Source organism: Nostoc sp. NMS2, from assembly GCF_017115105.1.
Lineage (GTDB): Bacteria > Cyanobacteriota > Cyanobacteriia > Cyanobacteriales > Nostocaceae > Nostoc.
The window spans coordinates 1-57187 of record NZ_JABXKH010000069.1; the positions used below are offsets into that span (position 1 = coordinate 1).

Below are 57187 nucleotides of genomic sequence, written 5' to 3' on the forward strand. Positions count from 1 at the left end.
TTAAAAATAAGGGTGGATGATTTTTATCCCACGAGAGTCATAAAAGAGCGCTAATGCCCAATTCCCAATTCCCAATTCCCAATTCCCAATTCCCAGCATTTAGTTATGAGATGAGCGAAATAGATGACTATGTTCGGGATGATATAAACGCGATCGCCCTTTTGCTGTCGAGAGGGCTGGACTGATTATATAAAGTGTAGTGCGAATTAGTTTTTCTTTATGAGTAGATTCTGCCATTTCATTCAGGGGGACAACCTTAATTTTCTCATCAGGCCATCCGATGCGAAAGCAAATTGCAATGGGGGTTTCGGCTGGATAGTGTTCGAGTAATTTGGCTTGGGCATTTTCGACATGACGCGCACTGAGATATAAGCAGAGGCTAGCCTGATGTGCTGCAAGAGTGGCTAATTTTTCAGTGGCGGGGACTTCTGTACGTCCACTGATGCGGGTTAAAATGATGGTTTGGACTAAACCGGGCACAGTTAGTTCTACTTTGAGTTTGGCAGCAGCAGCTTGAAAAGCGCTGATACCTGGTATGACTTCAAAAGGGATATTTGCCTTTCTTAGGAGGTGCATTTGCTCGTGAATGGCGCTGTAGAGACTAGGATCGCCAGAATGGAGACGGACTAGAGATTTGTGTTGCGATCGCACCCTATCGATCATAATCGGCAAAATCTCTTCTAAAGTCTGATTTGCAGTTCTAATTATCTCCGCATCTTCTCGGCAAAGTTCTAAAATCTGTTCGGGTATTAAAGAATCAGCAAATAAAATCACATCAGCAACAGCCAGTAGTTTCTGCGCCTTCACCGTCAACAAATCGGGATCTCCAGGGCCTGCTCCCACAATATACACAGATGGTTCTATGGCATATAGTGTTTTTTTATAACTCAGCTTTTCTGTATATTCACTCTTAAAAGAACCCACAGCAATCCCTCAAAAAACTTTTTTGATATTTTCTCAGTATCTTTCCGGATTCACCCTCTTTCCCTAGTAGAGAGTAATGGTAGATGCACCCTGGTTAAGCCCTAGAAAATATTCTGGGGCATTTTTTCTTTTTGGGCATTGGGAATTGGGCACTTGTACTGAGCGAAGCCGAAGTATTAGGCATTGGTTATTCTCCTTGTCTCTTTTATCCTCCTCATCTTCCCCTGCTCCCCTGCTCCCTGCTCCCCTGCCTCCCCTGCCTCCCCTGCTCCCCTGCCTCTCCTGCTCCCTCATCCCCTCATCTCCCCATTTCCCTTGGGAGTAGGCACTACATCGGGTAAAGGGCGTTTAAGTAAGTAAAGCCAAGCTAATCCAACTAATCCTAATAAAATTCCTAGACTACTGACTACTTGTGCCATCCGTAATGGCCCCAGCATCAAGCTATCAGTGCGGAAACCTTCAATCCACAAGCGTCCTAAGCTGTAGGCTGGCCAGTAAACCAGAAATAGCGTGCCTACCTTCAAACGGGGCTTACCAGCTAAAGACCGGAAAAACAAAGTGATTAGCAGCGCAAACACCATTAAATCCCACAGAGATTCATACAGGAAGGTGGGATGGAAGTAATCGAAACTAACATATTCTAGAGGACGATGGTCTGGTGGAATATACAGCTTCCAGGGTAAATTGGTAGGATCGCCAAAAGCTTCAGAATTAAAGAAATTGCCCCAACGTCCGATCGCCTGCCCTAAAATCAGTGAAGGCGCTACTAAATCCGCCAGTTGCCAGAAAGAAACCTGCTTGATTTTGGCAAAGATTAACGCAGCCAAAACGCCACCAAGAATTGCTCCGTGAATGGCAATACCTCCTTCCCAGATAGCAAAGATTTTTCCTGGAGTTGGGGCATATTTTGACCATTCAAAGAAAACGTAATATAGCCGTGCGCCGGGAATTGCCCCAATCAACAACCAAAAAAACAAATCGCCTAGCAATTCAGGATTGACGTTACGGCGCTTTGCTAAATCCTGAGAAAGGATTACGCCAATTAATACTGCTGTGGCAATCAATAAGCCATACCATCGGATACTTAGTGGCCCTAATTTCACCAGAATAGGTCCTGGAGAAGTAAATTGAAACGCCAAGGGCAAGGTGGAAAAATCCAGTGCCATGAGAAATTACCTAGAAAAGTTTGTTAACTACCCGCGCACTTTACTAAGTACGGAGTTTCTTACATTTCAAATACTGGAACTACACTTAAAATCCAGCATTCATATTTAGGAGTCTAATTCCTAAAGCCTAGTTGAGCATAACTTGTGCCACTAAAACAATTGAGTTTACCATTCTTGCTCAGAGCGCAAGATGGTAAATTTGAGTAAGTTACACAAAAGAGTTTCGATATAATCACCTAAACAACTTTGATATATCTAAAATTGTGATTGCTATTTATCCTGGTAGCTTCGACCCCATCACCTTGGGACACCTTGACCTCATTCAGCGCGGTAGTCGCCTGTTTGAGCGGGTAATTGTCGCTGTACTGCGGAACCCAAACAAAACGCCACTTTTTAGCGTGCAGCAACGGTTAGAGCAGATCCGTCTTTCTACACAACATCTACCAAATGTAGAAGTAGACAGTTTTGATGGTCTTACCGTAAACTATGCCCAAATGCGACATGCACAAGTTTTGCTTCGGGGTTTACGGGCTGTGTCAGATTTTGAAGTGGAACTGCAAATGGCTCACACCAATAAAACTCTTTCTACCCAAATAGAAACAGTTTTTCTAGCAACCTCAAATGAGTATAGTTTTTTAAGTAGTAGTGTGGTCAGAGAGATTGCAAGGTTTGGTGGCTCTATCGATCATCTCGTTCCCCCACACATTGCCCTAGATATATACCAATGCTACAATCTGAAATCTCAAATGTTGAACCCAATCTCAACGGAAGCAATCCCCCCGCTCAAGAATATCTCGGTGGAGAGGGAAGCGTAGATATTCAGCAGGAACTCAACCGCCTAGAGGAAATAGTTCTCTCTAGTCTCAGGATTCCTCTGACGGGACGCACGCTCATAGATGAAGAAAAGCTGCTGGAACAGCTTGATTACATCCGGCTTGCTTTACCATCACTTTTTCAAGAAGCAGCAGCCATCCTTGAGCAAAAGGATGAAATTCTGTTAGAAGCTGAAGAGTATGGACAGCAGGTTGTTGAGTCTGCACAAGCAAAAAGAGCGCAAATTTTAGCTGAAAGCGATATTATTCAACAGGCTGAACAAGAAGCTGAACAACTGCGGCGACAAGTGCAACAAGAGTGTGAGGGAATAATGCAAGAAACCCTCGCCGAGATTGAGCGCAAGCGGTATGCTTGTCAGCAAGAGTTAGAGCTTATGAGGCAAACTGCGATCGCTCAGGCTCAAGAAATTGAAGATGGTGCTGATGCTTATGCTGATGGCATTTTGGGCAATATCGAACAGGATCTCAAAGATATGTTGCGAATTGTCACCAATGGACGACAACAATTGCAAATTGATAACCTAACGCAGCGCAATTCACCTCCTAGCAACAAAAGATAGAGGTTCTAACAAGAGATGAGGAAAAATTCTAAGTTGGGTTTCGCTATTGCTTAACCCAACAATTTTTTTAAAGAAAGATTTTTTGGGAACCTACCGAGTAATAGATTTAAAATTTTGACTTGTAATTAAGCAGGATTTTTAATAAATGCTTACTTTAGCTCAAGTTAATTTTGGATTAAATATAGCTGGTTTAATTGGAATTATTTATTTGCTTTTAGCAATTGGTTACTTTATTTTAACAGTAGCTTGGCTAGCTCAACGTGGTACTAGGCTTGCAGGTTGGGCTTTAGCACTTTACATTATTCAAGTTATATTTACACCGATTATAATGTTAATGTGCGGGATAATCTTGTTTTTTCAAGGTTGGCGTTTAGATCCAATTCTTCAAATTGAGCAATTTTTATTATTGTTATTAATTCTTTATTTCACTATTAAAGATATTGTAATGAATGCAGTTTACAGAAATAGGTGATTTTAACATTTTACGAACAACCAGATCCCCGACTTCTTTCAGAAGTCGGGGATCTACGTTTTGCAAATTCATCAAAAACGCAATTAATATCTGATTACAAGGTGTAAGTAAAATCTTCTACCAGCATACCGGGAACTAAACTACCTCCTAGTTGGCGACTTTCATAAGTGCCTACTTCGGGAATGAATTCTTGAAAATCAGTTAAGTCTAATAGGTTTTCTCCCCAGAAGCGATAGAGACTTTCATCAAAACGTAAGTTTTCAATGGGAGCAATAATCTCTCCGTTTTCTACCCAAAAACAAGCATAACGGGTCATACCTGTGATTCTACCAGTTTGGCGATCGCTCCAATTTAGGTAATGCAAATTTGATAGATACAATCCTGTATCCAATCTCGGAAGAATCTGCTCAAATACTAAATTTCCTGGACTGATTTCTGGCGCACGGAGAGTCTCTGAACCATTAGCACCATTAGCAGTTTTTTGATATTCCTTAGCAGTACGAGAATTAACCAGAGTGTTTACCAAAAGTCCTTTTTCTATTATAGGTAACTCCGGTGCTGCCATTTCTCCCAATTCATTAAATCGGGGTACTAATCCGCGCTGAAAGTTTTCTTTCAAACTAAATGCTGTCGAAAGTTGTTTTTCTTGACGCGATAAAGCAGCTAAAGCACTATTTCCTTGTTGGATATCAGCTTCGCTGATAGCTCCCCAAGAAAGCATGACTAATAAATCTGCAACAGCAGCAGGTGCAAAATAAGTTTTGTATTGTCCTCGTGGCAGTTCTTTAGATGGACGAGCAAGCAATTTGAGTTGTATTTTAGCTTCGCTGATTTTGGCTATATAAGCAGATTTATTCCAATCACTTCCTGCAAATGTGCCCTTAACTGCTTGTCCAGAAGCGGAAAATAGAGAATAATCTAAGGTAAAAGAATCAGTTGCAAACCAGTGTTTTTGACCACTGGAATCACCATAACCTTTAATTACTATTCCTCCAGCATATATACCAGTAAAATCTAATTCAGTAACTTGTTCTAATACACTTGATACTACTGCTTCATCTGCCAATAAATTTCCAGAATGTACTTCACGACTGGTATTAGTTCCTGATGGTAAAACTAGATATGGATCGATGGGTAATAGAATAAGTTCATCGCGTAGTTCCTGCAAAGCAGAATATGCTAATTGCCAGTCTAGCTCCCAATTCCCAGTAAAGGGAAACTGCCTAACACTACTGCGTTGATCTGCCATTAGAGTCAGTTCGATCCAACCATCAGCAACACAACCAGTTTGTCGCACTTTCGCATGATTGAAACGAGTGAATTGACTTCTTTCACTACTGAGTTTTACAGTGAATTGTTCATTTTCTGCTTTTTTGATAAGCAGAGTTTCAATCAGTCGATTAAAGCTGACTTCTAATGCAGATAATTCCTCAATTTTCATGGATATTAAATATTAATAGGGAATAAGTAGATGGAATGAAAGTTAGAAGTTAGAAATCAAGATTTATTAAAAAAATAAAAGTTAAAGATTTTTTAATTTCTAACTATTGACGTTACACTCTTTCAAAATAATTAGTAATTCCTAATTCCTAATTATTCGACAGGTTAGAATCTCCTGCTCCTATAAGCAACCGCATTTTTTAGGTCTAAATCCCCATGCAAAACGCAATTACGAATTACGAATTACGAATTACGAATTATTTAAGTTCCTCCACCAAAAACTTCGACATTAGCAAATACACAAACAGGGGAACCATGTCCTACCCAAATGGCCTGATTTGGTTCTCCTTTACCACAATAAGGAGTACCATACATTTGCCAGTTTTCAGCATTTCCTACTTGGATTAAGCTATGCCAAAATTCTGGTGTTGTGGCGCGATAGTTGGGATTGCGGAGGGTTTTAGTGAGTTTACCATTTTCAATTAATTTAGCGTACTCGCAACCAAATTGGAATTTATAGCGGCGATCGTCAATTGACCAAGATCGGTTAGATTCCATGTAAACGCCGTGTTCTATCCCAGCAATAATGTCTTCAAAGCTTGCATTTAGAGGCTCTAAATTCAAGTTACCCATGCGATCGATCGCTGGTCGATTCCATGAAGAAGCACGGGCACAGGCTACTCCTGGTACACCTGCTCTGACTTGACTCTCTAGACTGCCCAAACCCCGTTGAAGTACTCCTTCTTTGACCAAATACTCTCGCGTTGCTACAGCACCAGTATCATCAAAGCCATAGCTAGCAAATTCACCAGCCACGGTGGGATCAAAGGTAATGTTCATCAGTGGCGAACCATATACTAGGTTGCCAAAATCACTTTTATTAACGAAGCTGCCACCAGCATAGTTCCGCTCATCTCCCAAAATTCGGTCAATTTCTAGGGGATGCCCGACACTTTCATGGATTTGCAACATCATTTGATCTGGGGCTAAAACTAAATTGGTGCGGGTGGTTGGGCATTCTTCTGCTGTCAAGAGTTCTACTGCTTGTTCGCCAATTTGCCGTACCCGATGCCATAAGTTTTCTTGTTTTAATAGTTCGAGTCCGCCTTGGTAACAGTTTGCTTGGGAGCCGTTGTTGGTGCGCTGCTGTACAATTGCCCCATCTTGGGCGGTGGCTCCGTAATGAGTAGCTATAGATAGAATTTTTTGATAAACTTCTGAGCCATTGCTGCTAACAAACCAAGACTCCCTTTCAATGGTGCTAGCACCGGCTATGGTTTGCACAATCTTGTCGTCAACTTTCAGCGTTTGGCAAATACGAACCAGTAAATCGTTGATTTCTCCCGGACTCAAAGCATCCAATGGTTCAAGGAATGGAGATTTATATTCACCAACGACTTTAGGGCGCTCACTTTCACGAAAGGGATGTATCGACCATTCACTGGCTGCTAGTGCCTGTTTATAGGCTGTTTGGGCAGCAGCTTGGAGGGAAGACAGTTCCAGAGAGTTAGTAGCTGCATAACCCAGACAGCCATTGACCAAAACTTCCAGCATGGCTCCGACAGTGAAAGATTTGCCATTTACCTGGGGTAAGCCATCACGGACTGAACGGTTAGCAGAAGTCTCCTTTACGGCTCTGATACCGATCCAATCAGCAGGAATGTTGAAACTAGCGATCGCTTTTTTAAGTTCAGACCACATAATTTAAGGAATGGGGAATGGGGAATGGGGAATGGGGAATGGGGAATGGGGAATGGGGAATGAATATTAGTTATTCTTTCTCCCTCATCTCCCTCATCTCCCTCATCCCTAATTCCGATGCCAGCGTGTACCATCGCGGCTATCAATTAGCGTAATACCTTCTGCTTGAAGTTCGTCACGAATACGATCGCTTTCAGCAAAATTTTTGCCTTGACGCGCTTCTTGCCTTTGCTGAATTTTCGCTTCAATTTCCGCATCGCTTAAAACATTATTCTTGTCAGTTTCCGCTTCTATCTCGGCTTCTAAACCCAAAACTCCAGCTAATGTGACAAGAGTTTGCCATTGACGCTTTAACTCATCAGGGGAAGTTTCGGTTTTCCCTTCATGCACAAGAATATGCCCCTCACGACGCAGTTCTTTGGCTAATTCAAAAAGTACTGTTAACCCACCAGGAAAATTAAAATCGTTATTCACAATTTCTTGGAAACGCTCGACAATTTCAGGGAGTAGGGAATGGGGATTAGGGAGTAGTAAGGCAGTTCCCACTCCCCATCCTAGTTTTTTACCGTATTGGTAGCCAAAAAGTAAACCTTCTTTAATGGTGTGCCAACCGTTGGTTGCTGCGGCGATCGCTTCGTCGGTAAAATCTATGGGTGTTCGATATTGAGCAGTTAGCACGAATAACCGCACTGCCATCGGGTCAACTCCTCGATCCAGCAATTCTCGAATAGTGACAAAGTTACCCAAAGATTTGGACATCTTTTCACCATCTACCTTCACCATGCCGTTATGCAACCAGTAAAGCGCTAGGGGTTTTCCTGTCACAGCCTCAGATTGGGCAATTTCGTTTTCGTGATGGGGAAAAATTAAGTCAGCACCACCAGCATGAATATCTATGGTATCACCCAAGCGATCGCGCACCATTGCCGAGCATTCTATATGCCACCCCGGACGACCTGCGCCCCAAGGTGACTCCCAAGCAGGCTCTCCTGGTTTTGCTGCTTTCCACAAGGCGAAATCGAAGGGGTCTTTCTTTTTCTGATATTCTGGATCTTCGACGTTGACGCGTAGGCGTAGCCCGCCGTAGGCATCGCTTTTCCCCGCTTGCATATCTTCTAATCTGCGTCCAGAAAGCTTGCCATACTCAGCAAACTGCCGCACGGCATAATACACATCGCCGTCAGCAGGGTAGGCAAAACCCTTATTTTCCAACTCATGAATTAACCGTTGAATGCCATTCATTGTGTGGGTGGCGCGGGGATATTCATCAGCTTCTTTAATTCCTAACCGCGCCATATCCTCAAAATATGCTTTGATAAAGCGATCGGCCACAGCTTCCATTGAAGAATGCTCAACACGGGCGCGATTCAGAATCTTGTCATCAATATCGGTAAAATTTTGGATATATCGGACTTCATAGCCGATAAACTGGAGGTATCGGCGCACTACATCCCAAACGATGCAAGCTCTTGCATGACCCAAATGGCAGTAGTCGTACACCGTCACGCCGCAGTAATACATCTTAACCTTGCCTGGTTCGACTGTTTCAAACGGTTCTTGACGACGGGTGAGGGTATTGTAGAGTGTTAGGGTCATAACAGAGTAATGCGGAAATAAGGAGATACGTAATAATAGGGTAAAGCCGCTGGGATGACAGTCCAGCATCCCTATGCTAGTGTTTTCTGGACTATCTGCGCTACATTACTATTTTTTGACTATTTGATAACAGCGCTATGCAATCAGCAGTTACACCCGAATCTTCGGCAATGGATACGCCCAAACAAGGAATGCCAGTAACAATTATTACGGGATTCCTCGGTAGTGGCAAGACGACTTTACTCAATCATATCCTCAACAACCAGCAGGGTTTGAAAACCGCCGTTCTCGTAAATGAATTTGGCGAAATTGGCATCGACAACGAGCTAATTGTTTCCACTGGTGAGAACATGGTGGAACTAAATAATGGTTGTATCTGCTGCACTATTAATAATGATTTAGTAGATGCAGTTTACAAGGTTTTAGAACGCCAAGAAAATCTAGATTATCTAGTAGTAGAAACAACTGGATTAGCAGATCCTCTACCAGTTGCTTTAACATTTCTTGGTACAGAGTTGCGAGATTTAACTCGCTTGGATTCGATTATTACTGTGGTAGATGCGGCGAATTACAGCCTAGATTTATTTAACTCTGAAGCAGCATATAGCCAGATTGCTTATGGCGATGTAATTGTGCTAAACAAGGCTGATTTGGTTGATGAAGCCACTTTGAATGAGTTAGAAAGAAAAATTAACGAAGTTAAGGAAGGAGCAAGAATTATTCGCGCCACGCGATCGCAAGTGCCACTTCCTTTAATTCTCAGTGTTGGTCTGTTTGAGTCTGATAAATATTTTGACACAGTGGTGGATGAACACGATCATCACGATCATGAGCATCACGATCATCATGACGATCATGACCACTCAACATGTGGTCATGACCATCACGATCATGACCACGATCATCATGAACATCATCATTCTGACCATTTAGAAAATGATGGTTTTACTTCCATCTCTTTCCAAACTGACAAGCCTTTTTCTATTAGGAAGTTTCAGTATTTCTTAGATAACCAGCTACCCACAAATATCTTCCGAGCGAAGGGGATTATGTGGTTTGATGAAAGTCCAAAGCGTCATATTTTCCACCTTTGTGGCAAACGCTTCACCTTGGATGATGATGAATGGCAAGGTCAACTGAAAAATCAACTTGTGCTGATTGGTCAAAATTTGGATCGTGAAGCTTTAATTACTCAACTCGAAAACTGTATTTGTCTACCTTCAACCTCTCGCGGTAAAGGGTTTGGGAAATAAGAGTTTGGAGAGACGCGATTAATCGCGTCTGTACAGGAGTTTAATATTCGTACTCGTTCCCAGGTGGAACCTGGGAACGCATTTTTAATGGCTCCGCCATCGATTTTGAGGAATGAAAATGAGAGAATAGCGATCGCTTAAAAATCCTAAATGAGTTGTAAAAAAAATCTACCCCCCAGCTAATGCCGTCCCCCCAAGACATCGCTACCGTGTACACACAAGTTTTTGAGAGTTGCCTTACAGCGTTTAGATCCCCCCTAACCCCCCTTAAAAAAGGGGGAACCGGAGTCAAAGTCCCCCAATTTATCGGGGAGCCACTGCGGGAACAGGGGTCTCCCCCGCCGCAGGATGCGCGAAGCGCTGTAGTGGAGCATCTGGCGTGGTTTCCCCCATGAGCAGGTGGCATGAATTTAGGGGGATCTCAATGATTTTGGTTTTATACAAAGATGTGTGTACACCGTAGCCAAGACATCGGGGGGACTAAGAAGGGTAGCAACAATTTCAAATTCTCACGAATGATTTAGGATTGCTATATACAGATGAAATTGTGCCTTCATCAACTTTTAGTTTCTACCTTTGAAAGAGTTTAGCCATTCTTGAACTTGCTCGCGGGCAATATCGCGCCCTCCAAGACCAAAGGCTAGGGCAATAGCAACTGCGATCGCACCGAGTAAAAGTCCAAAGGCTAAATTCACAATATCACTGGCAACTCCAATCTGTTGCAGTGCCATTGCAGAGACTAAAGCAATAATGGCAATCCGCGCTACTTGTCCCAAAATCTCTGCCTGACGTTCGCCGGAACTGGTAATGATATTAAAAGCCAGATTTGCCAAGAATAAGCCAATGGCAAAGATCGCTAATCCCGCCAAAATCCGCCCGAATATAATCACAATACCAGACACTAATGCTGTCAAGGCTGGAATATTTAAGATATTCACCGCCGCCACCGTTGCAAATAGCATGATACCCACTAAGGCAACAATACCTGCAATTTCCGATGGGGTGCGGCTGGGAATATGGGCAGTTGTTGGTTCAGTTGAAATTTCGATGCGTCTGCTGGGTGTAGTCAGACCCAAAATAGTGAAAATGTTATTGAAGCCTAAATTGGTGAGGATACTTGTAACCAAATCAGCGACAAACCGCCCCACAAAATAGGCAACAATTAAAATTGCCACGGCTGTAAAGATGGCAGGGAGAGCATTGAGAACCTGTTGCAACATAGCGATCGCCGGCACAGATATCGCATCAATTCGCAAGGCATTCAGCGCTGCGATCGCTACAGGAATCAAAATCAAAACATAGACAATTGTACCGAGAATACTCGATAAAGGTTGCACCCCCGCAGCCGCAGATAATCCTAAGCGACTACCCAAATGGTCGATCCCAGTTGTCGCCAACAAGTTCGTTACAATTCGCCGGACTACATTAGCGATGAACCAGCCAACTACAGCAATTAAGATCGCCGCTAAAATGTTCGGCAGAATTAGCAGAACTTCTGTAATTAGAGCTTGTACTGGTAGTAGAGCCTGCCTTAGTCCAAGAGTATCTAAAACTGGGGCAAGAAACAGTAAAAATATAAACCAATACAGAGCATTGCCAATGGTGTCACTTAGAGACAACTGATTTAGGCTGGGTGCCCTGTCTTCTGGTTCTGGATTCAAACGCTCATCCAGATTAAATGCCTGTAATGAGCGTACAGTGATAATCTTGACAATGGTCGCCAAAAACCAGGCAGTTGCCAAAAGGATTCCCGCACCAACCAAATTTGGCAAAAAGCCAATAAGCTGATTGAGAAAATTATTCAGGGGTCGAGATGCTACTTCCAGATCCAACGTCTGTAAAACAGCTACCGCCGTCAATAGGATAATGCTCCAAAAGACTAAGCTGGAGATTAATTTCTCCACTTGGGGAACATCTTGACGACCCGTTATCCCTGCGGCAATGCGGTTATCTATGTTTGTGCGATTGAGGATTCCTCGCGTTACTGCTGCTGCGATCGCTGCAATTAGCCAGCCTACTAACAAAATTGCTACTGCCCCCAGGAGACGGGGCATAAACAGAATTATCTGTTGAACAATACCTTGTACATCAGCGATTCCTTGATTCACTGCTGGTTGCACTGGTTGCAAGCTGGGGGATTGTGCCAAAAATTGCTGCACCCTCATGGGCAAACCAACTTCTATCACCTGGGTTATTCCTTGCCAAGTTGTATTCATGGTTTTCGGGGATTAAGCTTAAGTATTCGCCGTAAACACTGAGTAAGTGTTTTGCCTATCAATTTACCAGTAAACACATACATATATATCAACTCATTGGGGATTGGGGATTGGGCACTTGTACTGAGCGACTTGTGCCGAGCGAAGCCGAGGTAAGTCGAAGTATTGGGCATGGAAAAGAGGCAGAGGGGCGGGGGGCAGGGGGAAAACTCTTCTCCCCCATCGGGAGCATCCACAAATGGCAAGAAACACCGGGCGATTGGAAATCGCGGCTACACAAACGAAGTCCGCCTTTCCTTCGGAACGCTACGCGAACGCGGACTCTCTGAAACCCGCGAAGGCGGGTTTGGTTTGTATAGCCCCAGACTTCTAGTCTGAGGGCAATCCGCCAAAAGTGGATGCTCCCCCCCATCTCCCCCATCTCCCCCTGCTCCCCCTGCCCCCCTGCCCCCTCATCCCCCACTCTCCAAAATTTTGCGTTACTCTAATTTCAGCAAAAGCACCAGAGATGTGGAATGCCTCAAGTTTTGGAACAATCGATTCAAATTAATGCTACAGCTACGGTGGTGGAGCGCTGTATTAGCGATTTAGCTCTCATGCACCGTTGGCTCAACCCCGCCCTCCGTTGCGAACCTGTGGGTGGAACTTGGAGTACTGATTTAGGTAGTGAAAGTCGTTTTATCATTCAAATTCCCCTACTAAAACCTACGTTGAACAGCGTAGTTGTGGAACGACAACCGGGTTTGGTAGTCTGGGAATTTCAAGGATTTTTTCAAGGGCGCGATCGCTGGGAATGTCAACCCACAGAAAAGGGAACGCTCCTACTAAACCGTTTTGAGTTCGATATTCCTAACCCCTTAGTCAGTTGGGGTTTCAACACCTTTGCCGCATCTTGGACAAAAGAAGATATGCAAGCCCAACTCCGCCGCCTCAAACGAGTCGCAGAGAATTCGTAATTCGTAATTCGTAATTCGTAATTGGGCATTGGGCATTGGTTCTTCTTTCTCCCCCTGCTTCTCTTTTCTCTCTGCCTCCTTGCCCCCTGCCCCCTGCCCCTACTCCCTCCCCAATTCCGTAAGTAGCCGCCGAATCACAGATGCATCCTCGGCATCAGGAACTTTTGCTAAATAATTTTGTAAATCGTCTACGGCTTGGGGATAGTAACCGAGTTGATAGGAGATTAAGCCGCGATCGCGCAACTCTAAAGTTAAATTAGGAAACAGCAATAAAATTCGTTCAATTGCTGCTAGGGTTTTTTCTAACTGTTGTTGTTTGAGGTAAATAAATTTTATATTTGTCAGCATCCGAGCCAAAAATTGCCGATTACTGACTACGGTTAAAAATTCTGGTTGTAGCGTCACAGGTCGCTGATAAATTTGAGACAGCCTTTCCTCACAATCTTGAGCAAATATTATTTCACCGCCATTAAAGGCATCCACAAAAATCTCTATATCTGGAACATCCGGGCGGATCAAGAAATGCCCTGGCATCCCCACACCCACCATCGGGAAATCAATCCTTCTAGCAACCTCTAGGTAAACCAACGCTAAGGTAATAGGAATCCCCAATCGGCGGTCAATTACATCATTGAAAAAACTGTTGCGCGGGTCGTAATAGTCAATTTTATTACCAGAAAAGCCTAAATCATCGTAGAGATACTGATTAATACCTTGAATGATCCGCAGAGGATATCGTGATTCTGGTAGACGTTCTTGAAGCTCCCATGCCATTGTATCAAGGGCGTTGAGATATTCCTCTATATCTAGCTTGGGATATTCTTCTTGGGCAATATACAAAGCTGCCTTTGCTAAGTCGATTTGCTCGTCAGACTGCTGAATCTCTTGGTAAAAATATTGTCGCGCTGACGAGAAATTCATAATTTGCTCGGTGGAAGTGTGAGGATGAAGCGAGAATGGATTAGCTGAACTAAAAACACTTTCTTGTACCTATTTTTATATTAAGGCTGCGATCGCTAGGGAGGGCAACAGGAAATTGCATCTGTTCCCCAACCCACGACTATGTTAGGTGTCTTAGCATTCAGTACTTTTGGTATAAGCTCACTCCGCAAGCTTAAACAACCCAAAGCTACAGCAAAAGCATAAATTCCTGACAAACATAATTTTAATACTGCGGTGTCAGGCGATCGCCTGACACTCCAGTTTTAATTTTGAGTTTTCTCCAGTCCCCACGCTAAAACTTACCTTAATTTTGATCCCCAAGCCCCAGTCTTAAGGATCAATTTATGGCGTAAAGTAGGGTCGTTCAGTGCTAATCTGAAAGGTGACATTGCTTAATTTTATGTCTTCTCCGACCTTATCTGAAATATAGCTTCACTCATTAGGCGCAGCATGGTAACAACCGCAGAAAAAACAAACATTGGTTACATTACCCAAATCATTGGCCCAGTTGTAGACGTTAAATTTCCCGGCGGGAAATTGCCACAAATCTACAACGCTTTGAAAATCAAAGGCACCAACGAAGCTGGACAAGAAATCAACCTCACTGTTGAAGTACAGCAACTGCTGGGCGACAACCAGGTGCGGACTGTTGCAATGAGTTCCACCGAAGGCTTAGTGCGCGGTTTGGAAGTCACCGATACAGGCACTTCTATAAGCGTACCAGTTGGTAAAGCCACTTTGGGTCGGATTTTCAACGTCCTTGGCGAACCTGTGGACAACAGGGGCCCTGTAAATGCCGAGGCAACTTTACCCATCCACCGATCTGCTCCCAAATTCACTGACCTAGAAACCAAACCTTCAGTGTTTGAGACTGGGATTAAAGTTGTTGACCTTCTGACTCCCTATCGACGCGGCGGTAAGATTGGTCTGTTCGGTGGTGCTGGTGTTGGTAAAACCGTGATCATGATGGAGTTGATCAACAACATCGCTACTCAGCACGGTGGAGTATCCGTTTTTGCTGGCGTGGGTGAACGCACCCGTGAAGGCAATGACCTCTACAACGAAATGATTGAGTCTGGGGTTATCAATAACGAAAGCCTCAATGATTCCAAAATTGCTCTTGTGTATGGTCAGATGAACGAGCCACCTGGAGCAAGAATGCGGGTTGGTCTGTCAGGATTGACAATGGCAGAATACTTCCGGGATGTGAACAAGCAGGATGTGCTGCTGTTTGTTGATAACATTTTCCGGTTTATCCAAGCAGGTTCAGAAGTATCAGCGCTACTGGGTCGGATGCCCTCAGCAGTAGGATATCAGCCCACATTGGGAACCGATGTAGGTGAACTGCAAGAGCGGATTACCTCGACCACAGAAGGATCGATTACCTCCATTCAAGCAGTATACGTACCTGCGGACGACTTTACCGACCCCGCACCTGCTACCACCTTTGCCCACTTAGACGGAACAACATTGCTGTCTCGCGGTTTGGCATCTAAGGGAATTTATCCAGCTGTGGACCCCCTTGGTTCAACTTCCACCATGCTACAGCCCAGCATTGTCGGTGACGAACACTACAATACTGCCCGGGCCGTACAGTCCATTCTGCAACGTTATAAAGAACTCCAGGACATTATCGCCATTCTTGGTTTGGATGAATTGTCTGAAGAAGACCGTCTCATCGTGGCGCGGGCGCGGAAAATTGAGCGCTTCTTGTCTCAGCCGTTCTTTGTAGCAGAAGTATTTACCGGTTCTCCTGGTAAGTATGTGAAGTTGGAAGATACCATCAAAGGCTTCCAAAAGATTCTGTCTGGTGAGTTGGATGCTCTGCCAGAACAGGCTTTCTACTTGGTTGGCGATATCAACGAAGCGATCGCCAAAGCTGAAAAAATGAAAGGTTAGTCATTAGTCATTGGTCATTGGTCATTGGTCACTGGTCATTAGTCATTAGTCATTAGTTCAAGGCTAATGACTAATGGCAATTACAAATGACAAAGGACAAAAGACAAATGACAAAGGACAAATGACAAAGACAAAGGACAAAAGACAAATGACATTAACCGTTCGTGTAATTTCTCCAGATAAAACAGTCTGGGATGCCCCAGCTGAAGAAGTAGTTTTGCCTAGCACAACTGGTCAACTAGGTATCCTCACCGGACACGCACCACTTTTAACCGCGCTGGATACTGGTGTAATGCGAGTCCGGGCCGCGAAAAATCAGAATTGGGAAGCGATCGCTCTTTTGGGTGGCTTTGCCGAAGTCGAAGAAAATGAAGTGACAATTCTGGTTAACGGCGCTGAACGTGGTGACAAAATTAACCTCGAAGAAGCTCGTGCTGCTTACAACCAAGCAGAAGCGGGATTGAATCAAGTTTCAGGAGACGATCGCCAAGCCCAAATCAAGGCAAATCAAGCTTTCAAACGCGCCCGCGCTCGGTTTCAAGCGGCTGGCGGTTTGGTCTAATTTAACTTTCTATTTCAACTTTGTAGGTTGGGTTGAGGCACGAAACCCAACAAATACGTTGGGTTTTGCTTCGCTCAACCCAACCTACAAAAAATGGCGAAGGTATTGCTTATTTATTAATTTTTCAAAAAAATTACGTCAAGTTTAAGAAATCGAGGCAAGCCCTGCTGAAGTGTTAACTTAGCTAATTAGTTGCCCAAATGGGCACAAATTATGAAAAGCTTTTCATCTTTGCTTGGTACTCGTAAACAAAATAAGGTAGCTAGTTTTGCAGCATCTATCGTAGCAACATTAGCGATCGCTGGCGGTATTCATTCTGCCAATGCTACTGCTGTAAAAACAACTACTGCAAAAGAAATTACTTCGGCATCAGTCCAGCGAAATCAGACTACACCAAATATTGCTCAGTTACCAATTAGCAGGACTCAATATCAAACTGCTGGAATTGATCCTGTTGTACTAGTTCCCATCCTACTTGTAGGCGGTTTCGTCATATTCGTTCCCCTATTCTTTGGTGGACTTGTAGTAATTGGCGAACGAGAAGTCGGCATTGTCGTGAGGAAATTTACCCTTTCCGGGCGTGGACTCCCCGCCGGCAGTTTGATTGCCCTCAACGGGGAAGCTGGCTTACAGGCAGATACTTTAGCTCCTGGTTGGCACTGGGGCTATTGGCCTTGGCAATATTCTGTAAAGAAAGAGTCGGTAATTGTTGTTCCCCAAGGGGAAATCGCCTTGATTGTGGCGGCAGACGGCGCATCCAACCCACCAGAGCGGATTTTGGGTAAAATCGTGAGTTGTGATAACTTCCAAGATGCTCGAAAATTCCTCACCGAAGGTGGAGAAAAAGGGCGGCAGATGGGTTTTCTCACAGCTGGTACGTACCGGCTCAATACGGCCCTGTTTAAAGTCATCATGGCATCAAATGCCAGCACTCATGGCATGACTCCAGAACAGTTGCGGGTTTACAGTCTGGCATCTGACAAAGTTGGCATCGTCACTACTTTAGATGGTGTACCAATTTCTGCTGGTGAACTCGCAGGCCCCATCATTGATGGACACGACAACTTTCAAAATGGTCAGAAATTTATTAATGGAGGTGGGCGGCGAGGCTTACAAGAACAGACTTTGCTTTCTGGTTCTTGGAACTTGAATCCTTGGTTTGTTCAAGTTGAGCAAGTGCCGATGACCGAAATTCCCATTGGCTATGTGGGTGTGGTGATTTCTTTCGTGGGTAAGGCCCATCAAGATGTCAGTGGTGCAGCTTTCACCCACGGTAACTTGGTGAATCAGGGACATAAGGGTGTGTGGGTCGAACCGCTATATCCTGGTAAGCACCCGATTAATTCCCGGATTATGAAGATTGAACTCGTGCCAACGACCAACATCGTTTTAAACTGGTCAGGTCGGACTGAACGCCACAGCTATGATGCTAAACTGGCTTCTTTAACAGTACGATCGCGTGATGGGTTTGCTTTTGATTTGGAAGTAGCACAAATTATCCATGTCGGTGCTTTAGATGCTCCGAAGGTGATTTCTCGTGTTGGTGCAATGCAAAATCTAGTAGACCATGTATTAGAACCAACCATCGGGAATTATTTCCGCAACTCAGCCCAAAACTGTACGGTACTAGACTTTCTGACTGCTCGGAGTGAGCGACAAACTGAGGCTGCTGAGTATATTAAAACAGCATTGCGGGCTTATGATGTGCAAGCGATCGACACCCTCATTGGTGATATTCAGCCACCAGCGTCGTTAATGCAGACACAGACAGACCGGAAAATTGCTGAAGAAGAACGCAAGACTTATGAAGTCCAGCAGATGGCGCAAACCCAACGGCAGCAGCTTGTCCGGGAAACAGCACTAGCTAATATCCAGCAAGAAATGGTGAAATCAGAGCAGAGTGTCCATATTGCCGATTTGAAAGCCCAAGCCCAAATCAAGCAGGCGACAGGCGAAGCTGAGGGGACAAAACTCCGGGCAATTGCTGAGGCTGAAGGTATTCGGGCTACAGGTAACGCCAAAGCTGAAACCTATCGCGCTGGTGTGGAAGCCTTGGGTTCCCAAGGTTATACAGCAATGCAATTAATGCAGATTATAGGCGATCGCCATGTCCGCTTAATACCGGATGTCTTAGTTGGTAGTAACGGCAGTAATAACGGTTTAGTGGATGGGTTACTATCCATGATTTTATGGAATCAAACTGGTAAGGGTGAATTGAAACCAACACCTTTGCATCCGCAACCAGTAGTTACCCAAACACAACCAACCGCAGAAAACGGTTATCCACCTATAGTTGTGAATTTTCCGACGGATAAGTCAACTTAACGTTAAAAGAGCGGTTAAAAGTTGCTTCTCCCTTGGCGCTAGCCTCTCACGAGTAGGGGAGACGCTGCGGACTAACGCCAAAATAGGGTTTCAAATTTAATCTTACGAGAGTAATAAAAGAGCGCTAATCCACTATTTGATTTCCAAACACCGAGAGGTTCAGATCCCCGACTTCTTCAAGAAGTCGGGGATCTTTTTGTTCGTAACTCCTGCACGGATTGCTATATTTTATTGTGGATATCCTATAAACTAAGAAATTTTGCTTTTACAAGAACGTTATCGTTTACTGAAACCAATTGGTAAAGGGGGATTCTGCAAAACCTTCCTCGCTGTAGATGAGGGTCAGTTTCCTCCAATTCCTTGCGTTGTTCAAGAATTATCGCTGGAATCCGAAACGTCTAAAACTTTTCAGCAAAAGGCACAACAGTTAGATGAATTAGGGAATCATCCTCAAATTCCCGTTTTATTAGCTTATTTTGAGCAGAATGGGCATTTTTATTTAGTGCAGGAGTTTATTGCAGGCACTAATTTAGCTCAGGTGGTTGAAGAAGAAGGCGCTTTTAATGAAACTCAAATTTGGCAACTTTTAGAAAATGTGTTGCCAGTTTTTCAGTTTATTAGCGATCGCAACATCATCCACCGCGATATCAAACCCCATAATATCATCCGTAGATCCCCAATTACCAAGAACGCAGATTTCGTTATAGTCGATTTTAGCACTGCGAAAATCGTCACAGAAATTGATCCGCTAACATCTGAAAGCAGTATCGGCAGTCCAGAATATTCTGCACCAGAACAAGCCAGAGGAAAAGCGGTTTTTGCTAGTGATTTATATAGCTTGGGTGTAACTTGTATTTACCTACTTACTCAGGTTTCTCCCTTTGATTTATTTGATATTGCTAACGATTATTGGGTTTGGCAACAATATCTTACTACTAAGGTTAGCGATCGCCTGGCCCAAATCCTCGACAAACTGCTGCAAAATGCTGTTAACCGTCGCTTTCAATCGGCTGGTGAAGTTATGCAAGCAATGGGTATAAAATCCAAAATCCAAAATCCAAAACTTGTACTGAGCGAAGTCGAAGTATCCAAAATCCAAAATCTTCCTTGGCAATGCTTGCATACACTAACTGGGCATTCTGGGAGATTAAGTAGTGTAAATTCCCTTGCCATCAGTCCTGACGACTATACCTTAGCTAGTGGTAGTGATGACAAAAACATCAAATTGTGGGATTTAAATACCAAAAAAGTCTTAGCTAACTTATCAGGACATTCCCAAGCTGTAAAATCAGTAACCTTCAGTCCAGATGGTCAAATTCTGGCAACTGCTAGCGACGATAAAACTATCAAATTGTGGCAGGTTGAGACATTACAAGAAATCTCCACCTTATTGGGACACTCACACGCGGTAAAATCAGTTGCTTTCAGTCCAGATGGACAGATTCTCGCTAGTGGTAGCTGGGATAAGACAATCAAACTCTGGGATGTCAATACTGGCACAGAAATTTGTACCATAACTGGACACCAATTACAGGTAAATTCAGTAGCATTTAGTCCCCAAGGACAACTTTTAGCCAGCGCTAGTTATGACAGAACAATTCGCCTGTGGCACATACCAAGAAGAGGCGAGGGGGCAGGGAGCAGGGAGCAGGGGGATATGAATAATGCTGAGTTAAAAGACCACCCACAAGAGACGAAGGACATTCCCCCTTTCCCTCTGCCCCCTGCCCCCTTACCTCTTGTTCAAAACCGCCCATGCTATAGCTTGTTAGCCACCCTTTCGGGTCATGCATGGGCGGTTTTGACAGTCGCTTTTAGTCCTGATGGTCAAATTTTGGCGACGGGTAGTGATGATAACACTATTAAATTGTGGGAGGTAAACACAGGTCAGCTAATTTGTACACTTGTAGGCCATTCTTGGTCTGTGGTGGCTGTGGCTTTTACTGCCGATGGCGAAACACTCCTAAGTGCAAGTTGCGACAAAACAGTTAAACTTTGGAGGGTAAGCACAGCAGAAGAGATTGTTACTCTCTCTGGTCATGTAGACTCAGTATCTGCTGTTGCTGTGAGCAAAGTTAGACAATTAATTGCAAGCGGCAGCAGAGACAAGACTATCAAACTGTGGCAGCTTGTAGAACAGCGCGATCGCTAATATTGTCATATCAGGCGCTACCTGTGAAGGCAACTTCTGGAAATTTCAACTGAGCTTCTGCCATTGGACGGTTTCTACCTTCCTCTTGCCAATAGTTAATCACTTCTGTTGCTTTATTAAGCAACTCAACACGATCCAGGTCAGTAATCCAATGTTTGGATTCTAATTCCTTTTTTAACTCTTCCCAGGCATCATTTCTGGGCCAAAAAAAGTACTTAGTCAAAGGACTGGTGCCTTTACCTACAATTTGATCGACTGCTAGAGCGACATTTTCGTCTAACCACAGAATTTTTAAAATAAACTTGGTCAATCACACCTCCGGGAATTTCCGGGCATTACTTAACTAGGATAGCGATCGCTTATTTTAACGCAATACCCTATCAAATGACCAAACAGTGATTAGATTGGGCTAGCATAAGGGGTAGTCGGCGCTAACTAAAGATGCTTATGACCGAAACAGACTCATGATACAGAGCAAGTAAATTTGTTTATGGGAATCATTAATTTTGAATTTTGAATTTTGAATTCGGAGCGAAGCGACGTGACTGCCCCACTGCCCCAATCTCAAACAACATCTAGTTCAGATTTGTATGAGCAAGACTTTTACCTGTGGATTCAAACTACGGCTGAACTGCTCAAACAAGGTCGGCTCACAGAACTGGATTTAGAGAATTTGATTGAAGAAATTGAAACGATGGGCAGAAGTGAAAAGAAAGCACTCAGAAGCAATTTGGAAGTGGTGCTAATGCATCTATTGAAGTATAAATATCAAGCCGAGAAGCGCTCTGGTAGTTGGCGAGGAACGATTCGGGAGCATCGCAAGCGCATCAGGCAAGCTCTAGAAGAAAGTCCTAGCCTTAAACCCTATTTTGATGAGGTTTTCGGGCTGTGTTATGACGATGCTAGACTGTTAGCTGCCGATGAAACTGAATTGGCTGTGGCTACCTTCCCCGAACAATCTCCATTTACGCCTGAGCAAGCTCTAGACCCCGATTTTTTACCTGAGTCATAATTACACCCTGAACTAGAAGATTTTGCTGTTAATTTTGAATTTGGAGCGAAGCGACGTGACTGCTCAACTACCCCAATCTCAAACAACATCTAGTTCAGATTTGTATGAACAAGACTTTTACCTGTGGATTCAAACCACAGCAGAACTCCTCAAGCAAAAGAATTTCACCCAACTGGATTTAGACAACCTGATTGAAGAAATTGAAACGATAGGGAGAAGTGAAAAGCGGGCATTGGAGAGCAATCTGGAAGTGTTGCTGATGCATCTGCTGAAATACCAGATTCAAACTGAAAGGCGCTCAAAAAGTTGGCAGTACACAATTTTGGAACATCGCAGGCGAATCCAAAAGGCACTCAAGGAAAGTCCGAGTTTAAAGCCTCACTTTGATCAGGTTTTTGACGAAAGCTACCAAACTGCTAGACGACTGGCTGTAATTGAAACTGGATTAGCCATTGCTATCTTCCCGGAACAATCTTCCTTCACACCAGAGCAAGCCCTCGACCCCGATTTTTTACCTGAGTCATGATCTCACGTTTTATGATGATTTAAAACTCTTTTGCTTCCTACCCCATGACTCAACCAACTTCTGCAAAAGCGATTGTTATTTTCGATATTGATGGCGTTGTGCGTGATGTTGGCGGTTCCTATCGTCGAGCGATCGCAGATACCGTAGAATATTTTACTACCCAAGCATATCGCCCCACCCCACTAGATATTGACCAACTGAAGTCTGAAGGCGTGTGGAATAACGATTGGGAAGCATCGCAGGAATTAATTTACCGCTACTTTGAAACTCAAAAACAGAGCCGTGAGCAACTGCAACTAGATTACAATGCGATCGTTGCTTTTTTTCAATCACGTTACCGTGGCCCAGACCCAAATAATTTTACTGGGTATATCTGTAATGAACCTTTATTATTACAACCTAGCTATTTAGAGCAACTTACCCAAGCCAATATTGCTTGGGGATTTTTTAGCGGTGCAACTCGTGCTTCTGCTAACTATGTATTGGAAAAACGCCTGGGTTTGGAATCTCCGGTGTTGATTGCGATGGAAGATGCACCAGGTAAACCAGACCCCACGGGACTTTTTGCTACAGTTCGTAAATTAGAGAAAGGAATTGAGCAAAAATTAGCGATCGTATATGTAGGAGATACGGTAGCAGATATGTATACCGTCGAGAAAGCGCGGAGTCTAGATTCTGCTCACACTTGGATTGGTGTAGGCGTTTTACCGCCCCACGTCCAGGAAACAGCAGCCCGTAGTGATGCTTATAGTCAGACACTAATAGCAGCCGGAGCAGCAGTAGTTTTACCTAATGTGCAAGAATTGACCCCAAGACAAATCCAAGAATTGATAAGTTCATGTGCCTGATCTGTGTTCTAAGTGCAGTTTTGCATAAATTGTGGCGTTTTGAATGCAATACGCTTGGGTTAGCGCCAAAAACCTTAAGTTGTGTAGTTGTGTAGGTTGGGTTGAGGAACGAAACCCAACATTTCCAGGGCTTTGTTGGGTTGCGCTTTGCTTAACCCAACCTACAATTTTTCTTAACTTAACCGTATTGGTTTTTAATGTAGGGGAACGCATTGGCATTGCAAAGTATTGCTAAATTTAATTCGCTACGAATTAATGAAATGTTGTACTAAAATCAATCAAGCTAGGGGTGCATGAATGACTGGTTGATAACAATCTTGCTTTAATCATTGGGAGATTAATAAAAATGTCTGCACTTAAACTACCTAACGGCCCTCAAACTCACCCTTGGATACAGATGTATCAGTGGCTTACTAATCCCTTAGAATACATAGAAGCCTGTAATAAACATTATGGTGATATCTTCACCGTCCAACTTGGATCAAATTTTGCTCCTCAAGTCTTCATTAGCAATCCCCAGGCAATTCAGCAGATTTTTACTACAGATCCAAAACAGTTAGATTCTGGTTTATCAGCAGGTTTTAAATCGCCTTTATTAGGAGAGCAATCATTACTGGCGCTAGATGGAAAGCCTCATCAGCGACAACGAAAGCTGTTGACACCCCCCTTCCACGGGGAACGGATGCTGGCTTATGGTGAATTAATCCGTGAAATCACAGAGCAAGTGAGTAGTCAATGGCAGGTTGGAGAAACCTTTGCAGTTTTGTCGTCTATGCAAGCAATCTCTTTCCAAGTGATTTTGAAGGCTGTATTTGGTCTAGAAGATGGGCCACGTTACAAGAAACTCAACGAACTCCTAATTGCAATCCTAAATCCTAAAATCCCTCTACTAAGAACAGTTTTGCTGATTTTTCCATCAATGCGACAGGATTTAGGAGCATGGAGTCCCTGGGGGAAATTCTTGCGTTTACGGCAGCAAATCGATCAACTCATCTACGCCCAGATTCAAGAACGCAAAGCACAACCCAATCTATCTGGAACTGATATTCTATCTTTGATGATGGCTGCTCGTGATGAAGCGGGAGAGCCGATGACAGACTTGGAATTACGTGATGAACTGATGACCCTATTAGTAGCGGGTCATGAAACTACTGCAACTTCCTTATCATGGGCGCTGTACTGGATTCATCATCGGCCAGAGGTGCGGGAAAAACTACTGCAAGAACTAAATAATTTGGGTGAAAAACCAGATGCAAACGCTATTTTCCGATTGCCTTATTTGAATGCTGTCTGTTCTGAAACACTACGTCTTTACCCAGTGGCAATGTCGGCACTAAGTCGATTAGTCAAATCACCGCTACAAATTGGGGAGTACAACTTTGAGCCTGGGACTATACTAATTCCCTCTATTTATTTGACCCATCATCGAGAAGATTTATATCCTGAATCAAAGCAATTTAAGCCAGAGCGTTTTCTGGAACGACAATTTTCTCCCTACGAGTATTTACCCTTTGGTGGCGGGAACCGTCGCTGTATTGGTATGGCATTTGCCTTGTTTGAAATGAAACTAGTGTTGGCAACAGTGCTGTCTCGCTGGCAAATGGAACTGGCTGATAGTAAACCAGTGCAACCAGTACGTAAGGGTTTGTTATTTAGCCCAGCAGGTGGTGTACAGATGGTGGTAAAGGGGAAGCGTCCTCAAAATCAGCCCATCCTTCAGACTAGCTCTAGTTCAGCGTGAAGAGTTTTATGGTTGACATAAATATTTGCGGAACAATTACCTTACCCTTGTGTTTGAGCTAATATCATGTCCGGTAAATTACTTGTAATTCCTGCGTAACCTCTCAAGAGCAACCCCTCCCCTACTAGGGACATTCCGGTGTGCAATTCATGCACGAGATTTCAGCCTTGAAACAGCGATTGAGGTAAACACATGAGTATGATAAAAGAGGAAAATTAAAGAAAGTTTATCGTATGAGAGAACATTTTATCTCTCTGCCAGAAGATGTTTACTGTCATCTTCTGGCTGTTGCAGAAACCGAAGGGGTAACGCCTGCTGACTGGATTGCCGCACACTTGTTGTTAAATGTTGACCAGCAAAGACCACTTGCCGTTTTGCTATCAGATTTGGTTGGGTCTATTAACAGTCAGACTCAAACTCCTTCTTCTTATGAGAAAACGGTTTTCGGTGAGGCGATCGCCAGTAAACTCGCCAAGCAAGGTATTCGCAGACCGTGATTTTGGTTGATACTGCGCCGTTGATTGCGTTGATTGATGCAGGACAAGGGGAAGCCCATCATCGTTGCGTCGAAGCCTATCAAAAGATAACTACTCCCTTGATCACAACATGGTGCTGTTTTACAGAAGCTATGTATTTCCTGCATCAGTTAAGGGGTTGGTTTGCCCAGGATATTCTATGGCAGTTTATTGAACGGAAAGCCCTCTACTTGCATCTATCAGACATTGATGAGCAACAAAGAATACGGGAACTGATGAGACAGTATCAGGACGTGCCGATGGATTTGGCAGATGCGTCCCTTGTCTCTGCTGCCGAGACGTTAAATATCAGTCGAATTTTCTCGCTGGACAGGGATTTTTATATTTATCGTTTCCAGGGAACAAAGGCATTTGAGGTTATTCCCTAAATTACCAACTTATGACCCTAAGTTGGGAAAGTATGCAAACAGGATAAAGTGTAGTAAATTGCTTGCTGCGCTATGTTTTGGGGAAGAAAGGCTGCTGAAACTATAAAATTTGTGGATGATTACTGTGAATGGTACAGAAAACTATTTTCAGAACTATAAGACAGGCTTACCAGTAGAAACAGCTTGCTCAATAATCTCAGCAGCTCGACTTACCCCTCCAGCACGCAAAGTAGCTGCTTGTAACCTGAGTGCATTCTGTTTATAAGATTCTTCTGTCAACACCCGCCTAATCGCATTTTGCAACCGGGAAACATTCAGTTTCTTCAGGGTGACAAGCTCACCTGCCCCTGTCCAAGCTATCCGCGCTGCTACTCCTGGCTGGTCATTGGTAATTGGAATAGCAACCATTGGTACTCCATTACTCAATGATTCTAAGGTGGTATTCATTCCTGCATGGGTAATGGTGAGGGTAGTTTTTTGAAGCAATTCCAGTTGGGGTGCATAACCAACAACCAGTGGATTTCCGGGTAGCCCTTGTAAAGACTCTGGAGTCGCAGAACCACCTAAAGAAATAACTAATTGAGCATCTAACTCTTTACAAGCTTCGGCAAAAAAGTTGAAAATTTTCAATAGGCGATTTTGTACAGTCCCCATCGAAGCGTAAATTAACGGTTGCCCAGTCAACTTTTCAAATGGGAAAGATACGGGTTCCCTAGTGATTGTGTTATGGTATGGCCCTGTAAAATGGAAACTAGTGGGTAAATTTTCCCTTGGAAATTCCAACTCGGCAGGCTGTTGGCTGATCTGAGCTAGTTGAGAGTAAGAGTCGTTGGGACTAAAGTGAGGGGGTAACTTCCATTCTCGACGATACTCATCTATGACCTGCCTAATTGGTCGCCCAACACGGTTTAACAACTCATAACCTGCTCTGTTACGTAAGAGTGCCCACCAGGTAGAACTATAGCTCCAAGAGGTGTTAAAAGGTGGAACGCTGATATCCCGATTAATCATCATGGCATTGCAAACGCTGATAAACGGGATGCCCAAAAATTCTGCAATTGTTCCTCCTTCAGGCGAAACTTGGTCTACTAGTAGTGCCTCTACGCCAGCTTCTTTAAGGGCTTGTGGAGCTTCAGAAAGAAATATAGCTGCCATCTTCTGTATCCAAGCGATCGTATATCGCAACGCAGCTAATCCACTAAGTTTTCCTAATTGGGCAAACAATTGCGCCATCGCTCCACGGGGAAACTCAGACTCGCCAATTGCCCAAAATTCCAATCCAGCTGCTAGTGTCTTAGATTGAGCGTCAAGTATACCGAATAGGGTGACACGATGACCACGTTTTTTAAGTTCGTACCCTAGCGTGGTCATGGGGTTGAGATGACCAGTTGCTGCCGGACAGATCAGTCCAAAATGAGTCATAATTCCTGCCTCTGGCTAACTACAATGATGTATACCAAAAAACAGGCAGATAGGCAAAGAAAAGAAATTTTTATTGAGTTAGAAGTGCTTACTGGAGTTTCAAAAATTTATCTAAAGCCATCACCATACTTGGAGGCCAACGGCGGATATTTTTTACCCAGTCGATATCCTTATAGCGGCTATCAAGTCCATAAGCTGCTACCCAGTTACTCTCAGCTTCGCCTTGTTCTCCATTTACCCAATATGCTGCTGTGAGGGCGGCACGCACATCAGCAAATTTGGAGTATTTACGGGCGATATTTCGCATTTCACGGATTGCTTGCTCTTTTTGACCTGTTTCATAAAGAGCGAGAGCATAGTTAGCACGGGCGAAGGCAAAATTTGGGGCTATCAGATTAGATTTTTTGTAATCTGCGATCGCATCATCCCATTTTCCTAAACCTGTTTTGGCATTGCCGCGATTGTTATACGCCATCGCATCATTAGGATCTAGTTCTAAGACATGATTATAATCTGCGATCGCATCGTCCCATTTTCTCAACCCTTCCAACGCCGCCCCCCGATTCAAATATGGATCGGTGACATTTGGTGCTAGTTCTATAGCTTTGTTATAATCTGCGATCGCTTCTTGCAATTTATTCTGGCTCACCCGCGAATTTCCCCGGTTACTCCACGCCCCCGCATTCGTCGGAAATTGCTCAATAATCTTTGTCCAGTAAGTTTCAGCCGTCGCAAAATCACCTTGATTCGTTGCTGTAAAGGCTTGATTTGCCCACTCATCGCCTTGTTTTAACTGTTCTTGAGTAATAGGCGGTTGAGATTGTGCCATGACTGGTGTACCCCAGCCAAACACGAGTAACAGACTGAGAAAAATACCAATCAACTTAATCATCTAGGTTTACCTGTGTCTATTTTGAAAATGGGCATTGGGAATGGGGAATGGGGAGAGATGAGGGAGATGTGGTTCGACTTCGCTCACCAACCGGGAGATGAGGGGAATGAGGGAGATGAGGGAGACAAGGGGAAATTATTGAACAAGTTCTCCCTTGTCTCCCCACTCTTCCTTGTCTCCCTTGTCTCTTCTTCATGCCCAATGCCCCATGCCCAATGCCCAATGCCCAATGCCCATATTTACAATAACGACAACTGTTCATTAGGCGGCGTGAATCCCAAATGCTTATACGCTGCCTTAGTCGCCATCCTGCCGCGATGAGTTCGAGTTAAATACCCAATCTGCATGAGGTAAGGTTCATACACCTCTTCAATTGTTTGAGTATCTTCACCCGTTGCTGCTGCCATTGTTTCTAACCCCACTGGCCCGCCATTAAATTGTTCAATTATCACACTCAACATCTGGCGATCTGTCCAATCTAAACCGCAAGGATCTACTTGAAATAGTTGTAATGCCTCAGATGCAATGCTTTCATTAATCTCTCCAGATATTTTTACTTCCGCATAATCACGGACTCGCTTTAGTAATCTATTCGCAATCCGTGGCGTTCCTCGTGAACGACGGGCAATTTCTGTGGCACCATCTTCTGTAACGGGGGTTTTGAGTAATTGAGCGGTTCGCAGTACAATTTTAGTCAGTTCGTCAACTTCGTAAAATCGGAGTTTTTGAATTAAACCGAAGCGATCGCGCAGTGGTGAAGTGAGCGCACCTACACGGGTTGTAGCTCCCACTAAAGTAAACTTTGACAGTGGCAAACTTCTGATACGAGCGCTGGAACCCTTACCAATAGTAATATCTAAGCGATAATCTTCCATCGCCGGGTAAAGAATCTCTTCAGTCATCCGCGACAAGCGATGAATTTCATCCACAAATAAGATATCGCCTGGTTTCATGTTCACCAGTAGCCCGACAATATCCCGTGGACGTTCTAGGGCTGGCGCACTGGTAATTTTGTAATTTACCCCCATTTCCGATGCTAAAATCATTGCCATTGTAGTTTTGCCCAATCCTGGCGGCCCATACAGCAGCAAGTGATCCAGCACCTCACCACGAGACTTAGCTGCTTTGATGGCAATATCTAACACATCCTTTAAATCTTTTTGTCCAATGTAATCGGCAAATCGGTGCGGCCGAATACCTTCTTCCTGTTGTTCTTGCTCATCAATAGCAGCTTCAGGCTTCAAAATATTTTCTGTGGATGGTGCTTTCGCCGACTCTCGACGCTGCTTTGGTTCTCCATTGGGTTCTGGAGGCTGTTTTTTCGAGGAGATTATCGCCATAATTCAGCTATCAACTTTTAAGGGAACAGAATAATTCGTAATTCGTAATTCGTAATTCGTAATTAGGAATGGGGGGAGGCAGGAGGAGAAAGCAATGCCCAATACTTTGGCTTCTCTCCGAGACGCGACGCGTAGCTTGCTTCCCCGCAGGTGTACGCTCAGTACAAGTGTCCCATGCCCTATGCCCCATACTCAATGCCCGTGAAAATTTTCGTTTGGAAATACCCGCGCCAATTTAAAATTTAAATTCCGGTCAATTACCCAGAAGTACAAAAGTTATTATGTTATCTAAAAGAATCTTACCGTGCTTAGATGTGAAGGCGGGACGGGTTGTAAAAGGAGTTAACTTTGTCAATCTCCAAGATGCAGGCGATCCGGTAGAGCTGGCCAAGGTTTACAACGAAGCCGGTGCTGATGAGTTAGTATTTCTGGATATTACAGCTACTCATGAAGACCGAGCTACTATTTTAGATGTGGTCTACCGGACTGCTGAACAGGTCTTTATTCCATTGACTGTGGGTGGTGGCATTCAATCCTTAGAAAATGTTAAAGCTTTGTTACGAGCCGGCGCAGATAAGGTTAGTATTAATTCTGCGGCGGTGCGCGATCCAGACTTGATTAATCGGGCAAGCGATCGCTTTGGTAATCAGTGCATAGTTGTTGCTATTGATGCCAGACGCAGAAATAACCCGGAAAATCCAGGTTGGGATGTGTATGTGCGGGGTGGCAGAGAAAATACAGGTTTAGATGCCCTATTGTGGGCACAGGAAGTTGAAAAACGTGGGGCCGGAGAACTTCTAGTAACAAGTATGGATGCTGATGGAACCCAAGCCGGGTATGACATCGAGATTACACGGGCTATTGCAAATGCTGTAGAAATTCCAGTTATTGCTTCTGGTGGTGCAGGTAATTGTGAACATATCTACACAGCCCTAACTGAAGGCAAAGCTGAAGCAGCACTACTGGCATCGCTATTACATTACGGACAATTAAGCGTAGCAGAAATCAAAAATTATTTGCGCGATCGCAATGTGCCAGTAAGAACATTATCTTGATCCACAAATTACCTGTTAATGACATCTATCTGAGGTTAGACACACTTCCTAAAAAGGGTGTTAATATTATTTTACAAGTATTAACAAATATTAAAAAATATGTTGCTTCCTATTTTGCTTTTTGATGTAGCTCTAGTAGCGTGGTCGCTGCACTTAATGGAAAAAGCCTACGAAAATAAAGAATTTTCTCTCATGTTGGCTGGTACATTGGTTGCTCTGGCTGCTGCTGCCATGTTAGTAGTTTACTTTTTGATGGGGCACTGTATGACCTACTTGTTGCAAGTCTCGTTGTGAGTGCTAGAGGAGATATTGAAAATTCAGTTTTCATAAAAAGCTTGACAAGGTTCAAAAATTAAGTGATTATGTATAATGGATTTAAAGGGGTTATAGCGCAGTTGGTAGCGCACCTCAATGGCATTGAGGGGGTCAGCGGTTCGAATCCGCTTAGCTCCATTCTTCACTCCCTAATCTTCTCAGTTAATTGAGAGGGTTAGGGAAATTTTTTATTGAAAGCGACGGAAAACTTCATCCCAAGAGTGGGTGTACCGTGATAGTCGCCCCATCGCATGGGGCATAGGGGATTGCTAACTTCTTCCCCATGCCCCATGCCCAAAAACTCCACCCACAAGCAATACCTTCGCCAAATCGAAAAATGTCTCGATTCGTTAGGTTGGGTTTCGTGCCTCAACCCAACCTACCAAAAATGGCGAAGGTATTGCACAAGGGGATGGAGTTTTTTATCAGTATCAATGATTTTTTGATGCCTGGGTCATTTCAAGTTCTCAACTTGACACTTGACTTTCAGACGCTCAACTGAGGCAATATTAACCTTGCAACCATATCAACAAATAGATGCTTGCACACTAAAGATAGCCATCTATGGTATAGAAATGTATAGAATCTTGTAAAGATATAAAATATAGTTGTTAAATGCACACATTTCTAGCTTCTTCCTCAATGCAGCTGTCTGTACCACCAAATCACTTTCAGTCAATGAAGATTGTCGCACTGGGGGACAGCTTAATTTATGGATTCGGCGACCCGGAGAAAGGAGGCTGGATCGAGCAACTACGGCGATGGTGGATGTTGCCGGATAGTGCGGGTCATGTTCTTTATAATTTAGGGGTAAGAGGCGATCGCACGCAACAAGTAGCACAAAGGTTAGAAGTAGAATTTCGCCACCGGGGTGAACTGCGAAATCGTGTCCCCGACTTGATTATTTTATCTGTAGGTGTGAATGACTCAGCGCGGTTAGCACGTCCCGATGGCCGCAATTACACAGATTTTACGCTATTTGAAAAAGAAATTGCAACTCTTTTAGATTTAGCACAGCAACTCTGTCCTGTGTTATTTGTGGGCATGGTGCCAGTAGATGAAGCCAAGATGCCATTTTTAGATTGTTTTTACTATAATCATGTCGAGCAGTACCGCTACAAAGAAGCAACTCGACTTGCTTGCAGCAAACGGCAGATTCCCTATTTAGATATTTTTGAGCAATGGATGGAACGCGGTGAAAATTGGCGGCTCAAACATTTAAGTGAAGATGGTCTTCATCCCAATACACTAGGTTATCAAGCTTTGTTAGAAGATGTGATAGATTGGGATGCGATACATTCAGTAAGCTTTGCCAATGCAGCTTACCATTTTTAATTTAATTATCATCTTAAACAATTCTAATATATAGCGATCCGCTTTGATTATTGAACTGACTTGCGTAGGCTGGGAGTAGGGAATAAGCCTTTTCGATTGATACTTAATTTGTTCAAAAATCAAATAGGAGTCCTATAGATATTTTGGTGCTTTAAAATTAGTCTAGATTCTCATATTTGCCATCTTCGCAAAAACCACAATCTTGCTAAATTTTCAATGAAAATAGATGTAACATCCTTTCACAATCAATCTATAAAAACAGACGCGATTAATCGCGTCTCTACTCCTAAATCCTGTACAGACGCGATTAATCGTGTCTCTCCTTATGACACCAACTTTATTTGGTCGTTGGCAAACTCGATTATTATTACTTGTAACTGTCGGCGTACTTGTATCTTTGCCTTTTGCAATTGGTTGGATTGGCCCTGGTGCTAACTCGGTTTATTTTTGGATACTTGTTTATGTAGGCGTATTTGGCTTAGGTTGGGATGTGCTTTATAACTATCTCCAAAAATTCCGATGGGACAGAGATTGGCCCGCAGCTTATCAACTCTTAGCTGGTATATGGGAATTAGTATTTGTGTTTTGTGGAGTAAAACTGTTTGGCTTTTTACCAATACCTTTACCGAAAGAAGAATTACCGTTAGCAGTTTTTCTATTGCACTATAGCATCGTGTGGCTAGCAGTTTTTATTAGTTCACAAACCCTGATGCGAATTATTTTCCTTCGTTGGCGTTTCCGGGGTGGGGAGTGGTTGTAAAACCTCAAATCTTCAAAATGTTCAATTTGTTTTCACCTATTGATTTGCAAACACTGATAATCTCAGAACCCCGACTTCTTGAAAAAGTCGGGGTTCTTTTTGTTCGCAACTCATTTAGGATTACTATCGTTACTTACAACTTTGCCTTTTTCATCAATTTGAACCACAATCCCCTGTAGGGGCGTACAAATGTACACCACTACTCTATGATTTAATTACCTGAAAGTTGCTCTAATCGAAAATCAACAATTAAATTGCAAATTGAAAAAATTATAAAAAATCATCTATGGCGGTTTTAGTTTGGATCAAATATGTTGTATTGACGTACAGTTATGTGCGTCGCTATAAACATTGGTTGGGGATGGAATTCCCTAAAAAGTCCCTAATCCACAATCCCTAGTTCAATGCAGAGACGCAAATTAAGGAAGTGCAATGTCAAATTTTGATCTGGTTATTCAGCTATTTTTGCAATTCACAGTTATTTTAGCCACTTGTCGCATCGTCACGATTTTAGGACGGCGCTATCTTGGTCAAACCGATGTTGTTTGCGAAATGATTGCAGGTGTAATGCTAGGGCCATCGCTTTTGGGATTGATAGCACCAGATTTTCAGCAATGGCTTTTTCCTAAGCTTCCCATCATCACTGCTGTAGGACTCAAGATACCCAATCCATCGATGTCGATTTTATATGCTATCAGCCAGATTGGGTTAGTAATTTATATGTTTTTGATTGGTTTAGAGTTCAACACTAAACTTTTAAAACATCATATCAAAAGTGCAAGTCTGCTATCTGCTGCTGGAATTATCACTCCTTTTATTTTAGGAGCGATCGCATCTTTTTGGTTTTATCACAATGGCGATTTCTTTCAACCAAAGGTAACACCTTGGTCAGCCGCTTTGTATCTAGGTGCATCCATGACAATTACGGCTTTCCCGATGTTAGCTCGCATTCTTTACGAACGCGGTCTTGCACAAACCCGTTTTGGTACTTTGGCTTTAGGTGCAGCATCGGTAGATGATGGAGTTGCTTGGTGTTTGCTAGCGATCGTCCTTGCTAGCGTGAAAAATTCTCTGAGCATTGCTATATTAGCAATTGGTGGTGGCATTTGCTACGTGCTATTTGCGATTTTTCTCGGACAACCTCTATTGAAAGCGTTCACACGCATGACAAAACGCGATGCAGGTGTGAACAGACAAACCCTGACTTTGATGTTGATAATTTTGATGTTTTGTGCATGGTTTACTGATGTTACAGGCATCTATGCAATATTCGGTGCTTTCGTGCTGGGAGCAGTGACACCACGCGGAGAATTTGCCCAACAAATTCGCCAATATACTGAGTTTTTAACTACTTCTTTTTTGCTACCGATATTTTTTGTCTTCTCTGGATTGAACACTCAAATTGGATTGGTAAATACGCCTACTTTGTGGGGAATTACGCTGTTAATTATTGCGATCGCAATTCTTGGCAAAGGTGTCGCTTGTATGTTGGCTGCAAAATTGGCGGGGGAGAATTGGCGTGAATCTGCAACTATCGGCGCTCTGATGAATGCTCGTGGTTTGATGGAGTTAATCATCCTCAATATTGGTCTTGAGCAAGGTATTATTACCCCGACTTTATTCACTATAATGGTTATTATGGCAGTCATTACTACACTGATGGCATCACCACTGATTGCCTTTTTATTGCACGGTACAAGCTATGATAAATCTTCTGCTTAAGCAAAATTGAAGAAGAATGCAGAATGGGCTAAACCCTAGCTATCCGCTAACAGAATTCAGAATAATGCCTCCGGCATCTGCGAGCAGCAATCTTTAAGTCGGGGATTCAGACCCGCCACTGAATTGTTACACCACCAAATCGTAGATTTGGTGGTGTAAAAACGTCGGTTATTCATCCGCTTTTTCGGTCAGAATACCCAACTGAATTCTGACTCCTGAATTCTGTTCGATAAATATAAAATTAAGTACCAATTAACTAATATTAGTTACATAGGAGTTGGGTAAAATTATCCGCTTAGACTCTAAGCTATAACGGCTAATTTGTTTGTGCCCGCTTTTAACGAATACTACCAAACCAATACCAATTATCTATTTTTTTGTATCGGCAATTCGGAAGTTATTCTAAATTTATCTCCTAAAATCATCAAAATTCATTTTTCACCTCTTCAACTGCGTCCTCTCAGTAATTGACATTACAACTAGGTGCAAATTAATCTTGGTTGTATCTAAAAAACTTGACATTTTCCGGTCTTTTAAAGAATCATCTTAGAGAAACCAGATAGTTAAATGTGAGGAAACCATGCACATAGTTATTCTCGTTCTGGTTGAAGTGCTGATTATTATTGGACTTTCACGGCTAGTAGGGCTAGGATTCCGTTCTATTAAGCAACCTCTGGTAATTGGTGAGATTGTCGCCGGGATTATGCTCGGCCCATCTTTATTTGGTTTAGTTGCTCCCCATATAGCAATTACCTTGTTTCCACCAGAAACTATTCCTTTTTTAAATGTTTTGTCTCAGGTGGGACTAATATTTTTCATGTTTCTGATTGGGCTAGAACTAAATCCCAAATATCTCGGTGGACAATTAGAAGTAGCAGTTTTAACTTCTCATGTCAGCATTTTAGTGCCGTTTTCCTTGGGAACATTGCTAGCTGCAATCCTTTATCCCCTAGTTTCCAATGCAAGTGTATCCTTCACCGCCTTTGCCTTGTTTTTAGGGGCGGCAATGTCGATTACTGCCTTTCCAGTGTTGGCGCGAATCATTACTGAAAACAATTTACAAGGAACACGTTTAGGAACCTTGGCGTTAACTTGTGCAGCCGTGGATGATGTCACAGCCTGGTGTCTCTTGGCAGTAGCGATCGCAGTTGCTCGAACTGGAGACTTTGCTGGTGCTATACCCACAATTATCGCCAGCATAGTTTACATCGGCTTGATGTTGACGGTGGGACGTTGGTTCCTGCAACGCCTTGCCAAACACTACCTACGGGCGGGACGACTCAGCCAACTGCTGCTAGCTGGGATTTATATGGGTGTGGTTGCGTCGGCATTAATTACCGAACTAATTGGGATTCACTTAATTTTTGGGGCATTTTTGCTGGGAGCAGCAATGCCCAAAAATGAAGATTTAGTGCGGGAATTGGCAGTAAAAACCGAAGATTTTGTTTTGATATTCTTGCTGCCCATATTTTTTGCCTACAGTGGCTTAAAGACACAGATTGGTTTGCTCAACCGTCCAGAATTGTGGCTTTTGTGTACGTTGGTTTTAGGAGTCGCGATCGCAGGCAAATATGTTGGTACTTATATTGCAGCCCGTGTCAGTGGCATTAGTAAACGGGAAGCCTCGGCACTCGGTTGGTTAATGAATACTCGCGGCTTAACCGAACTGATAGTACTAAACATTGGTCTAGAGTTAGGGGTAATTTCCCCTTTAATATTTACCATGCTGGTAATTATGGCATTGGTAACTACCTTCATGACCTCGCCACTGCTGGAATGGACATATCCGAAGAAGCTAATCAGGTTAGATATGGTGGAACCGGAGTCGGAAGCAGAAACAGGTATAGATACCTCTGCTGGAGGTGAAACTTACCCTCATCCTTTCCGAATTTTGGTGCCAGTGGCTAATCCAAGTACGCAAAAAGGTTTAGTACAGTTGGCAGTAGCCTTGGCACAGCCCGCCGTCGGTGTCGCTCTCAATTACCGATATCCTGCCGTTGTTAACCCCCTTAGCCTGATTGAATTTCAAGAAGACTATGCTTTTGAAAGTACCCCAATTGAAGCAGATCGATTAATCGCCCAGCGCCGCCACCAACTACAAGAATTGATTAATACTCTCGAACCGCCAGAAACTCGTTCTTGTGTGCATCCTATCGTTCGCATTTCCAGCAACGTTGCCCGCGAAACAGCACAGATTGCCACATTAGAACAAGTTGATTTAATTCTTGTAGGCTGGCATCGGCCAGCTTTTAGTAGTAATCGTTTAGGTGGACGAGTCGGACAAATGCTTACCACTGCACCAGTGGATGTAGCAGTATTTGTAGATAAAGGCAAAGAGCGATTAGAAAGTTTACTCGTACCTTATTCTGCAAATATCCATGATGATTTAGCACTAATACTAGCTCTAAGACTGCTAATCAATAGTGAGACTTGTATGTTGCAGATATTACAGATAGCAGCAAATCACACTAGAGAAGAATTGAGTTACGAACTGCACACGATGATGGAGCAATTACCCACTAGTGTCCGCGATCGCATTGAAATTAAAATTGTCGAAGCCCCAGAACCAATCCAAGCTGTAATTCAAGCCTCAGAAGGTGTTGACTTAACTATTGCTGGCACCAGCCGCACTTGGGGTATCGAACGCCAAACCTTGGGAAGATATACAGATCAACTAGCTATCCAATGTCGTTCTTCCCTGTTGATTACCCGCCGCTACAGCCAAGTTACCGCTCACCTTGCCTCTATGTTGCCTGAAGTTAGTAGTCAAGAGCCAACATTAAGGAATTGAAATTATGAATCATTTCAACTTCAAATCTTTGGCTTTTTACGGAGTAGCAATAATTTCAGTGCTACTGTTGTTTAAAACTGTAACCGTTTACGGGGAAAACAATCTTAAGGCTCCTCCGCCAGTAAACGGTAGGTATCGTCTAACCCTGTCAGAGAATTTGCCGAACTGTGAAAAATCGGATACCCTAACGTTAAACATTCAGCAGTCGGGTATTTACTTAAATGCCTCTATATTACCGGCAAACGCTAACGCCGATACTGACGAAAAGCACTCTCTGGCAGGCATCTTCAGAAATCAACAGTTAAATTTATCTGGAAAAGTTGGTAGATCAATCCTTTGTAATCTTCCTCGCCCCCAAAACGATCCTCTGAATTCAGTCACAATTCAAATGCAACTTGTGGATAAAGGTAATATGACAGGTCAATTAACCGTAAATGGCATTCCACAAACCCTAAAATTTACTGCTGTGCCCGAAAAAGCTAATTGAATTGGCAGTAGAGACGCGATTCATCGCGTCTACAGGATTCATCGCGTCTACGGGATTGAAAGAAAGCGCGAAGTAAACAGCAATGTGAGCGCATTGTATGGGTTTTATGGAGCAGATAAAAAGAATGAATCAGGGACTAAAGACTAGGAAATTTTGCCAATGGCGCAAGCAGCTATTTAATATCAGTCTATTAGGCTTTTGTGCCGCGATCGCCCTTGAAACTTGTACTACTGCTGCTACACCAGTAGCAAAGCTAGATAATTGGCGTTTTTCCCCAAAAACACAGCAACTCGAAATCAACCTTTCAGCAGGCACAACCCCCCGTTATTTCTACTTAGCCCAACCCTCTCGGCTTGTTGTAGATTTACCGAATACCAAGTTGGGCAAAGTTACCACCCAACAAAATTATTCTGGAGCAATCAAAAGCATTCGCGTTTCTCAACTGAATGCAAATGACACGCGCATTGTCTTAGATTTAGCGCCAGGGACTGCTTTTAATCCTAAACAGGTACAACTGCAACCAGTTTCCCGAAAAAACTCCACTCGCTGGGTATTACGTCCGGTTAGTTCTAGTAAAACTACTGCCGTGAAACCACGAAACACCGCATCTTCACCTAAGAAACAACCTCAAACACCGGATAAGTCACAGCCGCCTAGTAACCTACCCGTAACCACTACTAATCTACAAGCGCCCTTACTCACAGTTCCCCCTATATCAAATGACCTGCCCTCAACAATTACTAATAACTCAGGGCAGCCTTTTGTCACTGTACCCCCTTTAAATCCGAATACATCATTTCAACAACCTGCTTTGATTCTTCCCCCTCCTTCTTTCCCAAATCAACCCGATAACTTGAATAACATTCCTCCTTCCAATATGTCGGAATTTCCAGTTCCAACAATCCCCAATGTTTCCAATCCCCAGGTAATTGAGTTTGGTCAACCCCTTCCTAAAAGTAGATAAGCAGGGTGGTTTCATCCGAAGAAAAATACATAAATCCTGATTTCTCGTTTTGTGGCATGACTTTTTACCCCGCTTCCATTATTCTTTCCGAAACGGCTATGGTGTACACACATGTTTGTGGTGGGTGCAAAATGTGGTTTGATTCTCCTTTTTAAGGGGGACTTTGAGGGGTTTTTGCCTTCCTTTTAAGGCTATGGTGTACACACAAGTCTTCGTAAAGCTGCCCCACATCTTGACCTGCAATGCCAATGTATCAACCTGCAATGCTAATGCATCGACCTGCAATGCCAATGTATCAACCTGCAATGCCAGTGCATCAACCTGCAATGCCAGTGCATCTACCTGCAATGCCAGTGCATCTACCTGCAATGCCAGTGCATCGACCTGCAAAGATTAACCCACCTTACGTTACAGGTTACGCAAAATTATTTGGTATTATTCTCCAACTAACTCCTTCACCTTGTTGATAATGCTCACTGGATCGATACCTTGATATGGGTACTGCTCCCACAAACCACCGCAACCTTCTTTATGAGTTCCAAGATGGGCATATTTGGGAGTCAACCCCCGCTCTAGCAGCCAAGAACCGAAACGGCTACCTAAGCCAGTGCGACGGTTGAAGGCTTCTACTACAAGGACAAAAGGAGCATTACCAACTTTGGTAATCATTTCTTCATCAATGATATTTAAAGTTGATTTGTTAATTAAACCAATGTCTAACCCTTCTTGCTTAAGACGCTCTACAGCATCAACGGCACGGTAGAGAGCATCGCCAAAACTGATGATATAACCTTGCGTTCCCTCTCGTACAACCTCATCTTTACCGGGAACAAATTTGTAGCTACTTCCAAATAAGTCATTGCCGTTGCTGTCCTGAATATTGGGGACTTTGGAACGGGTGGAGAAAATAAACCGCAGTCCAGGTTCAAAGAACACAGCTTCTACACAAGCTGTCATTTGATTAACATCTGCTGGGAAGTACAACTGTGTTTCATAGCCATCATCCAAGCCGTTGTCGGCAAACATATTGTTCAAACCGAAATGGCAGGTGTTATCTGCCATATCATCTATACCCGCATGGGAAAAGTGGCACAGAACATTGGAATAGTTCAGCCGTGCCATCGTGATTTCTGAGATACACATTTCTAAGAAGGCGCTGAAAGTCGCAAAAATACCTTGCTTGCTCTTCTCCATCCCGAATCCAGCCGCAGCAGAGAAGTTGCTCCGTTCCATGATGCCGGAGGAAATAAATATTTCCGGGTATGCATCGTGAATTTTCTTCAACCCGCAGGAGCCTTCTAAGTCACTATCGATAACCTTGACTTTTTCTTTACGCTCTGCCTCACTCATGTGACTGAGGACAGCCACCACAGCTTCACCAAAGACATTGCGGTTAGCGCCCCATTTGTCACTAGAACCCAGAAATGTATATGTTTGCTTGGGTTTCTCAATACTTTTAAGGTATTCGATCGCCGCAGTTTGTCCACGAGATTCTAGATATTTAATTGCTAAATCTACAGAAATGACATCATGACCATGAGTGGAGCCTTCTAAACCTTCAATCCCAGGACACATCGGGCGTTTATTGATCAGAGCGATCGCTCCGGGAGTATTCACAGCTTCGCTCATGCGATGATATAAATCGTCTAAGTCTTCGCCATTTCCCTGAAGTACTTTCAAGCCATGACCTTCTAAAGTTTTAGCGACACTGAAACCAGGTAAATATTTAGAAGGATGTCCAGCGATCGTTACATCATTGTCATCAATGATCAGCTTGACGTTGAGATGTTGAGCAACAGCCAAGCGAGCAGCTTCAGCATCGTTACCTTCTTGCTGCGAGCCATCAGAACCGAGACAGAAAACAACTTTGCCTGGATTTGCCATTGCTACACCATTGATGTAAGGCCAAACATGGCCCAGGCGGCCAGAACTAAATTTCACACCAGGAGTTAGCCCTAATTCGGGGTGTCCCGGTAAATGGGAATGTGCTTGGCGATAACGTAAAAGTTGCTCGGCAGGTAAATCACCATGCAACGTTGCCATGAGATATTGGGTAGCAACTCGATGTCCTGCCTCATCAAAGAAAATCGGCACAAATTGCTCCGATGCTCCCCGGAAAAAGGCATCGAGGATCGTTACCTCTGGTACTGTATCGTATGGTCCACCAGTATGACCACCCACTCCGCTAGCAGCGCCAGTCGCTGTAAAAAAGACGATCGCATCTCGGCAGAGTTGAATATTCGCTTTTAGAGTCTCTCGCTGTTCAGCTGTAAGGCTGGAATTGGCTGGATTGAGCGCTAAAGGTTTGTAAGCACTGAGATCAATTGGAAATTGGGTATTAATAATAGTCATGGTTTATTGATTGAATAAAAAACAATTTGAACAGACGGGACACGCGATCGCACTACAAAAAAAATTGTTAAAACCCCGATTGGGCAACAATTATCCAAGATCAAGTCAACCACTTGGAACCATTGTGGAACCGTGTGATTTCACAAAATGCCGAAATCAATCAATTGTGCATAAATATGCTTGAATTCAATTGAACTTACGGATTACCGCACAAAAACTTGCATATCAATAAGTATAAACTCACAAACCTGCAATTTCAAGTTCAAAAACGCACTTTCAGGAAAATTAATTATGTTAACTGCTGAACGACGACAATTCATCTTAGAAATTCTGCGTCGTGATAAAAAGGTGCTTTCGACAGAACTTAGTGCTGTTTTAAAGGTTTCTGAGGATACCATTCGGCGGGACTTGCGAGAACTGGCAGAAACTGGACTATTGCAACGTGTTCATGGGGGAGCGCTCCTCAAATCTCCAGCCACCGCCAGTTATGCCGATCGCCAAAAGCAAGCGCCAAAAGAAAAGGAAGCGATCGCTCGGACAGCAGCAAAATTAGTTTGTACAGGACAGGTGGTAATTTTAGATGGAGGTACAACAACTCTCCAGGTGACACGACATTTGCCCCTAGATTTGCAAGCAACAGTGATCACAAATAGTCCGCCAATCGCCCTTGCTTTAGCAGAACATCCTCATATAGAGGTTGTGATGTTAGGTGGACAACTTTACAAAAAAGCCTTGGTGAATGTGGGTACTGTCACCATTGAGACATTACGAATGATTCGTGCAGATTTGTGTATGTTGGGAGTTTGCAGTTTGCATCCAGAGATTGGGATTAGTGTACCTAACCTAGACGAAGCCCACGTTAAACGAGCCATGATTGCTGGATCGGCTGAGGTAGTAGGATTAGTGACAGCAGAAAAATTGGACACGGCTGCTCCTTATCTAGTAGAGTCCATTCGTGCCCTGACTTACCTTGTAACAGCACCGACAGTATCTAATAATATGCTGAGTGCCTACAAAGCTTTAGGTTTGACCATTATCCGTGATGAGTACCCATAATCTAATGAAGGCAAATGCGATCGCCCGGTACTGGGGAAGAAGCAAGGGAGCAGGGAGCAGGGGGGGATGAGGGGGACAAGGAGGACAAGAGGGACAAGGGGGAATTATTGAATAGTCTCTTCCTTGTCTCCCCCTCTTCCTTGTCTCCCCCCTCTTCCTTGTCTCCCTTGTCTCTTCTTCATGCCCAATGCCCAATGCCCAAATAAATCAAAACCTGTCCGTTTCTTGAGGTGTTCCAACCGCTCCCGGTTGAGCGTTGAAGAAGTTTTGAGCAGCTTCATTCTGATATATACACCTAATATCAGGTTTGTCACTGTCCAAGTTACCTGTAAAGCCAAAGGTGTTCAGGCGATTTTTGCAATCTCTTACCTGATCAGATGTTACCAGCTTGCGTTGCTCTAAAAGCGCCCAGTTATTTTGTCGGATCACGCATCCAGGACGCATACTCGGCTGGGCAACATAAACATTAAAGGGGCTGAGAGTAACGAACAGTCTAGCGTCCATTACCATCGCGCTGGCTCCGTACTGCACACAAATTTCAGGGTTTGGTGCTTTGGTGTCAATGAAGTCACGGGAAGCCACATTTGATGGGGACAACGTGGCTGTAGAACTAAAAGCAATGCCAATCCCAATTCCCAAAATCAATACCCCTCCCATAATTGCGATGGTGAAGAGGTTAAACATAGGGGATTGGAAAATAGAGGGTTTAGAATTTGTAGTAGCCGATCTACCAGTGGGTTTACGTTTCATTGTTGCTTAATCACCTTCACGCCGATTTTGGAGGGAGTGGTCTAAAGTTTTCTCTCTCTTTTCAGTATGCCTAGTCTTGACTGTAATTGCCTGCCATTTTCTGTGCGAGATCCTTTTTAAACGAGAAAAATAGCAACTTATCTAGATAACTTACTGTGCATCAATAAATAAAGGTTGTTAATAAGCTGCTCTAGCTCGGAAAATATGGCTAAAGCCCTTACTAAGCTAAAATACATCTAATATTTTGGTAGTGCGTAGGCGCAGCCCGCCGTAGGCATCGCACTGTGGACAACGAACTAAAATTTCTTCCTCAAAATCAAAAAGCCTTTTGCCATCGTCTCTAAATCTTATAACCATTCCAGATGCCCGCCTACACCGTTTCTGCAACAAATTCCAGAACTTATGCTGATTCGCCCCGCTACAACAGCCGATGTACCCGTGGTTTTACCAATGGTTGCCAAAATTTGCGCTTTGCATGAGTCTTGGGATTCCACCAAATATGGTTTTTTGCCGAATCCAGAACAGCGTTATGAACAATGGTTGACACGTTTAGCAAATAGCGATGGCTTCGCCGACGCTTCCAGCGATCGCAGTATATTTCTAGTATCCGAAAATGATGGTCAAGTTGTAGGATTTCTCGTGGCAACAATTGAGCGAGAAATACCAATTTATCGGTTACAGGAATTTGCTTTTATCCATGATATCTGGGTTGAGCCGGAATATCGCCAAAACGGAATTGCGCGGCAGATGGTGATGCTAAGTATTGAACGATTTCATCAGATGGGTGTTAAACAAATTCGTCTAGATACAGCAGCTGTTAACGAGGCTTCACGCCGATTATTTACATCTTGTGGTTTTCGACTCAGCATTATTGAAATGCTAATTGAATTGAGTCATTAGTCATTAGTTATAAGCAAATGACTAATGACTAACGACAAAGGACTAACTAGCTAACAGAGTTTTTTCTAGAGAAGTCCAACGGAAAGAGCGATCGCCCCCTCTCTCAATCACTACTTTCACTCGTGGTTCTAGCTGAGGCAAATTCGTTAAATACTCCAGTTCCTCATTGGAAAGAATATGCCCTTCAATAATCCACAAAACCAGCCCCTTTGACTTTGGTGGTAGCTGTTCTAGATGAGAATTGAGAATTGGGGGCAAGTAGTACACCTGACCTACTGCCGCACCGCTAGCAGTACTTTTTTTACCAAGATGAGGAGGTCTGACTCCATGAATTCTTGTGAGATACGCAGCTACATCGCCCAGTCCCTTGGCAGTAATGTGGAGGGTGGTATAGCCAGCAGCACGCAGTCGGCGCTGATATCGACCTTCATAACCCCCTTCTAGAGGTACATACACTCCAAGAGCGCCAAATTTTTCCAGATCGCGGATTAAACCGTTGCCAGTGGTAATTAGTGCCATAGATTTTTGTCGTTATCCCGCTTAGATATCTCTATTATTTACCCTGAACCGATAGATTAAAAGCATTTTCTTTGGCATTGGGCATTTAGAAGAGGCAGAGGGGCAGGGAGAAGGGAGCAGAGGGGAAAGGAGGTAATTTTTTATTCTCCCCCTTGCCCCCTGCCCCCTGCTCCCCTGCTTCTTCCCCACTCCCCAAAAATAACTCTATAAATTACTAGACAAACATAAATAAATAATTTATATTATTAGATTGTGACCAAACACGCAAATTAGGTGAACTTTTTACTGTCATTCTGAGGTAGCGTTAGCATTAAAAGCTGATGATTTAATCCAAATTGGATAATCTAACTCAGATTGAGCAATAGACTGGTAAACTAAGAAAGCTTTCAGGTCAACATTGAAGCTTATGGATGAACAATCAAAGCCAATCCTAAGCTCCAGAGTGAATTTGCTCCCGTGCCTCTAAAAATAGTAGGCGAAATCTTAAACAATAGTTTAAGGTATTTAAGGAAGTAAAACTGAGCAGCAATGTTGGTTTCATGGCATTACGTCAGTCTCAGTTAAAGGATACTGGGCGGTAAAGACCGCTTAAGTCCAACTGCAACACGGCAGTAGCCAACCTCCGGGGAACCGTCATTAGGGCGTACACAAATCGGAAAACCCGCCGACAGCGCTGCCTCCAGAAAGTGCCAGAGCAATTGCTTGGACGAAAGCATTGCTGCACACAGCTTAAAAACTGTAGCGCCTTGCATTGATTCCAGAAGTTACTCCTTCCAAACCGGAAGAGACTTGTAGCTGTTCTGGTGATCTATTGAGTGAAGCTAAACAGATTCACCAAGCAGTACGGACACGGTTTGTTGTGTCCTAAAAGCATTTGGATTGGTTTACTGAAACCATTCCAAATTTCGCAGGCTAACCCAGCCTAAACTGATGCGTACAAAGCGTGTCCTCTAGAGTCCAATTCCAAGGTCAGCAAGTAGAAAGGAGAACCAGTTACTGTGTCTGTAGGTATTCTCGGCACCAAGCTGGGCATGACCCAAATATTTGACGAAGCAGGAGTAGCCATTCCTGTGACTGTCATTCAAGCAGGGCCATGCACCGTAACACAAGTTAAAACAAAACAAACCGACGGTTACTTTGCCATTCAAGTTGGTTTTGGCGAAGTTAAACCAAAGGCACTCAACAGACCACTACTGGGTCATTTGGCTAAATCATCTGCCCCAGCATTGCGTCACCTAAATGAATATCACACCGATAGTTCTAGTGATTATGCTTTAGGTCAAGAGATTAAAGCAGATATTTTTAGTGCGGGTCAAATTGTCGATGTAGTCGGCACAAGCATCGGTCGCGGTTTTGCCGGAAACCAGAAGCGCAACAACTTTGGTCGTGGGCCCATGTCACACGGTTCCAAAAACCACAGAGCGCCAGGTTCTATTGGTGCTGGTACAACACCAGGTCGTGTCTATCCAGGTAAGCGGATGGCAGGGCGTTTAGGTGGTAAACGCATCACAATCCGTAAGCTGACCATAGTGCGAGTTGATGCAGAACGTAATTTATTGCTAATCAAAGGAGCCATTCCTGGTAAACCAGGCGCTCTAGTAAGTGTTGTGCCTGCAAAAATAGTGGGATAGTCAAAAGTCATTAGTTATTGGTCATTAGTCAGTAGTCATTGGTCATTAGTCAAAAGTCATTAGTCAATTGGTTAAAGGACAAAGGACAAAAGGCAGAAGACAAATGATAAAAGACAAATGACAAAGGACAAATGACAAAGGACAAATGACAAAGGACAAAGAACAAAGATGGTTGAAAGCGTAGTTAAAAATTGGCAAGGAGAACAGGTCGGCGAGACGACCTTCGAGTTGCGCGTTGCCAAGGAAGAAACAGCGTCTCACATTGTACACCGCGCCTTGGTACGGCAATTAACCAATGCTCGTCAAGGAAATGCCAGTACAAAAACTCGTGCTGAAGTCAGAGGCGGCGGTCGTAAACCTTGGCGACAAAAAGGTACTGGTCGCGCTCGTGCAGGGTCTATTCGTTCACCATTGTGGCGTGGTGGTGGTGTGATCTTTGGGCCAAAACCCAGAGACTTTAACCTCAAGTTAAACCGCAAAGAGCGACGTTTAGCACTGCGGACAGCATTTATTGGCCGTATTGACGACTTGATTGTAGTAGAAGAATTTAGCACCGAGCTATCTCGCCCGAAGACTAAAGACTTAGTAGCAGCACTTGCCCGTTGGGGAGTAGCACCAGAAAGCAAGGCACTGTTAATTTTGTCTGAAATTGCGGATACAGATAATGTTTATTTGTCAGCCCGCAACATTGAAAATTTAAAACTAATTGCAGCCGACCAGCTAAATGTTTTTGATTTACTGCACGCTGACAAAATTGTAGTTACGGCATCAGCCCTAGAAAAAATTCAGGAGGTCTACAGTGCCTAGCTTTGACCCCCGCGACCTTGCCGACTTAGTACGTCGCCCAATAGTCACCGAAAAGGCGACTATCTTGATGGAACAAAATAAGTACACCTTTGAAGTAATTCCAAAGGCATCTAAGCCAGAAATCAAGGCTGCGATCGAAGACTTATTTCAGGTCAAGGTTGTAAAAGTCAACACCACCTTACCACCACGTAAAAAGCGGCGCGTTGGTAAATTTATTGGTTATAAGCCCCAATATAAGCGAGCCATTGTTACAGTCGCACCTGGGGATGAAGACAAGATTAGACAAGTTCTATTCCCAGAAGTCTAGGAATTTTAGATTTTAGACTTCGACTACGCTCAGTCGAACGATTTTAGATTTTAGATTGAGGAGTTTACTCAATAAGTACCTAAAATGGTCGCGATTAGTTAAACACTCATTAAATCCAAAATCCAAGTTGCGCTTCCAGCGCACCAAAGGTGCGACCCAAAATCCGAAATTAAGTAAATCAAAAATCCAAAATCAAAAATAGATTATGGGTACTCGTTCTTACCGCCCTTATACCCCCAGCACTCGCCAAGTTACAGTTTCTGACTTTGCGGAAATCACAAAAACCGAGCCAGAAAAATCCCTAACGACCTCGAAGCATCGCGCCAAAGGTCGAAATAATACCGGGCGGATTACCAGTCGTCGTCGGGGTGGCGGACACAAACAACTTTACCGGATCATCGATTTTAAAAGGGATAAACATAATATTCCTGCCAAAGTCGCCGCAGTTGAGTACGATCCAAACCGCAATGCCCGAATTGCCCTTTTGTATTACCAAGATGGCGAAAAACGGTACATCCTTCATCCCAACGGGTTGAAAGTTGGAACCATAATTATTTCTGGGCCGGAATCTCCCTTTGAAGATGGTAATGCTTTACCTCTATCGCGGATTCCCTTGGGTACTAGTGTTCACAACGTAGAAATGACTCCTGGCAAAGGGGGTCAAATCGTGCGTGCTGCTGGTGCTAGCGCTCAAGTTGTGGCAAAAGAAGGTGATTATGTAACACTCAAGTTACCTTCAGGAGAAGTCCGCTTAATTCGGCGTGATTGCTACGCCACTATTGGGCAAGTAGGCAACACCGATGCGAGAAACCTGAGCGCAGGTAAAGCCGGACGAAATCGCTGGAAAGGTCGCCGTCCGAAGGTTAGAGGTAGCGTCATGAACCCAGTGGATCACCCACATGGTGGTGGTGAAGGTAGAGCGCCTATCGGTAGATCCGGGCCTGTTACACCTTGGGGTAAACCCACGTTGGGCGCAAAGACACGCAATCGCAAGAAACTGAGCAGTAAGTTGATTGTACGTCGTCGCCGTAAGTCTTCTAAACGCGGTCGCGGTGGTCGTGAATCATAGAATTTTAGATTTTAGATTTTGGATTTTAGATTGGGGTCTACTTGTGAACATTGAAAATTTGTGAAACTTGATTTAGTCACCTAATTATCCAAAATCCGAAATTCTAATTCCTAAATCCTAAATCCTAAATCCAAAATTGAACTATGGGTCGTTCTCTAAAAAAAGGTCCTTTCGTTGCGGATCATCTCTTAAAGAAAATTGAAAAGCTCAACGACAACAACAGAAAAGAAGTTATTAAAACTTGGTCAAGAGCTTCAACAATTTTGCCCCTAATGGTAGGTCATACCATAGCTGTTCACAACGGACGACAACACGTTCCAGTTTTTGTAAATGAACAGATGGTAGGACACAAGTTGGGTGAATTTGCCCCAACACGCACCTACAGGGGTCATGGAAAAAGCGACAAAAAAGCGGGTAGGTAGTTATTAGTCATTGGTCATTTGTCATTTGTCATTGGTCAGTAGAGACGCGATTAATTGCGTCTGTACAAAAGACAAAGGACAAAGGACAAAGGATAAAAGACGAAAGACAAAATTGGAGAAAATTATGGCTACTAATACTACTGAAGTAAAAGCGATCGCTCGTTTTATCCGCATCTCGGCCTATAAAGTACGTCGGGTACTCGATCAAATCCGGGGGCGATCGTATCGAGAAGCGCTAATCATCTTGGAATTCATGCCCTATCGCGCCACTGAACCCATATTGAAGGTTCTCAGAAGCGCTGCTGCTAATGCCGAACACAACGCTGGGTTAGATCGGACTCAACTAGTGATTACTCAGGCTTATGCCGATCAAGGGCCGCCGTTGAAGCGGTTCCAACCAAGAGCGCAAGGTCGAGCTTACCAAATTCGCAAACCGACGTGTCATATTACTGTGGCTGTTGCAGCTGCTCCAGAAAAATAAGCACGTTTAAACGAATAAATTGCGTAAAGTAAGAAATTTTAGAGGAAGCATTCGTGGGACAGAAGATTCATCCAGTTGGTTTTCGCCTGGGTATTACACATGAGCATCAATCCCGTTGGTTTGCTGTTCCTGACCGCTATCCAGAACTTTTACAAGAAGATTACAAACTCCGTCAATATATAGAACAAAAGCTGGGTAGACAGGCTCAAAACAATGCCGGTATTTCCGAGGTGCGGATTGAGCGCAAAGCCGATCAAATCGACTTGGAAGTCCGCACAGCTAGACCCGGTGTAGTCGTAGGACGTGGTGGACAAGGTATCGAATCCTTGCGTACCGGACTCCAAGGACTGTTGGGTAGCAATCGTCAAATTCGGATCAATGTAGTTGAAGTTCAACGAGTTGATGCTGATGCCTACCTAATTGCCGAATACATTGCTCAACAATTGGAACGTCGGGTTTCCTTTCGGCGGGTAGTAAGACAGTCGATTCAACGGGCCCAACGCGCTGGTGTCCAAGGGATTAAAATCCAAGTTAGCGGCCGCCTCAACGGTGCAGAAATTGCCCGGACAGAGTGGACTCGTGAAGGTAGAGTACCTTTACATACCTTACGGGCTGACATTGACTACTCTTATTGCACAGCAAAAACTGTTTACGGCATTTTGGGTATCAAAGTTTGGGTGTTTAAGGGAGAAATTATTCCTGGACAGGAACCAGATCCGCTACCACCAGCAAGCCGCGATCGCGAACGTGATCCCCGCGATCGCGATCGTGAACCCCGTCGTCGTCAGCAACAACGTCGTCGCCAGCAATTTGAAGACCGCTCAAATGAAGGATAAATCGTCATTAGTCATTAGTCATTAGTAAATGGCAGATGACAAAGGACAAATGACAAATGACAAGTAACAAACCATGTTAAGCCCTAGAAGAACTAAATTCCGCAAACAACAGCGCGGACGGATGGAGGGACTAGCCAGCCGTGGTAGCACCCTCAACTTCGGTGATTTTGCACTCCAAGCACAAGAACCCGCTTGGATTACCTCCCGGCAAATCGAGGCTTCTCGCCGAGCAATGACCCGTTATATTCGTCGGGGTGGACAAATCTGGATTCGGATTTTCCCTGATAAACCTGTAACCATGCGTCCTGCTGAAACCCGGATGGGTTCCGGTAAAGGTAATCCAGAGTTTTGGGTAGCGGTAGTCAAGCCAGGACGAATTTTGTTTGAAATCGGTGGGGTTTCTGAAGAAATCGCCCGTGAAGCTATGCGTTTAGCTTCATTTAAACTGCCTATAAAAACTAAGTTTATTGTGCGCTCTCAACCACAGGAGCAGGAGTAGCTTATGCCTCTTCCCAAGATTTCAGAAGCTAGAGAATTAAGTGACGAAAAGCTCTCTGATGAAATTGTCGCCATCAAAAGACAACTATTTCAGTTGCGCTTGCAAAAAGCGACAAGACAATTAGAAAAGCCCCACCAGTTCAGACAGGCTCGACATCGCCTAGCCCAATTGCTGACATTGGAAACAGAACGCAAACGGGCAGCAAGTCAATCGGCTAAAGAAGAAAAGTAGGAGATTATGGCAGTTAAAGAACGAGTTGGCTTGGTAGTGAGCGATAAAATGCAAAAAACTGTGGTAGTTGCCATAGAAAACCGCGCTCCTCACCCCAAGTACGGCAAAATTGTGGTTAACACCCAACGATATAAAGTTCACGACGAAGAAAATAAGTGTAAAGTAGGCGATCGCGTTCGCATTCAGGAAACTAGACCCCTGAGCAAAACCAAGCGCTGGAAAATCACAGAAGTCCTGAACGTCAAGCCTGCTTAAACCTCATCGTTGTTAGTTTCTAACAACATCACAAGGGAGAATAATTGTGATTCAACCCCAGACTTATTTAAATGTCGCAGATAATAGCGGCGCTCGTAAACTAATGTGCATCCGCGTCTTAGGTGGAGGCAACCGCCGTTATGGTTTTATCGGTGACAAAATTATTGCCGTTGTCAAAGATGCTACACCCAACATGGCTGTAAAAAAGTCTGATGTTGTGGAAGCAGTAATTGTCCGCACTCGGAAAGCCGTATCTCGTGACAGTGGCATGAGTATTCGCTTTGATGATAACGCTGCTGTAATTATCAACAAAGACGGTAATCCTAGAGGCACACGGGTTTTTGGCCCGGTTGCTCGGGAACTGCGCGATAAAAACTTTACGAAAATTGTTTCTCTGGCTCCGGAGGTGCTTTAATGGCAACCAAACAAGGTACGCCCAAAGTATTCCACAAAATGCACGTCAAAACTGGCGACACCGTACAAGTGATTGCTGGTAAAGACAAAGGGAAAATTGGTGAAATTATCCAGGCACTTCCCCAACTGAGTAAAGTCATCGTCAAAGGTGTCAACATTAAAACCAAGCACGTCAAACCCCAGCAGGAAGGGGAATCAGGGCGGATTATGACCCAGGAATTCCCGATTCATAGCTCCAACGTGATGCTTTATTCCACCAAGCAAAACGTTGCCAGTCGTGTTTGTTATACCTTTACCTCAGAAGGCAAAAAAGTCAGAAAACTCAAGAAAACTGGCGAAATTCTGGATAAATAAGAATTAGGTAACTTGAGATTTTAGATTTTAAATTAAATCCAAAATCCAAAATCTAAAATCCAAAATTAAAGGTTCCCTGACCAAGCCCAGGGATATCAGGACAAAAAACTATGGCGACAACAAGACTCAAAACCTTATATCAAGAGACAATCGTCCCCAAGCTGATTAATCAGTTTCAATATACCAACGTTCATCAAGTACCGAAGTTGGTAAAGGTTACTATTAACCGAGGTTTGGGTGAGGCGGCTCAAAATGCGAAGTCGCTGGAAGCATCCATCAACGAAATTGCGCTTGTTACTGGTCAAAAACCAGTAGTGACGCGGGCGAAAAAGGCGATCGCAGGCTTTAAGATTCGTCAAGGGATGCCCGTTGGGATCATGGTGACACTCAGAGCCGAACGGATGTATGCCTTTTTCGACCGACTAGTTAGCCTCTCACTGCCCAGAATTCGAGATTTTCGCGGCGTTAGCCCTAAAAGCTTTGACGGACGGGGTAACTATACTCTGGGTGTAAGAGAACAGCTAATTTTTCCAGAAGTCGAATACGACAGCGTTGATCAAGTGCGTGGGATGGATATTTCCATCATCACCACAGCAAAAAACGACGAAGAGGGTCGCGCCTTACTTAAAGAATTAGGAATGCCCTTTCGCGATCAGTAAGTTCATCTATAGAGGGAACGATGGCGGCTAACGACACAATTGCAGATATGCTGACGCGCATCCGCAATGCCAACCTGGCGCGGCATCAAACTACACAAGTGCCAGCTACAAAAATGACCCGCAGCATTGCCAAAGTGCTACGGGAGGAAGGCTTTATTGCTGAAATCGCAGAAGCAGAAGAAGGGGTAAAACACAATCTGGTGATTTCCCTGAAATACAAGGGTAAAACCCGTCAGCCTCTAATCACCGCCTTAAAGCGAGTGAGTAAACCTGGCTTGCGTGTTTACTCGAATCGAAAAGAATTACCAAGAGTACTAGGCGGCATTGGCATTGCCATTATTTCTACATCCAGTGGGATTATGACTGACCGCGAAGCGCGTCGTCAAAACTTGGGTGGCGAAGTGCTTTGTTACGTTTGGTAGTCATTGGTCATTAGTCATTTGTCATTAGTCATTGGTCATTGGTCATTAGTCATTTGTTATTAGTGAAAGACAAAGGACAAAAGACAAAGGACAAGGGACAAATAACAAAAGGCAAAGGGCAAATAACAAAGGACAAAAAGTAATGTCTCGTATTGGTAAACGTCCAATTACTATTCCCGCCAAAGTTCAAGTGGCGATCAATGGTACAAATATTGTGGTGAAAGGCCCGAAAGGAGAACTTTCTCGCACTCTCAGAGATAATGTCTCACTCTCTCAAGAGGGAGAAATATTACACGTAAATCGTCGGGATGAAACTCGGACATCGAAGCAGCTGCACGGCTTGAGCCGCACTTTAGTTGCCAACATGGTTGAGGGAGTTTCCCAAGGTTTTCAACGCCGTTTGGAAATCCAAGGTGTTGGTTACAGGGCACAACTTCAAGGACGTAACCTAGTTTTAAACATGGGTTACAGCCATCAGGTGCAAATTGAACCACCAGAAGGAATTCAGTTTGCTGTCGAAGGTACCACTAACGTCATTGTTAGCGGCTACGACAAAGAAATCGTAGGCAACACAGCCGCAAAAATTCGCGCCGTTCGTCCGCCAGAACCTTACAAAGGTAAAGGCATTCGCTATGCCGGTGAAGTGGTAAGACGTAAGGCTGGTAAGACTGGTAAGGGTGGTAAGAAGTAAAAATGAAACTTACTCGTAGAGAATCAAAAAACCGCCGTCATCGGCGGGTTCGTGGCAAAGTTGTTGGCTCCCCAGAACGTCCGCGTTTAGCGGTATTCCGTTCTAATGAGCATATTTATGCCCAGGTAATTGATGATAGTCAGCATCAAACTATAGTGGCAGCATCGACTTTAGAACCAGATTTGAAATCTAGTTTAGCGTCAGGTGCAAACCGCGACGCATCGGTACAAGTTGGTAAATTGATCGCAGTGCGATCGCTAGAAAAAGGCATCACCAAAGTAGTCTTTGATCGCGGTGGTAACTTATATCATGGTCGTGTCAAAGCCCTCGCTGATGCAGCCCGCGAAGCTGGTTTAGATTTCTAAATTGTCCTTTGTCATTTGTCCTTTGTCCCTTGTATAAGAGCTAATGACTAATGACTAATGACTAATGACTAATGACAAAAGAGGCATAAATTATGGCAACAGAGCGTAAAAGTAGAACAAAGCGTGCCAAAAAAGAAGAGACTACTTGGCAAGAGCGGGTTATCCAGATCCGCCGCGTAAGTAAAGTGGTCAAAGGTGGTAAAAAACTCAGCTTTAGAGCGATCGTTGTCGTCGGTAACGAACGCGGTCAAGTTGGTGTCGGAGTAGGCAAAGCCTCAGATGTAATCGGTGCAGTCAAAAAAGGCGTAGCCGACGGCAAAAAACACCTGATTGATATCCCAATTACCAAATCCAACTCCATCCCACATCCTATTGATGGTGTCGGTGGCGGTGCAAAAGTGATTATGCGTCCAGCCTCACCTGGTACTGGGGTAATTGCTGGTGGTGCTGTGCGGACTGTGTTGGAATTGGCAGGAGTTCGTAACGTTTTAGCCAAGCAACTTGGTTCCAACAATCCGCTCAATAATGCTAGAGCCGCAGTCAATGCTTTATCTACATTGCGGACTCTTTCTGAAGTCGCCGAAGATCGCGGTATTCCTATTCAAAATCTCTACATCTAATTTAGTCATTGGTCAGTAGAGACGCGATTAATCGCGTCTGTACAATGGTCAAATGACAAATGACAAATGACAAATGAGAAACGAAAAATGACAACTTGGTAACTTATGAGACTCCATGATGTTAAGCCGCAAAAAGGCTCAAAGAAACGCAAGAAGCGTGTAGCCAGGGGTATTTCTGCTGGTCAAGGCGCTAGTGCTGGTCTAGGTATGCGGGGTCAAAAATCTCGCTCTGGTAGCGGTACTCGACCCGGTTTTGAAGGTGGTCAACAGCCATTGTACCGCCGCTTACCTAAGCTCAAGGGCTTTCCGATTGTTAATCAGAAGATTTACACTACGATTAATGTAGAGAAGCTAGCCTCCCTTCCCGCTAATACGGAAGTAACTTTGGCCTCCTTGAGAGCCGCAGGTATCCTGACTGCTGTCAAAGGGCCATTGAAAGTTTTAGGTAACGGGGAATTGAGTATTCCGCTCAAGGTACAAGCGGCAGCTTTCACAGGTTCAGCTAGGAGCAAAATTGAGGCAGCTGGAGGGAGTTGTGAAGTCTTATGAGTGAGCCAGAACAGCGCACTTAAATGCAAGCCAACTCGCTGTCAGCGCCTGGTTCACTATAAAGGTAGCACTCTATGATCAGTCGAGATAAAGCCCCAACGGCTCAAGAAACTTTTATGCAGATGGCACAAGCAGCTGGGCTGAGAGGTAGGCTGCTTGTAACTGTCGGTGTTTTAATTTTGGTTCGCCTGGGCATCTTCTTACCCGTGCCAGGGATTGATAGAGATCGTTTTCACGAAGCCATTTCGGGCAATAATTCCATATTCGGCTTATTGGATATATTTTCCGGGCGAGGACTTTCGACTTTGGGCGTTTTTGCTTTAGGGATTTTACCCTTTATTAATGCGTCCATTATCATCCAATTGCTCACCGCGGCGATTCCATCTTTAGAAAATTTACAGAAAAATGAAGGCGAAGCAGGTCGGCGGAAAATATCGCAAATTACCCGCTATGTCACTGTATGTTGGGCGATTCTCCAAAGTACAGCTTTTTCAGCATTATTCCTCCAGCAATTTGCCTTAAGTCCAGGGCCTATCTTTGTAGCTGAAACTGCGATCGCTCTGACTGCTGGTTCTATGTTTGTAATGTGGGCATCAGAACTCATTACAGAACGGGGAATTGGGAATGGTGCATCATTGTTGATTTTTGTCAACATTGTGGCTTCATTACCAAAAGCTTTAGGCGATACCATCGATTTGGTACAAGTCGGCGGTCGGGAAACAGTGGGTCGCGTCATCGTACTAATCTTAGTTTTCCTAGCAACCATTGTTGGTATTGTGGTTGTGCAAGAAGGAATGCGCCGCATCCCGATTATTTCGGCTCGTCGCCAAGTAGGTCGTCGAGTTTTGGCAGAGCAACGGAGCTTTTTACCCTTGCGGCTAAATCAAGGCGGCGTAATGCCAATTATCTTTGCCGCAGCCATCCTCAGTTTGCCACTGCTGATTGCAAATTTCGCCAAGAATGCTGAATTGGCAAATATAATTAACACTTATTTGAGTCCAAGCGGTTCTGGCTCTTGGGTCTATGCCTTGGTTTACATGATTTCCATTATTTTCTTCAGCTATTTCTATTCTTCGCTGATTCTCAACCCGGTAGATGTAGCGCAGAATTTGAAGAAAATGGGTTCTAGTATTCCTGGCATTCGTCCCGGTAAAGCGACTAGTGAGTATATCGAGCGCGTGTCAAACCGACTCACCTTTTTGGGTGCGATCTTTTTAGGCTTGGTTGCGATTATCCCAACCGGTGTAGAAAGTGCTTTAGGAGTACCCACATTTAAGGGACTAGGTGCTACCTCTCTGTTAATTCTAGTGGGTGTGGCGATTGATACGGCAAGACAAATCCAAACTTACGTAATCTCTCAGCGCTATGAAGGAATGGTGAAACAATAGTGACGCGACTAATCTTCTTGGGGCCACCTGGTGCTGGTAAAGGAACACAAGCTCAAGCATTGGCGGAACACTTAAATATTCCTCATATTTCTACTGGGGAAATATTAAGACAAGCCATGAAAGAGCAAACTCCTTTGGGAATCAAGGCTCAAAACTATGTAAATAGCGGCGAGTTAGTCCCCGACCAGCTAGTACAGGACTTGGTACAGGAGCGCCTCAACCAACCAGATGCAGAAAATGGTTGGATTCTTGATGGTTTTCCCCGCAAAGTGACGCAAGCGGCTTTTCTAGAAGAATTGCTGGAAACAATACATCAGAGTGGTGAAAGGGTAGTTAATCTAGATGCACCAGATGATGTTGTGGTAGAACGTTTGCTAGCTAGAGGGCGAAAAGATGATACCGAAGAGGTGATTCGTCGGCGGTTACAAGTGTACCGCGATGAAACTGCACCTTTAATTGATTATTATCGCGATCGCCAAAAACTTTTAACAGTCAATGG

The 57187-nt window shown here is 43.9% G+C and carries 63 protein-coding genes and 1 tRNA gene (1 of these 64 cut by a window edge); 48 read left to right on the plus strand and 16 right to left on the minus strand.

Annotation, left to right across the window (positions count from 1 at the left end):
* Positions 1 to 99 precede the first annotated feature (99 nt).
* Both cobM and lgt read right to left on the minus strand, forming a co-directional pair.
* Complete coding sequence (gene cobM / locus HWQ36_RS14110; protein WP_292703884.1) at positions 100 to 891, minus strand: precorrin-4 C(11)-methyltransferase; 792 nt, start codon at positions 889 to 891, stop codon at positions 100 to 102.
* 323 nt (positions 892 to 1214) lie between these two features.
* On the minus strand, positions 1215 to 2090 hold the full coding sequence (lgt, locus tag HWQ36_RS14115) for a prolipoprotein diacylglyceryl transferase (protein WP_292703607.1): 876 nt from the start codon (positions 2088 to 2090) through the stop codon (positions 1215 to 1217).
* A 263-nt stretch (positions 2091 to 2353) separates the two neighbouring features.
* On the opposite strand from lgt, the gene coaD reads away from it, so the two are divergent.
* The 3 genes from coaD to HWQ36_RS14130 all read left to right on the plus strand — a co-directional run bounded on the left by coaD (position 2354) and on the right by HWQ36_RS14130 (position 3955).
* Positions 2354 to 2905, plus strand: a complete 552-nt coding sequence (gene coaD / locus HWQ36_RS14120; protein ID WP_292703610.1) for a pantetheine-phosphate adenylyltransferase — start codon at positions 2354 to 2356, stop codon at positions 2903 to 2905.
* Positions 2815 to 3483, plus strand: a complete 669-nt coding sequence (locus tag HWQ36_RS14125) for a DivIVA domain-containing protein (RefSeq protein WP_292703612.1) — start codon at positions 2815 to 2817, stop codon at positions 3481 to 3483. The genes coaD and HWQ36_RS14125 overlap by 91 nt, the downstream gene beginning before the upstream one ends.
* 145 nt (positions 3484 to 3628) lie before the next feature.
* On the plus strand, positions 3629 to 3955 hold the full coding sequence (locus HWQ36_RS14130) for a Ycf66 family protein (RefSeq protein ID WP_292703615.1): 327 nt from the start codon (positions 3629 to 3631) through the stop codon (positions 3953 to 3955).
* A gap of 94 nt (positions 3956 to 4049) precedes the next feature.
* Here the strand turns inward: HWQ36_RS14130 and HWQ36_RS14135 are convergent, their stop codons facing one another.
* The 3 genes from HWQ36_RS14135 to cysS all read right to left on the minus strand — a co-directional run bounded on the left by HWQ36_RS14135 (position 4050) and on the right by cysS (position 8692).
* Complete coding sequence (locus tag HWQ36_RS14135) at positions 4050 to 5396, minus strand: TldD/PmbA family protein (protein WP_292703618.1); 1347 nt, start codon at positions 5394 to 5396, stop codon at positions 4050 to 4052.
* 260 nt (positions 5397 to 5656) lie between these two features.
* A complete protein-coding gene (locus HWQ36_RS14140) occupies positions 5657 to 7096 on the minus strand; it encodes a TldD/PmbA family protein (protein WP_292703621.1) in 1440 nt (479 codons plus the stop codon).
* A gap of 108 nt (positions 7097 to 7204) precedes the next feature.
* On the minus strand, positions 7205 to 8692 hold the full coding sequence (cysS, locus tag HWQ36_RS14145) for a cysteine--tRNA ligase (RefSeq protein ID WP_292703624.1): 1488 nt from the start codon (positions 8690 to 8692) through the stop codon (positions 7205 to 7207).
* A 137-nt stretch (positions 8693 to 8829) separates the two neighbouring features.
* Between cysS and HWQ36_RS14150 the strand changes: the two genes are divergently transcribed.
* Positions 8830 to 9945, plus strand: coding sequence for a GTP-binding protein (locus tag HWQ36_RS14150; RefSeq protein ID WP_292703627.1), 1116 nt, complete (start codon positions 8830 to 8832; stop codon positions 9943 to 9945).
* A gap of 563 nt (positions 9946 to 10508) precedes the next feature.
* Here HWQ36_RS14150 and HWQ36_RS14155 read toward each other — a convergent pair.
* A complete protein-coding gene (locus tag HWQ36_RS14155) occupies positions 10509 to 12161 on the minus strand; it encodes a mechanosensitive ion channel (RefSeq protein ID WP_292703630.1) in 1653 nt (550 codons plus the stop codon).
* Positions 12162 to 12332: 171 nt separating this feature from the next.
* On the opposite strand from HWQ36_RS14155, the gene HWQ36_RS14160 reads away from it, so the two are divergent.
* Complete coding sequence (locus tag HWQ36_RS14160; RefSeq protein WP_292703633.1) at positions 12333 to 12539, plus strand: hypothetical protein; 207 nt, start codon at positions 12333 to 12335, stop codon at positions 12537 to 12539.
* Positions 12540 to 12676: 137 nt separating this feature from the next.
* Positions 12677 to 13117 (plus strand): SRPBCC family protein, encoded by a 441-nt coding sequence (locus tag HWQ36_RS14165; protein WP_292703635.1) that lies wholly within the window; start codon positions 12677 to 12679, stop codon positions 13115 to 13117.
* A 99-nt stretch (positions 13118 to 13216) separates the two neighbouring features.
* Here HWQ36_RS14165 and HWQ36_RS14170 read toward each other — a convergent pair whose 3' ends face one another.
* Entirely contained in the window at positions 13217 to 14038 is an 822-nt protein-coding gene (locus HWQ36_RS14170) for a SirB1 family protein (protein ID WP_292703637.1), read from the minus strand.
* Positions 14039 to 14509: 471 nt separating this feature from the next.
* Here HWQ36_RS14170 and atpD point away from each other — a divergent pair, with 471 nt between their 5' ends.
* From atpD to HWQ36_RS14190, 4 genes are all read left to right on the plus strand, one after another.
* A complete protein-coding gene (gene atpD, locus HWQ36_RS14175) occupies positions 14510 to 15958 on the plus strand; it encodes a F0F1 ATP synthase subunit beta (protein WP_292703639.1) in 1449 nt (482 codons plus the stop codon).
* 148 nt (positions 15959 to 16106) lie between these two features.
* Positions 16107 to 16520, plus strand: coding sequence for an ATP synthase F1 subunit epsilon (atpC, locus tag HWQ36_RS14180; protein ID WP_292703887.1), 414 nt, complete (start codon positions 16107 to 16109; stop codon positions 16518 to 16520).
* 213 nt (positions 16521 to 16733) lie between these two features.
* Positions 16734 to 18845, plus strand: a complete 2112-nt coding sequence (locus tag HWQ36_RS14185) for a flotillin family protein (RefSeq protein ID WP_292703642.1) — start codon at positions 16734 to 16736, stop codon at positions 18843 to 18845.
* A 259-nt stretch (positions 18846 to 19104) separates the two neighbouring features.
* A complete protein-coding gene (locus tag HWQ36_RS14190; protein ID WP_292703646.1) occupies positions 19105 to 20997 on the plus strand; it encodes a serine/threonine-protein kinase in 1893 nt (630 codons plus the stop codon).
* 10 nt (positions 20998 to 21007) lie between these two features.
* Here the strand turns inward: HWQ36_RS14190 and HWQ36_RS14195 are convergent, their stop codons facing one another.
* Complete coding sequence (locus HWQ36_RS14195; RefSeq protein WP_012410744.1) at positions 21008 to 21307, minus strand: 30S ribosomal protein PSRP-3; 300 nt, start codon at positions 21305 to 21307, stop codon at positions 21008 to 21010.
* 231 nt (positions 21308 to 21538) lie between these two features.
* Between HWQ36_RS14195 and HWQ36_RS14200 the strand changes: the two genes are divergently transcribed.
* The 6 genes from HWQ36_RS14200 (at position 21539) to HWQ36_RS14225 (ending at position 26028) form a co-directional block, all read left to right on the plus strand.
* Positions 21539 to 22009: a DUF29 domain-containing protein gene (locus HWQ36_RS14200; protein ID WP_292703654.1), complete on the plus strand. Its 471-nt coding sequence runs from the start codon at positions 21539 to 21541 to the stop codon at positions 22007 to 22009.
* A 55-nt stretch (positions 22010 to 22064) separates the two neighbouring features.
* Positions 22065 to 22535, plus strand: a complete 471-nt coding sequence (locus tag HWQ36_RS14205; protein ID WP_292703657.1) for a DUF29 domain-containing protein — start codon at positions 22065 to 22067, stop codon at positions 22533 to 22535.
* A gap of 44 nt (positions 22536 to 22579) precedes the next feature.
* Positions 22580 to 23383, plus strand: coding sequence for a TIGR01548 family HAD-type hydrolase (locus HWQ36_RS14210; RefSeq protein WP_292703660.1), 804 nt, complete (start codon positions 22580 to 22582; stop codon positions 23381 to 23383).
* A 346-nt stretch (positions 23384 to 23729) separates the two neighbouring features.
* Positions 23730 to 25124, plus strand: a complete 1395-nt coding sequence (locus HWQ36_RS14215; protein ID WP_292703663.1) for a cytochrome P450 — start codon at positions 23730 to 23732, stop codon at positions 25122 to 25124.
* 233 nt (positions 25125 to 25357) lie between these two features.
* Entirely contained in the window at positions 25358 to 25621 is a 264-nt protein-coding gene (locus HWQ36_RS14220) for a hypothetical protein (protein WP_292703666.1), read from the plus strand.
* A 2-nt stretch (positions 25622 to 25623) separates the two neighbouring features.
* Positions 25624 to 26028: a PIN domain-containing protein gene (locus HWQ36_RS14225; protein ID WP_292703669.1), complete on the plus strand. Its 405-nt coding sequence runs from the start codon at positions 25624 to 25626 to the stop codon at positions 26026 to 26028.
* A 153-nt stretch (positions 26029 to 26181) separates the two neighbouring features.
* Here the strand turns inward: HWQ36_RS14225 and HWQ36_RS14230 are convergent, their stop codons facing one another.
* From HWQ36_RS14230 to ruvB, 3 genes are all read right to left on the minus strand, one after another.
* Complete coding sequence (locus HWQ36_RS14230; RefSeq protein WP_292703672.1) at positions 26182 to 27450, minus strand: glycosyltransferase; 1269 nt, start codon at positions 27448 to 27450, stop codon at positions 26182 to 26184.
* 88 nt (positions 27451 to 27538) lie between these two features.
* Positions 27539 to 28342, minus strand: coding sequence for a tetratricopeptide repeat protein (locus HWQ36_RS14235; RefSeq protein ID WP_292703675.1), 804 nt, complete (start codon positions 28340 to 28342; stop codon positions 27539 to 27541).
* Positions 28343 to 28581: 239 nt separating this feature from the next.
* A complete protein-coding gene (gene ruvB / locus HWQ36_RS14240) occupies positions 28582 to 29682 on the minus strand; it encodes a Holliday junction branch migration DNA helicase RuvB (RefSeq protein ID WP_190935508.1) in 1101 nt (366 codons plus the stop codon).
* A gap of 281 nt (positions 29683 to 29963) precedes the next feature.
* Here ruvB and hisF point away from each other — a divergent pair, with 281 nt between their 5' ends.
* The 10 genes from hisF (at position 29964) to HWQ36_RS14290 (ending at position 39578) form a co-directional block, all read left to right on the plus strand.
* Positions 29964 to 30737, plus strand: coding sequence for an imidazole glycerol phosphate synthase subunit HisF (gene hisF / locus HWQ36_RS14245; RefSeq protein WP_114081963.1), 774 nt, complete (start codon positions 29964 to 29966; stop codon positions 30735 to 30737).
* A 99-nt stretch (positions 30738 to 30836) separates the two neighbouring features.
* Positions 30837 to 31031 (plus strand): hypothetical protein, encoded by a 195-nt coding sequence (locus HWQ36_RS14250; protein WP_292703686.1) that lies wholly within the window; start codon positions 30837 to 30839, stop codon positions 31029 to 31031.
* A gap of 86 nt (positions 31032 to 31117) precedes the next feature.
* Positions 31118 to 31190: transfer RNA gene (locus HWQ36_RS14255), tRNA-Ala, on the plus strand.
* A gap of 477 nt (positions 31191 to 31667) precedes the next feature.
* The gene (locus tag HWQ36_RS14260; protein ID WP_292703689.1) at positions 31668 to 32387 is read left to right on the plus strand and encodes a GDSL-type esterase/lipase family protein; all 720 of its coding nucleotides are present in this window, start codon (positions 31668 to 31670) and stop codon (positions 32385 to 32387) included.
* A gap of 325 nt (positions 32388 to 32712) precedes the next feature.
* Positions 32713 to 33147, plus strand: coding sequence for a hypothetical protein (locus HWQ36_RS14265; protein ID WP_292703889.1), 435 nt, complete (start codon positions 32713 to 32715; stop codon positions 33145 to 33147).
* Positions 33148 to 33579: 432 nt separating this feature from the next.
* Positions 33580 to 34869: a cation:proton antiporter gene (locus tag HWQ36_RS14270; RefSeq protein WP_292703693.1), complete on the plus strand. Its 1290-nt coding sequence runs from the start codon at positions 33580 to 33582 to the stop codon at positions 34867 to 34869.
* Positions 34870 to 35449: 580 nt separating this feature from the next.
* Entirely contained in the window at positions 35450 to 37660 is a 2211-nt protein-coding gene (locus HWQ36_RS14275) for a cation:proton antiporter (protein ID WP_292703696.1), read from the plus strand.
* A 4-nt stretch (positions 37661 to 37664) separates the two neighbouring features.
* Positions 37665 to 38147 (plus strand): hypothetical protein, encoded by a 483-nt coding sequence (locus tag HWQ36_RS14280; RefSeq protein ID WP_292703699.1) that lies wholly within the window; start codon positions 37665 to 37667, stop codon positions 38145 to 38147.
* 124 nt (positions 38148 to 38271) lie between these two features.
* Positions 38272 to 39111, plus strand: a complete 840-nt coding sequence (locus HWQ36_RS14285; RefSeq protein ID WP_292703702.1) for an AMIN domain-containing protein — start codon at positions 38272 to 38274, stop codon at positions 39109 to 39111.
* Between the two features lie 248 nt (positions 39112 to 39359).
* Positions 39360 to 39578: a hypothetical protein gene (locus HWQ36_RS14290; RefSeq protein WP_292703705.1), complete on the plus strand. Its 219-nt coding sequence runs from the start codon at positions 39360 to 39362 to the stop codon at positions 39576 to 39578.
* On the opposite strand, the gene HWQ36_RS14295 is transcribed toward HWQ36_RS14290, so the two are convergent.
* Positions 39547 to 41463 carry a transketolase C-terminal domain-containing protein gene (locus tag HWQ36_RS14295; protein WP_292703708.1) on the minus strand — a complete coding sequence of 639 codons (1917 nt, stop codon included), beginning with the start codon at positions 41461 to 41463 and terminating at the stop codon, positions 39547 to 39549. The two genes, HWQ36_RS14290 and HWQ36_RS14295, sit on opposite strands and share 32 nt — an antisense overlap.
* Positions 41464 to 41754: 291 nt before the next feature.
* Here HWQ36_RS14295 and HWQ36_RS14300 point away from each other — a divergent pair, with 291 nt between their 5' ends.
* A complete protein-coding gene (locus HWQ36_RS14300; protein WP_292703710.1) occupies positions 41755 to 42519 on the plus strand; it encodes a DeoR/GlpR family DNA-binding transcription regulator in 765 nt (254 codons plus the stop codon).
* Positions 42520 to 42726: 207 nt separating this feature from the next.
* Here the strand turns inward: HWQ36_RS14300 and HWQ36_RS14305 are convergent, their stop codons facing one another.
* Entirely contained in the window at positions 42727 to 43269 is a 543-nt protein-coding gene (locus HWQ36_RS14305; protein ID WP_292703712.1) for a DUF3172 domain-containing protein, read from the minus strand.
* Positions 43270 to 43494: 225 nt separating this feature from the next.
* Positions 43495 to 43626: a hypothetical protein gene (locus HWQ36_RS14310; RefSeq protein WP_292703715.1), complete on the minus strand. Its 132-nt coding sequence runs from the start codon at positions 43624 to 43626 to the stop codon at positions 43495 to 43497.
* A 45-nt stretch (positions 43627 to 43671) separates the two neighbouring features.
* On the opposite strand from HWQ36_RS14310, the gene HWQ36_RS14315 reads away from it, so the two are divergent.
* Complete coding sequence (locus tag HWQ36_RS14315; RefSeq protein ID WP_292703717.1) at positions 43672 to 44169, plus strand: GNAT family N-acetyltransferase; 498 nt, start codon at positions 43672 to 43674, stop codon at positions 44167 to 44169.
* A gap of 42 nt (positions 44170 to 44211) precedes the next feature.
* Here the strand turns inward: HWQ36_RS14315 and HWQ36_RS14320 are convergent, their stop codons facing one another.
* Positions 44212 to 44688 carry an NAD(P)H-quinone oxidoreductase subunit N gene (locus HWQ36_RS14320; protein WP_292703720.1) on the minus strand — a complete coding sequence of 159 codons (477 nt, stop codon included), beginning with the start codon at positions 44686 to 44688 and terminating at the stop codon, positions 44212 to 44214.
* Positions 44689 to 45248: 560 nt separating this feature from the next.
* Entirely contained in the window at positions 45249 to 45440 is a 192-nt protein-coding gene (locus HWQ36_RS14325; RefSeq protein ID WP_292703722.1) for a hypothetical protein, read from the minus strand.
* Positions 45441 to 45686: 246 nt separating this feature from the next.
* Here HWQ36_RS14325 and rplC point away from each other — a divergent pair, with 246 nt between their 5' ends.
* From rplC to HWQ36_RS14425, 20 genes are all read left to right on the plus strand, one after another.
* A complete protein-coding gene (gene rplC / locus HWQ36_RS14330) occupies positions 45687 to 46319 on the plus strand; it encodes a 50S ribosomal protein L3 (RefSeq protein WP_292703724.1) in 633 nt (210 codons plus the stop codon).
* 168 nt (positions 46320 to 46487) lie between these two features.
* On the plus strand, positions 46488 to 47126 hold the full coding sequence (gene rplD / locus HWQ36_RS14335; RefSeq protein ID WP_292703727.1) for a 50S ribosomal protein L4: 639 nt from the start codon (positions 46488 to 46490) through the stop codon (positions 47124 to 47126).
* Entirely contained in the window at positions 47119 to 47433 is a 315-nt protein-coding gene (locus HWQ36_RS14340; RefSeq protein WP_069070779.1) for a 50S ribosomal protein L23, read from the plus strand. The genes rplD and HWQ36_RS14340 overlap by 8 nt, the downstream gene beginning before the upstream one ends.
* 205 nt (positions 47434 to 47638) lie before the next feature.
* Positions 47639 to 48502, plus strand: a complete 864-nt coding sequence (gene rplB, locus HWQ36_RS14345) for a 50S ribosomal protein L2 (protein ID WP_292703731.1) — start codon at positions 47639 to 47641, stop codon at positions 48500 to 48502.
* A 143-nt stretch (positions 48503 to 48645) separates the two neighbouring features.
* Complete coding sequence (rpsS, locus tag HWQ36_RS14350; RefSeq protein ID WP_012410721.1) at positions 48646 to 48924, plus strand: 30S ribosomal protein S19; 279 nt, start codon at positions 48646 to 48648, stop codon at positions 48922 to 48924.
* Between the two features lie 124 nt (positions 48925 to 49048).
* Complete coding sequence (gene rplV, locus HWQ36_RS14355) at positions 49049 to 49405, plus strand: 50S ribosomal protein L22 (RefSeq protein ID WP_069070777.1); 357 nt, start codon at positions 49049 to 49051, stop codon at positions 49403 to 49405.
* A gap of 53 nt (positions 49406 to 49458) precedes the next feature.
* On the plus strand, positions 49459 to 50241 hold the full coding sequence (rpsC, locus tag HWQ36_RS14360; protein WP_094342453.1) for a 30S ribosomal protein S3: 783 nt from the start codon (positions 49459 to 49461) through the stop codon (positions 50239 to 50241).
* 73 nt (positions 50242 to 50314) lie between these two features.
* A complete protein-coding gene (gene rplP / locus HWQ36_RS14365) occupies positions 50315 to 50740 on the plus strand; it encodes a 50S ribosomal protein L16 (protein ID WP_069070775.1) in 426 nt (141 codons plus the stop codon).
* Positions 50741 to 50743: 3 nt separating this feature from the next.
* On the plus strand, positions 50744 to 50971 hold the full coding sequence (rpmC, locus tag HWQ36_RS14370) for a 50S ribosomal protein L29 (protein WP_012410717.1): 228 nt from the start codon (positions 50744 to 50746) through the stop codon (positions 50969 to 50971).
* Between the two features lie 6 nt (positions 50972 to 50977).
* Complete coding sequence (gene rpsQ / locus HWQ36_RS14375) at positions 50978 to 51226, plus strand: 30S ribosomal protein S17 (protein WP_094328457.1); 249 nt, start codon at positions 50978 to 50980, stop codon at positions 51224 to 51226.
* A gap of 46 nt (positions 51227 to 51272) precedes the next feature.
* Positions 51273 to 51641: a 50S ribosomal protein L14 gene (gene rplN / locus HWQ36_RS14380; protein WP_012410715.1), complete on the plus strand. Its 369-nt coding sequence runs from the start codon at positions 51273 to 51275 to the stop codon at positions 51639 to 51641.
* A complete protein-coding gene (rplX, locus tag HWQ36_RS14385) occupies positions 51641 to 51994 on the plus strand; it encodes a 50S ribosomal protein L24 (RefSeq protein ID WP_292703750.1) in 354 nt (117 codons plus the stop codon). The genes rplN and rplX overlap by 1 nt, the downstream gene beginning before the upstream one ends.
* Before the next feature lie 110 nt (positions 51995 to 52104).
* On the plus strand, positions 52105 to 52653 hold the full coding sequence (gene rplE, locus HWQ36_RS14390; protein WP_292703753.1) for a 50S ribosomal protein L5: 549 nt from the start codon (positions 52105 to 52107) through the stop codon (positions 52651 to 52653).
* A gap of 20 nt (positions 52654 to 52673) precedes the next feature.
* Positions 52674 to 53075, plus strand: coding sequence for a 30S ribosomal protein S8 (gene rpsH, locus HWQ36_RS14395; protein ID WP_292703756.1), 402 nt, complete (start codon positions 52674 to 52676; stop codon positions 53073 to 53075).
* Between the two features lie 142 nt (positions 53076 to 53217).
* Entirely contained in the window at positions 53218 to 53766 is a 549-nt protein-coding gene (gene rplF, locus HWQ36_RS14400) for a 50S ribosomal protein L6 (RefSeq protein ID WP_292703757.1), read from the plus strand.
* A 2-nt stretch (positions 53767 to 53768) separates the two neighbouring features.
* Positions 53769 to 54131, plus strand: coding sequence for a 50S ribosomal protein L18 (gene rplR, locus HWQ36_RS14405; protein WP_094328454.1), 363 nt, complete (start codon positions 53769 to 53771; stop codon positions 54129 to 54131).
* 92 nt (positions 54132 to 54223) lie between these two features.
* Entirely contained in the window at positions 54224 to 54751 is a 528-nt protein-coding gene (gene rpsE / locus HWQ36_RS14410; RefSeq protein ID WP_094328453.1) for a 30S ribosomal protein S5, read from the plus strand.
* 105 nt (positions 54752 to 54856) lie between these two features.
* The gene (gene rplO, locus HWQ36_RS14415; RefSeq protein WP_292703764.1) at positions 54857 to 55300 is read left to right on the plus strand and encodes a 50S ribosomal protein L15; all 444 of its coding nucleotides are present in this window, start codon (positions 54857 to 54859) and stop codon (positions 55298 to 55300) included.
* Between the two features lie 74 nt (positions 55301 to 55374).
* Positions 55375 to 56688, plus strand: a complete 1314-nt coding sequence (gene secY / locus HWQ36_RS14420; RefSeq protein ID WP_292703767.1) for a preprotein translocase subunit SecY — start codon at positions 55375 to 55377, stop codon at positions 56686 to 56688.
* Positions 56688 to 57187, plus strand: partial view of an adenylate kinase gene (locus HWQ36_RS14425; protein ID WP_094342457.1) — the 5' portion only. 52 nt of this gene lie beyond the right edge of the window; only the first 500 of its 552 coding nucleotides appear in the window; the start codon lies at positions 56688 to 56690; its stop codon lies beyond the right edge, outside the window. The genes secY and HWQ36_RS14425 overlap by 1 nt, the downstream gene beginning before the upstream one ends.

Excerpts from the sequence above, each read along its gene's own strand:
- HWQ36_RS14165 (WP_292703635.1), top strand. The coding sequence starts at position 12,677 with ATGCCTCAAGTTTTGGAACAATCGATTCAAATTAATGCTACAGCTACG.
- lgt (WP_292703607.1), bottom strand. The coding sequence starts at position 2,090 with ATGGCACTGGATTTTTCCACCTTGCCCTTGGCGTTTCAATTTACTTCT.
- HWQ36_RS14300 (WP_292703710.1), top strand. The coding sequence starts at position 41,755 with ATGTTAACTGCTGAACGACGACAATTCATCTTAGAAATTCTGCGTCGT.
- atpC (WP_292703887.1), top strand. The coding sequence starts at position 16,107 with ATGACATTAACCGTTCGTGTAATTTCTCCAGATAAAACAGTCTGGGAT.
- HWQ36_RS14285 (WP_292703702.1), top strand. The coding sequence starts at position 38,272 with ATGAATCAGGGACTAAAGACTAGGAAATTTTGCCAATGGCGCAAGCAG.
- HWQ36_RS14235 (WP_292703675.1), bottom strand. The coding sequence starts at position 28,342 with ATGATTAAGTTGATTGGTATTTTTCTCAGTCTGTTACTCGTGTTTGGC.
- HWQ36_RS14250 (WP_292703686.1), top strand. The coding sequence starts at position 30,837 with ATGTTGCTTCCTATTTTGCTTTTTGATGTAGCTCTAGTAGCGTGGTCG.
- HWQ36_RS14150 (WP_292703627.1), top strand. The coding sequence starts at position 8,830 with ATGCAATCAGCAGTTACACCCGAATCTTCGGCAATGGATACGCCCAAA.
- HWQ36_RS14315 (WP_292703717.1), top strand. The coding sequence starts at position 43,672 with ATGCTGATTCGCCCCGCTACAACAGCCGATGTACCCGTGGTTTTACCA.
- HWQ36_RS14265 (WP_292703889.1), top strand. The coding sequence starts at position 32,713 with ATGACACCAACTTTATTTGGTCGTTGGCAAACTCGATTATTATTACTT.
- rplD (WP_292703727.1), top strand. The coding sequence starts at position 46,488 with ATGGTTGAAAGCGTAGTTAAAAATTGGCAAGGAGAACAGGTCGGCGAG.
- rpsQ (WP_094328457.1), top strand. The coding sequence starts at position 50,978 with ATGGCAGTTAAAGAACGAGTTGGCTTGGTAGTGAGCGATAAAATGCAA.
- HWQ36_RS14125 (WP_292703612.1), top strand. The coding sequence starts at position 2,815 with ATGCTACAATCTGAAATCTCAAATGTTGAACCCAATCTCAACGGAAGC.
- HWQ36_RS14185 (WP_292703642.1), top strand. The coding sequence starts at position 16,734 with ATGAAAAGCTTTTCATCTTTGCTTGGTACTCGTAAACAAAATAAGGTA.
- HWQ36_RS14210 (WP_292703660.1), top strand. The coding sequence starts at position 22,580 with ATGACTCAACCAACTTCTGCAAAAGCGATTGTTATTTTCGATATTGAT.
- rplB (WP_292703731.1), top strand. The coding sequence starts at position 47,639 with ATGGGTACTCGTTCTTACCGCCCTTATACCCCCAGCACTCGCCAAGTT.
- HWQ36_RS14295 (WP_292703708.1), bottom strand. The coding sequence starts at position 41,463 with ATGACTATTATTAATACCCAATTTCCAATTGATCTCAGTGCTTACAAA.
- ruvB (WP_190935508.1), bottom strand. The coding sequence starts at position 29,682 with ATGGCGATAATCTCCTCGAAAAAACAGCCTCCAGAACCCAATGGAGAA.
- HWQ36_RS14140 (WP_292703621.1), bottom strand. The coding sequence starts at position 7,096 with ATGTGGTCTGAACTTAAAAAAGCGATCGCTAGTTTCAACATTCCTGCT.
- rplV (WP_069070777.1), top strand. The coding sequence starts at position 49,049 with ATGGCTACTAATACTACTGAAGTAAAAGCGATCGCTCGTTTTATCCGC.
- rpsE (WP_094328453.1), top strand. The coding sequence starts at position 54,224 with ATGGCAACAGAGCGTAAAAGTAGAACAAAGCGTGCCAAAAAAGAAGAG.
- hisF (WP_114081963.1), top strand. The coding sequence starts at position 29,964 with ATGTTATCTAAAAGAATCTTACCGTGCTTAGATGTGAAGGCGGGACGG.
- rplX (WP_292703750.1), top strand. The coding sequence starts at position 51,641 with ATGGCAACCAAACAAGGTACGCCCAAAGTATTCCACAAAATGCACGTC.
- rpsS (WP_012410721.1), top strand. The coding sequence starts at position 48,646 with ATGGGTCGTTCTCTAAAAAAAGGTCCTTTCGTTGCGGATCATCTCTTA.
- HWQ36_RS14270 (WP_292703693.1), top strand. The coding sequence starts at position 33,580 with ATGTCAAATTTTGATCTGGTTATTCAGCTATTTTTGCAATTCACAGTT.
- HWQ36_RS14260 (WP_292703689.1), top strand. The coding sequence starts at position 31,668 with ATGCACACATTTCTAGCTTCTTCCTCAATGCAGCTGTCTGTACCACCA.
- HWQ36_RS14310 (WP_292703715.1), bottom strand. The coding sequence starts at position 43,626 with ATGGTTATAAGATTTAGAGACGATGGCAAAAGGCTTTTTGATTTTGAG.
- HWQ36_RS14155 (WP_292703630.1), bottom strand. The coding sequence starts at position 12,161 with ATGAATACAACTTGGCAAGGAATAACCCAGGTGATAGAAGTTGGTTTG.
- HWQ36_RS14130 (WP_292703615.1), top strand. The coding sequence starts at position 3,629 with ATGCTTACTTTAGCTCAAGTTAATTTTGGATTAAATATAGCTGGTTTA.
- HWQ36_RS14290 (WP_292703705.1), top strand. The coding sequence starts at position 39,360 with ATGTATCAACCTGCAATGCTAATGCATCGACCTGCAATGCCAATGTAT.
- secY (WP_292703767.1), top strand. The coding sequence starts at position 55,375 with ATGATCAGTCGAGATAAAGCCCCAACGGCTCAAGAAACTTTTATGCAG.
- rplE (WP_292703753.1), top strand. The coding sequence starts at position 52,105 with ATGGCGACAACAAGACTCAAAACCTTATATCAAGAGACAATCGTCCCC.
- HWQ36_RS14230 (WP_292703672.1), bottom strand. The coding sequence starts at position 27,450 with ATGACTCATTTTGGACTGATCTGTCCGGCAGCAACTGGTCATCTCAAC.
- HWQ36_RS14170 (WP_292703637.1), bottom strand. The coding sequence starts at position 14,038 with ATGAATTTCTCGTCAGCGCGACAATATTTTTACCAAGAGATTCAGCAG.
- HWQ36_RS14215 (WP_292703663.1), top strand. The coding sequence starts at position 23,730 with ATGTCTGCACTTAAACTACCTAACGGCCCTCAAACTCACCCTTGGATA.
- atpD (WP_292703639.1), top strand. The coding sequence starts at position 14,510 with ATGGTAACAACCGCAGAAAAAACAAACATTGGTTACATTACCCAAATC.
- HWQ36_RS14160 (WP_292703633.1), top strand. The coding sequence starts at position 12,333 with ATGGAAAAGAGGCAGAGGGGCGGGGGGCAGGGGGAAAACTCTTCTCCC.
- cysS (WP_292703624.1), bottom strand. The coding sequence starts at position 8,692 with ATGACCCTAACACTCTACAATACCCTCACCCGTCGTCAAGAACCGTTT.
- rplO (WP_292703764.1), top strand. The coding sequence starts at position 54,857 with ATGAGACTCCATGATGTTAAGCCGCAAAAAGGCTCAAAGAAACGCAAG.
- rpsH (WP_292703756.1), top strand. The coding sequence starts at position 52,674 with ATGGCGGCTAACGACACAATTGCAGATATGCTGACGCGCATCCGCAAT.
- HWQ36_RS14305 (WP_292703712.1), bottom strand. The coding sequence starts at position 43,269 with ATGAAACGTAAACCCACTGGTAGATCGGCTACTACAAATTCTAAACCC.
- rplR (WP_094328454.1), top strand. The coding sequence starts at position 53,769 with ATGAAACTTACTCGTAGAGAATCAAAAAACCGCCGTCATCGGCGGGTT.
- HWQ36_RS14135 (WP_292703618.1), bottom strand. The coding sequence starts at position 5,396 with ATGAAAATTGAGGAATTATCTGCATTAGAAGTCAGCTTTAATCGACTG.
- HWQ36_RS14220 (WP_292703666.1), top strand. The coding sequence starts at position 25,358 with ATGAGAGAACATTTTATCTCTCTGCCAGAAGATGTTTACTGTCATCTT.
- HWQ36_RS14325 (WP_292703722.1), bottom strand. The coding sequence starts at position 45,440 with ATGCAAGGCGCTACAGTTTTTAAGCTGTGTGCAGCAATGCTTTCGTCC.
- HWQ36_RS14280 (WP_292703699.1), top strand. The coding sequence starts at position 37,665 with ATGAATCATTTCAACTTCAAATCTTTGGCTTTTTACGGAGTAGCAATA.
- rpmC (WP_012410717.1), top strand. The coding sequence starts at position 50,744 with ATGCCTCTTCCCAAGATTTCAGAAGCTAGAGAATTAAGTGACGAAAAG.
- rplF (WP_292703757.1), top strand. The coding sequence starts at position 53,218 with ATGTCTCGTATTGGTAAACGTCCAATTACTATTCCCGCCAAAGTTCAA.
- HWQ36_RS14320 (WP_292703720.1), bottom strand. The coding sequence starts at position 44,688 with ATGGCACTAATTACCACTGGCAACGGTTTAATCCGCGATCTGGAAAAA.
- rplP (WP_069070775.1), top strand. The coding sequence starts at position 50,315 with ATGTTAAGCCCTAGAAGAACTAAATTCCGCAAACAACAGCGCGGACGG.
- HWQ36_RS14275 (WP_292703696.1), top strand. The coding sequence starts at position 35,450 with ATGCACATAGTTATTCTCGTTCTGGTTGAAGTGCTGATTATTATTGGA.